Origin of the sequence: Leptospira sarikeiensis (genome assembly GCF_004769615.1) — a bacterium.
GTDB classification, from domain to species: domain Bacteria; phylum Spirochaetota; class Leptospiria; order Leptospirales; family Leptospiraceae; genus Leptospira_B; species Leptospira_B sarikeiensis.
On the sequence record NZ_RQGF01000009.1, the window covers coordinates 115,343 to 173,013 of the forward strand.

The window sequence follows — 57,671 nt, forward strand, 5'->3', positions numbered from 1 at the left end:
CATTCTTCTTCTGTGGCAGGAAAATAATCGAATCCGCCTCCCTCGTATTTGATCTTACAACAGCCTTTTGAATTAGAAGGTTTCTCTTTTTTGGGAGAAGGTTCGGAAGTTTTAGGATCTTTCTTTGGCTCCGGAGAAACTCCGAAAACAGATATAGAGGCGCAGATAATAACAATCAGAAAAAGTAAAATTTGAACCTGAAAAGATCTCATGTTCAGATTTATCCGATTATTTCTTTCCTAAGGCAAGAAAAATCCGGAATTCAAAATGTATGGTCAAGTTTTTACGTTGACTCTCGGGCCTTCCGAAGGTGACAAAGGGAGAAAAGACCGAATAGGAATCCAAATGAAAAACCTCCGCTCCTTCTTAGCCGGTAGAAAATTCGCACTGGCATACTTCGCTTTAGTCACTTTCGCATTCACTCAAGTTTCGGCAGAAACCATCCTCTTCAAGAATGGCGAAAAAACTTATGGAACAGTGATCGATCAATCTACCGATACTGTTACCATTCTCAAAGAAACCAAAAGACAGGCTATTCCTAAGTCTCAAATCCTTAAAATTATCTTTAAAGACATCAAAGACGAAGCTGAGATCGCCAAACTTTTCGAAACTGAAAAGAAGAAGTTAAATAAAGACGGCAAAAAACCTGAAAAAGAAGAACAATTGGATACTCTTCTATTAGAACAAATGATCAAGGAGAACAGTTACAAAACGGTTCAAAAACGTTTAGCCTTAATCGAAAAGTACATAGATGAGCAAGACTCTAGTTGGGAAGAATATATTTCCGAGAACAGAAATCCTTGGGAACCGGTTTGGAAATCTGCAATCCTTCCTGGTTGGGGACTCTCTACCATGAAACATGAGAACTACGCGAGGACCTACCAGGTGCTTATCGGCCTTTCCATCATTGTAGCGATAGGTGGAAGCCAAGCAGCAACTGAACAACATAATAAAGCAGAGAATCGCCTCGGCAAAATATTGATCGAAGATCCAGTTACTTATGCTCAAATCCAAGGTTCCGGAATTACTGGAGCATCATTTGTAGTCACAAAAATGCAATCTGATAGTATTTCCGAATACAATTCAGCCAAGAGTAAAGAAAACCAGTATGAAACTTATAGTAGGACCGGTTTATATTTAGGAGTGGGATTGTATCTAGCCCAGTTAGCACAAAGCTACTTCTTAGGTAAAAAATGGGCGACTCATAATATCATCCAAACCCCATCCGGAGAATCAGTGAAGGAAGGATTTAATTTTAAAAGTAATTACTTACCGATTGCGGCCGGCGCCGGAAGTTCTCTTTGGGAATACCGCACCGACCTAAATTATGTAAGCACTTTCTAAACTTGAGGAACTGAAAACCCTTTAGAATTCAACCAGTCTGGGTCATATAACCTGGACTGGTATCTAGCCCCACTATCGCATAGAACGGTGACTATCGTATGTCCCGGTCCCAATTCCTTCGCTAATTTTACCGCTGCCCCCACGTTGATCCCGCTAGATCCCCCTAAGAACAGTCCGTCTTTACGAAGAAGAGTATAGATAATATCTAAACATTCTGCATCGGTCACACGGATTGCATCATCAAATGGAGCGTCTTTCATATTCTCAGTGATCCTTCCGTTACCGATCCCTTCGGTAAAAGAATTTCCTTCCGAACTCAACTCGCCCTTCTTTACAAAATTATAAATTGCGGAACCGTAAGGTTCTGCAGCGATCGTTTTGATCTTAGGATTTTTCTCTTTGAAAAATAACGCAGTGCCGCTGAAAGTCCCGCCTGTTCCTAAAGAAGCGATCCAAGCATCCAGTTTTCCATTCGTCTGTTCCCAAATTTCAGGACCTGTAGTATGATAATGAGCCAAACGATTCGCAACATTGTCGAATTGATTTGCCCAAATCGCATTCGGAGTTTCTTCCGCAATACGAGCGGAAACTTTTACATAGTTTCCCGGATCCTTATAGGGAACCGCAGGAACAGTTCGAACTTCCGCACCCAAGGTTCTTAACAAATCGATTTTTTCTTTGGACTGAGTATCCGGAATTACGATCAGACATTTATAACCTTTGGCATTACATATATGAACGAGCCCGATCCCAGTATTACCAGCAGTTCCTTCTACAACTGTTCCACCAGGTTTGAGAAGACCTTTTTTCTCGGCTTCTTCTATAATAAATAAAGCGGCTCTGTCTTTGACGGAACCGCCAGGGTTCATAAACTCTGCTTTTCCTAAAATTTCACAGCCGGTTTGATCAGAATAATGATTCAATCGAATGAGAGGAGTATTCCCGATCGAATCCGCAAAACCTTTCTTAATACTCATATTAGCCTCTTTATAATATTATAATTCAGTAAAAATAAAAAAGGAAAGCAAACCCATTGTTCATGGATCTACTTTCCCCCTCGAATTTTTCCGATTTTGTTTTTGTTCCGGAAAAATGGAAATATTTACGATCTTATGCCCGTATTACGGAGCTTAAGGATCCTTATCTTAAGCGATTGTAACGTCTTTGGATAGATACACGTCTTGGATCGCATTCAATAGAGCAACACCGTCTTTCATCGGTTTTTGGAATGCTTTTCTTCCGGAGATGAGTCCCATTCCACCTGCTCTTTTGTTGATCACTGCAGCCTTAACCGCGTCACCCAAATCGTTAGAACCGGAAGGTCCTCCAGAGTTGATCAGACCGATCTTGCCCATGTAACAATTCGCTACTTGGTATCTTGCCATATCGATCGCGTTCTCGGAAGAAAGTTCAGTATACATTTTATCGTCTTTTTTGCCGAATTTCAGATCTCTGAATCCGCCTAAATTGGTTTCAGGCAATTTTTGTTTTACGATATCAGCTTGGATAGTAGCAGCTAAATGGTTCGCTTGTCCAGTAAGGTCGGTAGCGATATGATAATCCGTTTTATCATTCTTGAATGCATCGTTTCTAAGGTAAGCCCAAAGAATAGTAACAAGACCTAACTCGTGAGCTCTATGAAAAGCTTCGGAAATTTCTTGGATCTGTCTGGAACTTTCGTCTGAACCGAAATAGATCGTAGCTCCTACAGCCGCAGCTCCCATATCAAATGCCTGTTCTACATTCGCGAAAAGGATTTGGTCGAATTTGTTTGGATAGCTTAAAAGTTCGTTATGATTGATCTTAACTACGAAAGGAATTTTGTGAGCATATTTACGGGATACCAATCCTAAAACTCCCAAGGTAGAAGCAACTGCGTTACATCCGCCTTCGATCGCGAGTTTTACTATATTTTCAGGATCAAAATAAGCAGGGTTCTTAGCGAAGGAAGCTCCAGCGCTATGCTCAATGCCTTGGTCTACAGGAAGAATAGAAAGATATCCTGTTCCAGCAAGACGTCCTGTATTGTAAATGGATTGGAAATTTTTAAGAACGGTGTTATTACGATCCGTCTTTGCAAAAATATCATCAATATAATTTGGCCCAGGGATGGTCAGTGTTTCTTTCGGGATGGTTTTAGAGACATGATTTAAAAGAGAATCCGCTTCCGCACCTAATGCGCTCTTGATTTTATCTAACATTCCAGTTATACCTATTGGTTTTATCGATCTGTGACTAGTTTTGGGGCGAAGCCCAAAATTTCCATCGATTTTCGACCCCAAAGGCCTGATCAAAGATAGGCTTAAACAAGCCTTCTATTTTGTCTGAACCGGGATGCGAATATGGAAATCGGTTCCGGAGCTGGACTTTTGGACATCCAGTTTTCCATGATTGGATTGAATGATCCCGTAACAAACCGACAAACCCATTCCAATTCGAGAGTCATCCGACTGGATCCTTTCAAAAGGTTGGAATGCATTCTCAGGGTCCAATTCTCCTCTTAAGTTTCCGGACAGGCGGATATCCAAATATTTACCGGTACCAGACTTAGACTCTTCTAAATTCGCGTTCAAATGGATCGTGCTACCTTTCAGATCGGAACCGACACCTTCCGCGTAAAAATAGAGAAGATAATATAAAACTTCTTTAATTTGATTTTGTTTTAAGAAAATATCAGGCATATCAGTAGAAATATTCTTAACTAATATAAGATCCTTGGACCTTAATAATTCAGAGATGATCCCTTCTACTCCTACAAGAACATCTTCCAACTTACACCAAACAGGTTCTTCGTTATCGGAACGGGAGAATAGGATCAGGTTTCGGATGATCCCGGAGATCCTTTCCCCTTGTTCTATGATCACTCTAGCATAATTTCGGATATCAGCGGGAAGATCTTTTTTATTCCGAATAATATTCCCGTAATTGATCACACCCATCAGAGGATTATTGATCTCGTGGGCAATCCCCGCAGCCAGTTTCTGGATAGACTCTATCCTTTTTTCGGACTGGATCACCTTCTCCATTTCGGAGATCCTTTTTTCAGAAACGGAAAGAAGATCCAATTCGGAGAATGTAACAATACTCCCTACGATCCTTCCAGCCTCGTCTCTGATCGGAGAGACCCTGAATCCAACCCTGACTTTTCTATCGTCTTTCCTGACCAGCACAGCAGGAATATATCTAAGATTATGGCCTAAATTATCAGGATGTTCTCCCGAACCGATCTGGGTCTGGATAAAAGAAAGAACAACATCTCCAGGTTTTCCAAGAGCCTCTTCCAAACTCCAACCTGTAAGTTCTTCCGCGGCATGATTTAGAAATATAATATTTCCTTCTCCGTCTAAGGAAACCGCACCTTCGGAAATACTTTGGATCACATTCTTAAATTCTTTGCCGCTCTCTTTTACTATCCCTAAACGTTTCTGTTGTCTAAGAGCGATCTCGATGGAAGATTTTAACTGATGGTTCTGAAAAGGTTTCGTGATATAAGCATAAGTGGAAGCTGCATCCATTGCGCGCATAAAAGTAGAATCATCGGTATAAGCCGTCATAAAAACGATCGGAACATCTTTGATCCGTTGGATACTTTGAGCGGTTTGGATACCGTCCATATCTCCTTCGATAGAGATATCCATTAATACTAGGTCCGGATCCGTTTCCTTAAATATAGATTGTGCGTCTTGGCCGTTTGCAGCCACTCCAGCAATTTTATATCCTAAATTTTGAAGGGTTTTTTGAAGGTTGAAAGAAAGTAACCACTCGTCTTCAACGATTAGAATATTCGGCTGTTCTGGAGAAGAACTCATACTCGATGATAATATATTCCTGGAGTGGTAAAAATCACAACGCTTGCGTTATGCTCCCACGTTAGGAGTTTATTGGGAAATCCTTTTTTCAGAATATGATTGATTCCTTAAAATTTTCAAAAAATTTCCTGATCTCATTTTACCATTTAGATATATAAGAAGAAATCACCTATTTGTTCCAAATTCCTATACTCTCGGTTTTTATTGTTTTTTTTGCGATTTTAATCCTTATTTTTCCGCCCATTCGCCCAAAATCACCAAAAGCATGTCATAGATCCGACCTCTTTTTTCCAAAAAAAGTCCTTGAATCGAAGGTCGATGAAAACTACACTTTGGGCCTAGAGGTGGCCATGCTGGTAAAAGATATCTTGGAAAAAAAGGACCGCAAGATCCTTTCGGTGGAACCGAATACCACCGTTTGGGAAGCGATCCGATTTATGACCAAGTATGATATAGGCTCCGTAATCGTGCTAAAAGAAGGGAAACTCGCCGGTATCTTTACAGAAAGAGATTTACTTCATTTCGCTTCTACGGATCGGGAAGCTGTCTTCGAAAAAACAGTAGCGGATCTAATGTCCACTACCCTAACAACGATGCAACCTACCGACCAAGTGGATGAAGTATTATCTATTATGCTAAAAAAAAGGATCCGACATATGCCTATTTTAGACGGGAATAGATTGGTAGGTATCATTTCCATCGGAGACGCAGTAAAAGCAAAAATCGCAAAAACAGAAGAAGAGAATAAAAACTTAAAAAACTATATATATAGCGAATCCGGATTCATTTGATCTCTTTGATTTTCTACGAATCAGGGACCCCGATCCTTTTTATTTTCTAAGATGTATATTGCTATAAGGGGAAAATTGCCCCTCCTGGTTTTCCAAGGGGGCGAGTGGCTCACATTCGGGTATTCCCGTAATTTCCTAAAAGGTAATGATACTACCCAAGGCTTCAAGCCTGTTTTTCCGAAATCGGGTTGCCGGAATCACTTTTCCGGTTAGTATCGACCTAGGCCCGGCCAAAAACCGGGAAAGAGGAAGGTTGAACGACGGTCTCAAATACTCAGGAAAGACTGTCTAAATCTACAAAACAAAAAGGATCCCTCCCCCAGAATGAAACTCTTATTAATTATAATATTCGCATACTTAACATATAGGTTCTTACAGAGATTATTATTTCCTCATAGGGAGGAAACTTCCGGATTCAGAGTGGTATTTCCAGAGAGGGAATATTCTCCTAGAGAAAAAGATATTTCCGATAAGGGGAGAGTCGTTGGAAAAGAAGAATAAACAAATGAAGATCCGATTTTCCAATCTACTGATCCTATCTTATTCCTTATTTTTCGTTTCTTGTTTAGGAATGAGCGGAGAATTCGGATGGGCGCTCGTAGACGAATCCAAACAAGGCCAATTGGAAAAAAAATTCTTCAATGTCCAAGAGTTCACATTAACCAGGGAAAAGTTAATTTTTCCAACGGACAAAACCTTAGTGTATCTTTATAAGTTTTCCAGAATGCCGAATCCGGAAGCGGAAATCTACGTAAGTTTAAGTAGATTCCAAGTAGGCTTCAACGAAATAGAAGTAAAACGCAAAAGACCTGAAATTTCGAGCTCCAGCATCACAGGGAGTTTCCAAGAATTGATCTCTGGAAAATATCTAATGAAAGTCTCCTATGAAGGAGAAGTAATCGATAATGTAGAATTCAGAGTGATCGAACCGGAAGGAAAGGAAGAAGAAAAAGAATCCGGCATAGACGATATAGACAAATACACTAAGGCAAAAAAAGTCCTGAATTAATACGTATCTCCCGCAAGAGGATCCCTAGGATATGGATCTCTTTGCATCCCGTCTTCCAGGATCTTATTGATCCTTTCTATATTTTTTAAAGCAAGATTGATCTCAGTCTGATTTCCTACTTTTAGGATCTCTTCATTCATTCTTTTAGATTCCCCATAGTTCTTTTCAAACTCATAGAGGATAGATAATCTTTGCATTGCTCTCGGCCCTGGAGAAGCATCTAACTTCGTGCGGATTATATCCATTTTTTCTTTGGATTCTTCCATCTCTAAACTTTTAAGCCTGTACTGAGCCATATCCTGATCGTTTGTTCTTTCTAGTAGTCCTTTTTTGATCTGGAGTAATTCTTTCTTACCTTGAGAATATTTTGTTTCTTCCAGCCTCAAATTTTCACGGAGCCTGTCATAAGCTTGAATGGACTTAATTAGTTCGTCTTTTTCTTTAGGAGGCTTTTTCTCGTATCTATATAATTTAGAGATCCCTAAATAAGCGAGCACTTCCATCCGGATCCTTTCTTGGGATTCAGGAAAGGAAAGTTCTGCGGAAGTCGCCTTTTCCTGATCACGTATCTCGATCCAGTCTTGGTAATACTTTTTACCGGCTTCCAGATTCCCCAATTTGCTCTCGAAGAAGTTCCCTAATTCAAAAGCGTAGATCCCCTTTTTCTTCGGATCCGGTTCAGATAAATAATATTTTTCGTAAAATTCCGCTGCCAAAACATATTGTTTGAGTTCCGTATGCAAAGAAGCTATGGAACGATAAACGGATGCGATCTCTGCTGGAGTTTTATTTTCTTTTAGAGCAAGAGCCAGATATTTTAAGTAGAAGTCCAAGGATTTGGCTTTTTTTCCGGACGCCTTTAACTCTTCTGCCAATGCTAAAACAACGGGGGAATATTCCGGATCCAGTTTGAATGCAAGTTCGAGTAAAGCCGCGTAGGCGAAAAAATCAGTATTTCTTTTATAATCGAATAAAACGAAGATACCCTGTCCACTCACAGAGGTCTTATTGACCACTTTTAGTCTTTCTTTGTTTTCGTTCTCGGATTCTTTTACGTATTTTGCAAGAGTAAAGATAGCATCCGAGTCTTCTCTTGATTTTCTCTTAAAGAAGGGATAATAGTTATTTTCGAAGGAATCTTTATAGGAATTATCCGCCCTTTTCAAAGCGTCTTCTGCAGTTTTTACATCCTGCTTTGCGAGAGTGATATCATTTGCACTCACCTTTCTGTTCGAAGGGGGACCAGACTCGAAGATCAACTCCTTCTCCCGAACGGAAGCCGCTTCCAGTAAATGAACTCTATCCTTAGCCTTCTCCAGATCTACATTCGATTTTTCTAATTCTTTTTTGGAACTGGAATGCTGCCTTGCCCTCTCCACCTCGTTCGTATCATATAATTCTCTAAGTCTTTCTTCCTTAGAGAAGGCCTCTTCCGTATGAGAAAAGTCCCTATATCTAAGAGCTGCAACCGCCTCTTCTAACGCCTTGAAGTTTTGTTTCTTTTTGGAATATTCTACTGCGAGCAACCAATGGAGTTCGTATAGAATAGGAGAATCCCTAAGTTGATTTGCCTGAGTGATCTTACCTAACATTTTTAAGATCAGAAGTCTTAAAGTGTTACGGTCCGTTTTTTCGGTGAATATACGACCTAGTCTTCTTTCTTCTTCCGTTCTTTTAGGATCCACGAACTGTGCATAGTACGGATCCAGAACTTGGCGGATGCTCGTGATCGGATCAGCGACAGATTCGGAAGAATTGAGTAAGTTTTCTTTTAATTGGCGCAGGTTAGCCGGTGGAATTACTTCGTGAGGAAGTTTATAAATGCCTGCTGGATCTAGTCTCTGATCCTGTTCGTCCGCTTGTGTTTGGACGCCAATTCCCAACCATAAAAGGAGTAAGAGAAAGGCGCCCCTTTGCAAGCGGGCAAGTTTCATTTCGCCCCAGCACCCAACTCCGCTAATTCTTCTGATCCTAGGATTTTTTCGATATCGATCAGAATGATGAATCTATCATCCTTCTTACCGACTCCCGTGATGTAACGGGAGGAAATTCCTTTGATAGAAGGAGGAGGAGGATTGATCGTTTCAGGAGGAAAAAGAGCTACGTTAGCTACCTTGTCTACTATGATGCCTACGGACTCGCCGCCAATTTTAACCACGATCGCACGATCGTATTCTTGTTCATGAGAATGAGGAATATTCAGCTTAACACCGAGGTCCACCATCTTCACAACCTTACCCCGGATATCCATGATACCTGCGAAATAGTTTTTTGACCTGGGAACTTTTACCAAGTTATGGATCTTAATGATCTCATCCACAAGCACGATGGGAAGAGCATATTCCTCTTCTCCTAAACTAAAAAGAATGTATTGGTGTTCGATCTCGGCGGACATTCCCCCTCCTTAGAAACGGGTGAATCCGTAATAATAAAAATACGATCCGGAGCCAAGAAAGAGTGCAACTTTCGAGAAAAGCGGATCGCGTTTCCTCAGTATCCAGTCCAATCCGCCAAAAAGCAAACCGAAAACCGCGAGTGAAAATCCGAGCAAATAAAAATCCATGTAAGCATACCAGATCCCGAGCGCAGAACCGAGACCTAAGGCATAGTCCTGGAAATCTCCCCAGAATCTTCTCTTTACCCTGGTCCATAAGGGCTCTTTTTTCTCTCTTTCAAAAAATCTTTTCCAAGATCTAGGGTTACGATCTATCCCGAAAATATGATCATACTTAGTGGAAACTTCCCAAGGTTTAGGGTTCCTTCTTTCGGGTCCGCCTAGAGGTTCAGGAGAAACTCCGTAGGCACCGCCCATAATTTGAAGAGCGTCCTTGTCAGGAAGAGAAGATAATAGATCTCTAAAAGGTGCAAATCTGGAATATAAAGGATAAGATCTTCCGGTAGTTAGGTCCGTCTCTTTTAGGATAGAACCGTCTCGAATCGTGGCGACATAGATGCGCCCGTTCTCCCCTGCAACTTCCAAGGTGAGGCGGATCTTTCGATCATGATAATGAAAATCCGCTTGGAGAATATCTCCATCGGGAGTTTTCGATTGGTAGGATTTCGTATATCCTTTCGCAGGAGGAAACTCAGGTTTCCACCAACGTCTTAAAAGAGAATAGTCCTGGAAGGAGGCCATACAGCAACAAGATCGGTCATTTTCTAATTTTGCTTTAGGCTTTGAAGTTGCTAATTCTGTGCTCGGGAGAGCTCCCGATCTAGGCAGGTGAGGCAAAAAGACCGGGTCCTCGATCGAATTCCCGGTCTTTCAAGACATCAGATTAAGATATCTTATTTGCCTTTCTTCTTATGACGATTCTGTCTTCTCTTTTTCTTCCTCTTATGAGTCGCGATCTTTCTTCGCTTTCTTTTTTTACCGGAAGGCATTCGGTTCTCCTGTTAGGTTCCTAACCTGCCAGGAAATTATTCGGTGTACTTTTGTAAACCTTTATTTTTACGGATCTCGGCTACCATATTTTTGATATCACCGATGCCTTCTTTAGAAGCGATGAAGAGAACATCTTCTTCTTCTACGACAACGATATCTTGAACTCCTAAAAGAGCAGTGAATTCTTTTTTAGTCTGAGTGACGTTGTTGCCGGATTTATAAAATAGAATTTCTTTCCCGATATGCCTATTGCCTTGGTTATCACCCGGAAGAACTCTTTCCAATGAAAGCCAAGATCCAACATCGTCCCAAGAGAAACTAGATTCTACCATTCTGATCTTGGAACTTTTTTCCATGATCGCAATATCCACCGGATCGGATGGAAGAAGTTTGAATGCTTCTCCTAAATCTCCCATCTTCTTGAAAGGAAATCTATCCTTTAAAGGTTTTAATATTTTAGGAGAATGTTCTGCAAACTCTTGGAGGATTAAACTTGTCTTCCAAAGAAAGATCCCAGGGTTCCAATAGAAATTCGGTTTTTTAATATACTTGATCGCTGTTTTTACATCCGGTTTTTCGAAGAACGATTTCACTTCGAATCCGTGTTTAGTCGGTTTTCCAGCAGCAATATATCCGTAACCAACTTCAGGACGATTCGGCTTGATCCCTAAAAGAACCAAATGTTCGTCCGTTTCTTTGAGAGCCTTTTGGATTGTTTTAGCAAATTCTTTTTCAGAATTCACCCATGCATCCGCAGATAAAACTACCTGAACTGGATCTCCGAATTTTTCCTGAAAGTACAAGGAAGCAAGTGCGATGATAGGTGCCGTATTTTTTCCTTCAGGCTCTATGATAAAATTATTCTCAGGGAAACTTCTTTCCTGGGCCAGGATCGCTTTTTTTAGAGTAGCGTTCGTCCCGATGAATACACGATCAGGACTCGTAATCGTATAAGCTCTGTTTAATGTTTCTTTCAGAAGAGTATTTTTAGAATATACTTTCTGTAATTGTTTCGGAGTAGAAACCCTGGATCTAGGCCAGAATCTTTCTCCTTTTCCTCCCGCCATGATCAGAACTACGGGTTTTTCTTGTGTCATCTATTCCACCTCTTTAGGTTTTGGGGCGGACTGTTTTTTCTTACTCAAAGTTTTCGGATCACCGAACACGGTATCGGAAGGAAGAAGTAATACTTCCACATTTTCTCCGATATTATCATAAAGCAGAAACTCTTTCATATCCGGATTCTTCTTTAAGAAATCCTTATATTGTTCCCATTTTTTCTTGGAAACCGCAAGTTTTGCTTCTTCTTGTATAGAATACAGTTCTGCCTTTTTTAAGGCTTCTATTCTTTCCAATTTTTTGGTTAGAATGAAGTTAGGATTACGGAAAATATTCGTTATCAGTATCGGATCAGGGATCTCCAATTTGATGATACGAACGGATTCGATCTTAAGCCATGGGATCTCTTGAGAAAGGTTCCTGACCAGATCTGTTCTCAGAAACGAGGAAATCGCTTCCTTGTTTAAGTTTATATTCTTATCGTCTTCTATCGAAGCTCTAAGTTTGGACTGAAAAATACCCGCTAAATATTTGGATCTTCCGGCTTCCGTTTTTCCGCCGGATAAAAAATACTTTTTGGATTCTTCTCCTTCTAAATGGAAGGATACGTCCAAGAGAGCCTTAATTTTTCCCTCGTCCGATTTTTCGGAGAATAATCCTGAAGAAAGATCATGTTGGATCTCCAACTGCAAAGCCAATGAGTTAAGAGATTCTTTCTCTGTGGATTTTTCCCAAAACTGGGCAGCTCCGATCTCGTATACGAAACCGGGACCTCGGACAAAGGATATTAGTTTAGATTCGCTTCCCCAGACGGCCAGGGCTTCTCCTTCTTTAATTACAAAAAGCGGATAAGATATTAGTAATATCCCCGCTATAATGAATAGAATGAAAAGGGCCCGGCCTACCTTTCGGAACATTAGGCGGAAGGAGCTTCTTTCGCTGCTTCTTCTGTATAAAGTTTGATTACTTTAGAAGGAATAATCGTAGAGATCGCGTGCTTGTAAACCAAACTCTGCTTATTCTCCTGCTCAAGGACTATCGTGAAATTATCAAAACTTACTACCTTTCCTTTCAAAGGAACTCCGTTTAAAAGATAGATGGTCAATTCCAGTTTTTCTTTTCTAGCCGTATTGAGTAGTTGGTCCTGTATATTATTTTTAGCAGACATAGATTTTTATCCGTTTATATTTTTTATCTTTTTGTACGCCTCTTTCGGATGGATCGGTTCCAATATCTTTTGTTTTCGGAACCAAGTGATCTGACGTTTGGCGTAATTCCTATGGGACTGGCTTAAATTCCCAAAGAATGTCTCAAGATTGGACGTTCCTTTAATATTTTCAAGCGCGAAATTATAACCTAAGGACTGAAGCCCGGGACAATCTTCTCCGTATTTGTCGGCGACTCTTTTGGCCTCTTCACCCATTCCAAATTCTATCATTTTCCGAGCCCTGGAATCGATCCGTTCGTACAATTCCTTTCGATCGAAGTCCAAAAAGTAGGCCCCAAGTATATTCAAATTTTTGGAAATTAGGGCCCCGGCTCCCTCTTCTACCTTAAGTTCTGACCAACGTGCGCCCATCCAATTCACTTCTAAGGCCCGCCCGTATCTGTAATTGTCATTTGGAAAGATCTTCTGAAGAGCCGCAGGATCCAACTTTTGTAATTCTTGGATCCTCTCTTCCATACTCAAGGATTCCACTTTTAGTTTCACTTCTTCCGTGATCTTTGGGACCGGGAACATTCCGTATAAGAATGCATTCAGATAAAATCCTGTGCCCGCGGTTAAAACCGGGACTTTCCCTCTGGCAAAAATTTGTTCTAACGCTTCTTCTGCGAGTTGTACGTATTTTCCTGCATGGATGGATTCGGAAGGAGGAAGAAGAGACACCATATGATGTGGGATCTTTTCACAATCTTGGGGGCTTGGGGCTGCTGTCCCTATGCTTAGTTCTTGGTAGATTTGTCTGGAGTCGAATGAGATAATTTCAAAACGGGACGGGTCCAGTTCGCTCACCAGAGCCGTTTTTCCGGCCCCAGTGGGAGCTGTGAGAATAAGTATGGAATTGGAAGTTGGGATTATTCCTCCTCCTCTTCCTCTTCTTCTTCGTCCTCAAGAGGTTCTTCAACGATACCTCCCTCTTCTTCTTCGAAACCTACTTCTGCATCATAATCTAAGTTTTCTTCCGGAAACTCTTCTTCTTCCACCCTGGCCACTCTGGACCTTGATTTAGAAGGAGGACGTTTGCTCTGGTCTGCACCACATTTAGGGCAGATCTTAACTTCTTTATTTAAGTCGTAAAACTTAGTACCACAAGTATGACAGGTAAACTTTTTACCCAGGGGATTTAGAGAGGAAGATTTTGAAGAGGAAGACTTTTTTGTCCCCGCAGCAGGCTTACTTGCGCTAGCCACTTCCTTCTTTTTCGCCGGAATTTTTTTCTTCGGCGCAGATTTTTTAACCGGAGCTTTGGACTTCGGTGCAGCTTTTTTCTTAGCCGTTTTCTTAGCTGTTGCCATCGGAATTGACCATGCTGGAAGCCACGTATTCTGATTCAAGCAGAAAATGGTTCCAGAAATCTAGTTTCCGTTAACTTATCCAACCAAAGAATGGATAAAGAATATGAGGGTCTATGGTCCATCTGAGCGTAAATGTTAATAAAATAGCCACTTTAAGAAATTCCAGAGGCGGAAATCATCCGGATCTACTGTATATTTCTAAATTGATCTTAGAAGCAGGCGCTCACGGAATTACAGTTCATCCCAGAGAAGATGAAAGGCATATCAAAAAGAAGGATGTGTTCGATCTAAAGGAATTCCTTTTACGTTATAATAAGGAGAAAGGACTAAAAATAGAATACAATATGGAAGGAGAACCTTCCTCTCGATTTTTAGATCTTGTTCTTTCCGCTAAACCGGACCAGGCAACGTTAGTCCCGGTTACCCCAGGAGAGATCACTTCGGATCATGGTTTCGATCTGAAAAAGGATTCTAAAGAACTCGCCAGTTATATTCGTAAGATCCAAGACGCAGGGATCCGGGTTTCTATCTTTATGGAAACTGATCTAGAAAATTTGAAACTGGTGAAAAATACGGGAGCGGATCGTGTAGAATTTTACACAGGTCCTTATGCGCATGCTTTCGATCAGTCTCCAGAAAAAGGAAAAAATGCATTCGAATCTTTTCAAAAAGCGGCAGAACTTTTAGTTTCCGAAAAGATCGGGATCAATGCAGGCCATGATCTGGATCATTTTAATCTTCCCCTATTCTCTCGCCTTCCAGGTCTACAGGAAGTCTCCATCGGCCATAGGCTCATGTCCTATGCACTTGAGATCGGGATCGAGAAGGCTGTGAAAGAATACCTAAAGGCATTAAATTAATTTCGCACAGAGTTCACGGAGAACACAGAGTTTTTTTAATAAATTCAAAGACAATTTCTGCGTTCCCTTCCAACCCTCAGTGATCTCTGTGTTCTCTGTGCGAACCAATCTATTTAGTCGGAGTGTCCGATAGTTCTTTGGCGAGTTCTTTAAAGCCGGAATAGTTGGAATCTTCGGATAGTAATAAGAAGGCCGCTTTTTTTAAATTCGCGGAAAGAAGAGAAGATTCCGCATTCGCCTTTGCTAATTCTTCCAAATTGGATTTAAAACTTAAGAGATGTTTTTTGGCGGAGACCTGGTCCTTGGAAGAAACCGCTTTTTTCAGTTCCTTCCAGGACTGAGTCGCCTTGTTCCCGGAAACAATATCTTTGGGAGTACGTCCGAATTCTCCAGAAAGATCCCAAACTTTTTTGTAAGGATGGTTCTTTTCCAGAAATTTATAATATTCGGAAGAAGGTTTAAACGAATTCGGTTTTGCTTTTGAGATCAAGTTTTGATCCAATCCACATTCAAAAAAGATACCCTTACTCAAAGATTCTTTGGTGATCGACTGGATCTCAATCAGCTTAGAGACCGCTTCCGAAGCTTCGGATGAATTTCCTTTTTTACAGGCGCTGATTGCGATTTGGTATAATTTTTCTTCCGAATCTTCCGATGCGGATTTTTCGACTTCTAATTTGAGAGAAGAAGAGAATGCCAACTCTTGGTACAATGGATCCTTCGGATCGGCGTTTTTTGCGCGAATAGCGTATTCCCAGGCTGCTCCATTTTCCCCTAAAGAATCGTATAAAACGGATAAGTTATAACAAGCGAGACCCCTATCTTTTCTCAAGGATCTGCAGGAAGATTTTAATAATTCCAAAGAAGATTTTCTTTCTTCTTCCGTTCCATAAAAATCAAGGATTGCCTGTTCTTGTATGAGTTCCGACCCGAATCTTCCCCCTCCTGGCACCGACACTGAAGTGCAGTAAAAAGTTCCCGAGAAACAGAAAAAACCAAGCAACCAAAGGGCGAAAGACTTCTTTACGAAACCCTGATCTGAGAATAGTTTTCGGGGGAATAGATTGACAATGCTTGTTCGAGGTGGAAAATGATCGAAAATCAACCTTGCAAAAAGAGGACCCGATTTGAAAAGCATGAGATCCCTCTCCTTATCCTTTCTCTCAGTTATTTTATGTACGAGCATCTTCTTCTGCCAACCTTCTTCCGGAAATTCCAAGACCACGGCAGATTTCACTCTCAAAGATTTTGATAGTGTAGTCAAGACTGTTGAGGGAAACTATATAGATAAAAATATAGATAAAAACCGCGCTTATAAAGATGCAGCGGTTTTCGCATTATTATCTCTCCCTCACGGGCTCTATCTCTATCCGGAAAGTTATTTTACAGATAGAGAAAAGTATGAAGAGGCTGATGATATTTTTCCGGGCAAATCCTTCAAACTTTCTCCGGATGATAAATTCGTTCTTTTCGATCCGGACTATAAGGAAGTGGAGAAGATCCGCGACCGCAAGCTGAAGGAAGAGTCCAATAAACCGAAACTTTCCAACGACGAAGTATTAAAACTCGTGGAAAGAGAAAGAGTTCGTAAAAAAGTCCTTACTGCGAAGTGGGAACAAACCAATTTTTCCAAAAAAGATTTCGATCGTGTTCTCGCATATATTGAAAAAAGCATCCAGAATTACACTACTCCTCCTCTAAAAGATCCGTTCGGAGAAGAAGATCCTAAAGAGAAAGAACCTTTTACCATTAAGGACGTGTATTTAGCCGCGGCGAACGGTTATCTTTCTTCCTTAGATCCTCATAGCCAAGTATTCCTAAAAGCAGCCTGGGAAGAATCCATGGCTAAGATCGAAGACGGAAGTTTCGAAGGGATCGGAGCGATCTTAAGTGGTGGTGGTAATAAAGAAGTCATCGTAGAAAATCCTTTAGAAGGAAGACCTGCTGTTAACGCAGGAGTCAGAGCAGGAGATATCATTCTTGCTGTAGACGGAAAGTCCACAAAAGGAATGCTCCTAGACAAGGTTGTGGAAAGGATCAAAGGAAAAAAAGGATCCAAAGTAGTTCTTACTATCCGTAGAAAAGGTGTGGCCGGGACCTTGAGTATAGAAGTGATCCGAGATACGATCGAGATCAGAAATATCACAAGCAAGCTCATGGACAACTATCCTCATATAGGATATATTAAATTGACCGGTTTCGTAAAATCAGATCCTTCGGTGGATAAAGAATTCGTACAACATTTTAAAGAATTAGAAAAACAATCCGCAGCGAAAGGAACGAAACTAAAAGCTTTAGTTTTAGATCTTAGAAATAATCCAGGAGGTTATTTGGATCTTGCGATCGATCTCGCTGATATGTTTGTGACCAACGGTCTAATCGTTTCCGTAAAAAGTCCGAATAGAAGTCCGGAAGATTCTAACGCTGGTAAAAAAGATCTTACTGATCTTCCTGTTGCAGTCCTGATCAACGCTAAATCAGCATCAGCTTCCGAGATTGTTGCTTCCGCATTAAAACATCATGGAAGAGGTCTGATCCTAGGAGAAAGATCTTTCGGAAAAGCAACCGTTCAAAAACTCCAAGAGTTACGTGGCAACGGAGCGTATTATATCAAATTGACCCAATCTAGATACTATGCGCCTTCCGGTAATACCATCCAAGTTGTAGGAGTAAAACCTGACGTGGATGTTTCGGCGGAAGAAGACGGCACTTTCCCTTTCCATTATAGAGAAGAGAATATGTGGAATCACCTTCCTGAACTTCCTTCTTCCGCAGAGGAGAAGAGCCATTTCGATACTAAAAAACTGGATACTTGGGTTAAGACAAACGGGAAAGCGGAGAAGTTCATCCAAGAACATAAGAATGATCCGATCAAACCGGACTTCCAGCTCATCCGTTCCATCGACTATGTGGAAGCTCTCTTAAGCACAAACGCAAAACGTAAGTAAAACTATAGGCGGCGAAGGCCGCCGTTAATATACGAATGCCTAGAATTAAAACCGATTTCTTAGTGATTGGAAGCGGTATTACCGGTCTTTTCCAAGCTTTAAAACTTTCTAAAGTAGGCGAAACGGTGATCGTGACTAAAAAGTCCGATTACGAGTCCAATACCAATTATGCTCAAGGAGGGATCGCCTCCGTTTTCGCCCAAGGGGATAAATTCGAAGACCATGTTACCGATACCTTGGAATCAGGGGCAGGACTCTGCGATCCTGAGGCAGTGCGAGTTTTGGTAGAAGAAGGCCCACCTTTAGTCAAAGAACTTCTCGAATACGGTGTTCCTTTCAATCTAAACCCTAAGGGAGAGTTTGACCTACACAGAGAAGGCGGGCACGGCACAAATCGGATCGTTCATGCACATGATAGAACCGGCCACGAGATAGAAAAAACACTCTTACAAGTGGTAAAACAAAATCCGAATATCAGAATATTAGAATATCATACAGTAGTAGATCTGATCACTCCCCACCATCTAAAAAGAAAAGGTCTGATCTGCTTCGGAGCATACGTTCTTTCCAATCATACCGGAGAAGTGATCCCTATCCTTGCTAAAAAAACAATCATAGCAAGCGGTGGATCCGGGCAGGTATATTCTCATACAACAAATCCTAAGATCGCGACCGGGGATGGGGTTGCCTGCGCTTATAGAGCGGGTGCAGAGATCCGGAACATGGAATTTTATCAATTCCATCCTACTTCTCTTTATCATGAAAAAGGAGATTCTTTCCTTATCTCAGAAGCGGTTCGAGGGAACGGAGCGGTATTACTTACCATGGACGGAGAGCCGTTCATGAAAAAATATCATCCGATGGGAGATCTTGCTACAAGAGATATCGTGGCAAGAGCGATCGACGCAGAGATGAAGAAGTCTGGTGATCCTCATGTTTGGCTGGATATTTCCCATAAACCTGCCTCGGAGATTAGAGAAGCTTTTCCTTCTATCCATGCAAAATGTTTGGAATTGGGTATCGATATTACTACGGATCCTATCCCGGTCGTTCCCGCGGCACATTTTATGTGTGGAGGGATCGCAACGGATCTTTGGGGAAAAACAAGGATAGAGAATTTATTCGCAGCGGGAGAAGCCTCCTGCACAGGAGTTCATGGAGGGAATCGCCTAGCATCCAATAGTCTTTTGGAATGTTTAGTATTCTCCAATCGGATCGCAGATGAGATCCGCAAAAACCCTCCTGACTTTTTACCTGAACACGAACTGATCCCTTCTTGGAATAAAGAAGGCCTGGTCAATACCGAAGAATGGGTTTTGATCTCCCACGATCTTTCAGAGATCAAGAATACGATGTCAAATTATGTGGGGATCGTTCGTTCTAATCTTCGTTTAGAAAGGGCAAAAAGAAGAATGGATCTGATCTATGCGGAAGTAAGAGACTATTACAACCGTACAATAGTCACAAATCCTCTATTAGAACTTCGTAATTTAGTTTTAGTTGCAGAATTGATTATCCGTTCCGCATTAGCAAGGCATGAAAGTAGAGGGCTTCATTACTCCACGGATTATCCGGAGAATAGATCCCCTTCTCGTCACGATACGATCCTAATCAACGATCTCGTGCACGGTGACCTGCAGGCTCCTTTATAATTATTAGATTCGCACAGAGTTCACGGAGGACACAGAGTTTTTAAAAGCAAACTTAAGGACAACAATGTTCGTCCCTCAGTGATCTCTGCGTGCTCCGTGCGAAACGAGTCTAAAAGTTTATCTCACACAACGAACGAAGTAGCGGCTTGTCTTACTGAATGCCTCGTCCTCTCCGAATCTGTCTCGGGAGAAAGATACTGCTCTTGCAGTTTTACCACCCGCATCCTGTTCATTCGCTGTTGAACTCCAATAGAAAGACTCTATTGTGTCAGGGAATTTTAAGATCATGAAGTTACGGCTATTAGAGCTTAAGTATTTCAACTCTAAGAAACTAGCTACTCTCCAATCCGAATGACCACCCGTGTTATCGTTTGCACAAGAATCATATGCTTCTGAACTTCCCGCTATCCCAATAGGAGAAGTCGTACTCAAAGTTTGAGGCAAACCTAATGTATTACAAGCATTCAGATCTACATTACAATACTGAAGTTCTGTAGCCCCGAAACTACTTGGGTTAGAAAGTGTTCCACTTGCCCCACGACAGCTATAGCTGGTTGCATCTCCGCTGAATACCTGGCCTTGGCTACAAGTCTTCCACATCAAACCGCTCGTGCTGTCTGTGACCGTTCCATCTCCCACATTCGTAAAACTCTGGAAGAAGATTGCTCCGGCGATCAGATCGCTATCGTCCTCTTCTTGAAAACCGTAAGGACTACGATCCAATTTCTCCTCACAACCCATCGACAAAAATCCGACTGCGAGTAAGGTGAATAATGATTTTATAATTAGTAATTTTCTCATCTCTTTCTTTCCTTAGAACGCGTGGCTGAAGTTTACGAATAATTGTTCGTCTTCTTTAGATTTTGCCCAGTCGATCATGATGATCGTTGCCTGGTTCCAAGCGATCCTGAGTCCGAGACCATGTGAATATTTGTAATCCTTAAGACCTGCTTTATGTTCATCGTCCCAAACTCGTCCGAAGTCCATAAAAGGAACTAAATTGAATGCGAAGTATTCGTCTCCGACCTTTAAGGATCCGAACTTCCATCTCACTTCAATATTACCCCAGCCCATCATTCTTCCTACGAAACGGTCCTGTTTGTAACCACGGATGGTACGAATTCCTCCGAGTCCTCCGATCAAACCTTCCGTTCCCCACATGTTTCTATATTCGAAGAATGGAACATCTCCTTCGGAAAGTCCCGCACCAAAACGGGAAGCAATCACGAGTTTTTCGAATACTTTAGGAAATGGACTCCAGAAAAATTTTCCCTGAGCAAAGTATTTTTGAAAATTGAAATCGGAGCCGAATGCTTTGCTGTTCTTTTCGAAGGTTCCTTCTAAAAACACCCCGCTGTTCGGATCAGGCTCGAAGTCTCGAGTGTCATACACAAGTGCAAGACGAACTGCGTTTACATATCCACCATTATAACCTAAAATTTTACCTGCTTCCGCATCTTCTGTCAGACGGGTTTTGGCGTTCGGCACATTCGCTCCGTAATCCATACCAAGAACAGGATCATAACCTGGCGCTTTTTTTCCGTCAAAGGTTCTGATTATATTTTCAGATGCTTTTATTCCTGCGACCAAACGAACAGTTCCACCGAAGAAGGATCTTTCTGTACTTAGGTTCACCATTGGAGTCTCTATGATATATCCGTTGTACATTTTATTCGTAACAACGAAACCAGGCTGGCTCGGAACACCGTAGTAGGTATTCCCACCAAAGGAGACAGGATCTTGAGGGCCTCCCGGTCTATAGTAACTATTATTCCGACTTTGATCCGCAAAAGTTGCGTTTGTATAATAATCTCCGCCCGGCTGGTTACGATCATAGTAACTCAAGGACTTTAAGGAACCTTCACCAATACCAAAGTAAAGAGTAGTAGGTGTGATCGTTAAGAACGCATCAGCACGTAAACGCCACTGAGTATTCGCAATAAACGGCATATCCAAGCTCAACTGATGATACTGAGCGTTCTTACTCGTATTAAAATACTGAGCGAAGAATCTTACTCTGTAAGGAGTATAATCGAATAGCGGGTCTGATTTCAGACCGTTATTGTATGCATATGCGCGGACACCAAAACCGACACCTTCAAGCGGATCAGAGTTGATTAGCGGTAATCCGGTTGGATACCAGCCTTCCCGTTTGATAGACAGGTCTTTTGCGCAAAGCTGTTTAGAAGAATCCATATGAAACGGTAAATTTTTGCGAGGAGCTGGCTTCTCACATCCCGGTTCAGGAATAAAATCTTGAGCTTCTAGATTGAAACTTACTGCTACAAAACAAATCGTTAGCACCAACGATTTAATTTCTTTAATCCTCATGTACACTCCGGATCTAAGATTTTGAGTTCGTTCGTTATCAGATCGAATAAAGCTTATGTCAATTGAAAATTTCGGATCGAGCCTCAGGGGACCCCATTCAACACGTAAAAGTTCCCTTTCATCACAAGGGTTTTTAAAATTTTAGCAAATTATACAATAGTAAACCACAGTTTAGCCCTAAATATAAGTGACATATAAGAGAAGGTCGCTTAACAAATGGGATATACTTTATGAATTTATAATATTTATAATACCAATCAGATTCGCACAGAGTTCACGGAGGACACAGAGTTTTTAAAAGCAAACTTAAGGACAACAATGTTCGTCCCTCAGTGATCTCTGCGTGCTCCGTGCGAAACGAGTCTAAAAGTTTATCTCACACAACGAACGAAGTAGCGGCTTGTCTTACTGAATGCCTCGTCCTCTCCGAATCTGTCTCGGGAGAAAGATACTGCTCTTGCAGTTTTACCACCCGCATCCTGTTCATTCGCTGTTGAACTCCAATAGAAAGACTCTATTGTGTCAGGGAATTTTAAGATCATGAAGTTACGGCTATTAGAGCTTAAGTATTTCAACTCTAAGAAACTAGCTACTCTCCAATCCGAATGACCACCCGTGTTATCGTTTGCACAAGAATCATATGCTTCTGAACTTCCCGCTATCCCAATAGGAGAAGTCGTACTCAAAGTTTGAGGCAAACCTAATGTATTACAAGCATTCAGATCTACATTACAATACTGAAGTTCTGTAGCCCCGAAACTACTTGGGTTAGAAAGTGTTCCACTTGCCCCACGACAGCTATAGCTGGTTGCATCTCCGCTGAATACCTGGCCTTGGCTACAAGTCTTCCACATCAAACCGCTCGTGCTGTCTGTGACCGTTCCATCTCCCACATTCGTAAAACTCTGGAAGAAGATTGCTCCGGCGATCAGATCGCTATCGTCCTCTTCTTGAAAACCGTAAGGACTACGATCCAATTTCTCCTCACAACCCATCGACAAAAATCCGACTGCGAGTAAGGTGAATAATGATTTTATAATTAGTAATTTTCTCATCTCTTTCTTTCCTTAGAACGCGTGGTTGAAGTTCACAAATAATTGTTTATCTTCTTTTGAAACCGCATAGTCGAACATAATGATCGTGGTTTGGTTCCAAGCGATCCTAAGTCCGAGACCTCTAGAATATTTATAATCTTTGGTCCCAACCTTATGTTCATCATCCCAGATCCTTCCGAAGTCTAGGAATGGAACTAAGTTAAATGCGAAATGTTGTCCTGCTACAGAGAGAGATCCGAATTTCCAACGTAACTCTATGTTACCCCAACCCATTGCTCGTCCCACAAATCGGTCTTGTTTATAACCTCTTAATGTGGTTCTACCTCCGAGTCCTGAGATCACACCTTCCGTTCCCCACATATTGCGGTATTCGAAGAATGGAGCATCTCCTTCCGTAATGGAAAAACCGCCTCGTCCTGCGATTACGAGTTTATCAAAAACTTTAGGAAATGGACTCCAGAAAAATTTTCCTTGAGCGAAATATTTGGAATAATCGAAGTTGGAACCGACTGCTTTGGAAGATCTTTCATACGTAGCTTCCAAGAAAACACCTTGGTTTGGATCCGGCTCCAAGTCTCTTGTATCGTAAACGACTCCAAGACGTACAGTATTTACGATACCACCATGGTACCCTAAAATTTTTCCTGCATTATTATCTTCAGTGACTTTAGTAGTACCGTTAAATGCCTTTCCACTGGAATTAATTCCTAGTCCATCCAAAAGAGGATCTGTTCCGTTCGCCAAAGTTCCGTCAAAAGTTTTAACGATGTTTTGGGACATTCTCATCCCTGCGACCAAACGAACGGTTCCACCTACGTAGGATCTTTCCCCGCTCAACATTGCGGTAGGAGAGATCAAATTGTATCGATTGTATTGGGTATCTGTTACTCTGAAACCGTTTTGAGCAGGAAATCCATTATAGACCGCTCCGTTAATATCAACCGGATCTCCAGGACCACCAGGTCTAGTGTAAGCCAAGTTTCTTTGCTGATCAGCGAAAGTTGCATTCGTGTGAACAGTTCCACCATCCTGGTTTCTATCCTGATAGCTCAATGTTTGAAGAGAAGCCTCTCCCAAACCAAAGAATAAAGTGTTCGGGTTTGCATCATATACACCCTCTCCTCTCAATCTCCACTGAGTTCCAAAAACGTAAGGAGCATCGAATGCGATATCCTGATACTGACGTTGTTTGGTCGTATTAAAGTACTGAGCGTAGATCCTGAATTTGTAAGGAGTATATTCGAAAAATGGATCTTCTTTCTTTCCATTATTATATGCGAATACACGAACTCCGTAACCTACACCTGTATTCGGATCCGAGTTCAAAAGAGGAAGTCCCGTAGGAAACCAACCTTCCTTCTTCTTTTCCAGATCTTTTAAACAGAGCTGTCTTTTCGGGCTGATATAAAACGGTAAGTCCGTTCTTTCAGGAGGTTTTTTACAACCTTCCAAAACTCCGTCATCTGCGGAAATACTTTGAGTCGAAGCAAAGGCCAATATAGCGATCAAGCCCAAGCGAATGAGGAAATGCTTCATGCAAAAACCTAATAATTTTTATAGAATTCGCAAGATATAATAGCATTGGAGCCATTGTCAAATTTATTCCTGGAACCTTTTCTTTCGAATATGGGTCAGCGCGATGAGATCGAACTCGATTCTAAAATTATTCTATCAATTGTTCGAAATAAGAAATTAAACTTTTAACGAGACTGAAATCTTTCACTCATATTGAACGAGCGTATATGGAAATTTTTTATTAGCCTAAACGTATTAGGATTTGATCTTGGGCGACGATATCACCCGCATTCGAGATCACTTCCTTTACTTCCGCATCTAGGCCCGCCTTTAAGGCATGCTCCATCTTCATAGCTTCGACTACAGCAAGAGTTTGTCCTTTACGAACCGTGTCTCCCGGTTTCACTTCCATTTTAATGATCTTTCCAGGCATAGGACTCTTGATATCTAATCCCACAGAACTCGAATCGGAACTTTCTTTTCCTTTAATAGAAAATTGAAATGTTTTACCTTTCGTATGAATGAAAAGTTTTCCACTTCTCAAAAGTGCGATGGAACCATCAGGCAAACTATAAGATCCGTCTTTTTCAGGATTCCAGGAGTAATGGGCGAGAAGTGATTCCCAATTTTTTTCGGGTCCTAATAATCTAGAAGAAAATTCTCCCAAATCCAAAACGTATTCTCTTTCTTTCCAGCGGAGACGAAACAAACGGTTCAAGACAATTCTCCCCAGATCCCTTGCGGACCTACTACATCCCATATGGAGGAAGCCTTAACTGTCCGATTTGCAAGAAAAGAAGCTGTTTTCATAAGTGCTTCCTTTTCTTCTCCGGATTCTTCCCATTCTATTTTATGTTTTTCTAAAAAATGAGTATTTGTATTTCCGTTTATAAACTCGGAGTGCTCCAAGATCGCTTTCAAATAATTTAAATTAGTTGTGGGCCCGAATATAATAGTCTCTTCCAAACCGGAGATTAGATTTTTACGAGCCTCGTCCCTATTCTTTCCGATCCCGATGAGTTTCGCAAGCATAGGATCATAATACAAGGAAACTTCGGACCCTGTGACAACTCCTGAATCCACTCGGATATTTTGGATCTCAGGAAACTTCGCTAATTCTATTTTTCCGATAGAAGGTAAAAATTCATTCTCCGGATCTTCCGCATACAAGCGGACTTCGATCGCATGTCCACTCTGGGACGGAGATTTTCCGCCGGTTAGTTTTTCTAAAGAAACGCCTTCCGCAATTCGGATCTGCCATTCTACAAGGTCGAATCCGGTAACAGATTCAGTTACAGGATGTTCCACTTGGAGTCTTGTGTTCATTTCCAAGAAATAGAATGCGCCGTCTTCTCCCAAAATGAATTCTACAGTGCCGGCTCCTATATATCCTATAGAAGAGGCGGCCTTGACTGCAACATCACAGATCTTCTTCTTTATTTCAGGAGAAAGATTTGGAGCTGGAGATTCCTCTACTACTTTTTGGTGTCTTCTTTGGATGGAACATTCTCTTTCGAATAGATGGATCACATTTCCGGATGTATCCCCGAATACCTGGACCTCGATATGTCTAGGATTTATAATATACTTCTCTAAGAATACTCTTGAATCCCCGAATGCATTCCCTGCTTCTCTTTGCGCGGATTCTAACGATGGAAGGAACTCCTCTTTGGAGAATACCCTCTTCATTCCCTTTCCACCGCCGCCTGCACTGGCCTTGATCATTACTGGGAATCCGATCTTCTCGGCTTCCTTTAAAAGAACATTAGGCTCTTGGGAATCCCCTTCATAACCGGGAACTACAGGAACTCCTGCTTTCTCCATCGCAGCCCTGGAACGGATCTTATCTCCCATTAAATCCACAGTTTCAGGCTTAGGGCCTAAGAATGAAATTCCTGCCTTAGAAAGTTCTCTTGCAAACTCGGCCTTTTCGGACAAAAATCCATAACCTGGATGGACAGCATCCGCACCCGTTTCGGAAATAGCTTTCAGTATATTAGGAATTACTAAATAAGATCTGGAAGGTTCAGGCGGGCCCAGATAATAGGAGAAGTCCGCCTCTTTTACGAAAGGAGAATCCTTATCCGCATCCGAATACACCGCTACGGTTTGTATTCCGAGTTTACGGCAGGTTTTTTGGATACGAAGGGAGATCTCTCCCCTATTTGCGATGAGTATTTTTTTGATCACTTGGATTTTGCCGCAACCGGTTCTCGAACGGTTCCGATCTCTGAATCAAGAGAAATTTTCTCTTTGCTCATGGTCTCGTATAAGAAATCCCTAAAACTTTCCCAAGAATCAAAAGTCCACGGTTCATATCTTCCTATGAATTTATATCCCACTTTCGTAAACATCGGTTCCGTTTGGTATCGAGTGATCCCCGATTTTAATGCCACAACAACCGGGATCTTATTCTCATACGCAAGTTTGATCATTCCTTTTTGCATAGGCTGAATGATCTCTGAATAAGAATTATGACCTTCTGGATATACGATATAAGAAGTTGTAGAAAGGCCTTTTAATAAATTACGAACTGATACAGCTATCGTTGCAGCTTTAGAAGTTTCGAATACTTGTGAACCCATCGCCTTCATCCACCAGTAAGCGATTAAGGTTTTTTTAATTACCTGATTTGCAAGATAAGGTTTATTTATGATCAAACAATCATAAGGGAAATCGATCTCATTCACATGATTCAAGAAGATCATATGGCCTTTTTCAGGGATTTGGATCTCGTTTTTTAGGATCAATTCAGTTTTAGTCATCTTAATGACTGCAGCTCCCCAGGTCTTGGAACCTCTTAGGAATGCTGCGTATTGTTTTTCTCTTTTACCGATGATCGCGTAAAAGATCCCGGCAACCATAGAAGGAAAAGCTACAGTTAAGACCAATCTCAATGTTACAACATAGGTGCGTAAAACCAGCTTACGATATTGTGGGGAAAACCTGCCCAATCGGCTTTCCATAAACTTGAGTGGATTCATGCGAACAATGCTTTAGCAGTCCGTCGAACAAGGAAAGCAAATTCTTGGAAGGACTTTAAACGGAATATTAAGTTTTAGGAACGGTTATCACGCGGAGACGCTGAGCCACAGAGGGAAGTTTTCGTGAATGCGTTTCTTATATGAAACTCTCCGCGCCTTTGCGACTCTGCGTGAAAAAACTCAGCTCCTCTTACAACTCTGCGGCTTCTATAACTTACGACGTTCGCTTTAGGGTAAAAAGAAGAAGGCATAAAAAAACGCCGGATCCTTTTGGAAAACCGGCGCTCTTTTGAAAAAGGAATTCTTATTTGTTCGGTTGAGTAGCCGCTTGTTGTTTTCCTTTTTTGCTTCCAGGAGGAACCTTATCTCCCAAAAGTTTTTTGCGAGTGTCTGAGTCCCAACGAAGATACAATTTATTGTCGATCTCGTCGTCGTAAACTCTTCCTAAAATATCAACTGCGTCTCTACGATACTCGTCCGGAATTCTTTTATCGAATACCGGGCTCATCTTAGCATCTGCACGAACAAGCGGGTTAGAAGAGAAGTCGTAAGTAACTCCTTCTACAGAAACAACTTCTCCCGGAGTGATCTCTCCGATCTCGTTCCTGGTTTCTTCCGACTTAGCATCCGATCTTTGCAGATAATAATTATCATAAGGATACTTGAGTTTGAAGATGTTCATCGCATTGGATCTTGCATCCTTACAGAGACTGATCGCTCCCAAATACATTTCGATACGATGTTTTCTATGCTCAGGTTGGAGTTTTTGGTGTTTCTCCAAATGTTTTTCGATCTTAAGAGCGTTGTTTCTCGCTTCCTTAGCTTCTCCTAGGAATTGATACCCGAGCTCCATATTCTTTTCGATCGTGTATTTATTCACCACGTAATGGAATTCTCTTGGGTTGTACATTCTGCGAGTGAAAGGAGCTTCGCGGTTTTCTTTGATATCCGCGCGAATATAACTTGTTTTTCCGTATTCAACGGAGATATCCACAAGGGCTCTATCCGTAGGATTGTTCGGATTTTTCTTTTCGATCGCTGTTTTTAAGATTTCTTCCGTACGTTCTACGTATGCTTGAGAAGTTTCTTCCAGTAGGAGTTCCATCCCGAGTTGGGTTTCTAAAAATCTGCGGTAGGAATTTACGTAGTTTCCTTCGAAAAAGTATAATAAACCTTCTTGGTACAATCTTTTTAATTCTTTGTACTTCGCGAGCCTGTCCCCATCCGCTTGGGTCTGACCGTTTGCAGCGGCTTTGACTTCTCCCGGATAATTTTTGACGATCGGTTCGATCGCTCTTAAATATGTTAACAGCTCAATCCGCTTCTTATACGATTTCATAGAAACGGCTTCACCGTGTATTACAACTGGGGCGACTAACATCGCGATCATGAAAACGAGAAGTTTTTTCATTGGCGGACCTTTTCCTTAGCTTCTCCCTGCGGAGATCGGGTTCAACCCGAAAATCGTGCTTTTCTTCTTAGTCTATCGGTTAGAATACGGTGAGAATTGACGCTTCCGGCACGATTTTTCCGGAAATTCTTCATATGACAGCAACCGCATTAGCCCAAGGTAAAAAAATCTCGTTTCGGAACAAGGAAGACACCGTCTGCCCTATCTGTAGCGAAGTCCACCAGAGGGAAAGTATGTTCCAAGGAGGAGGAAGGCTAATCGCCGGCAAGCTGACCCAGGAATTACGTCGCTTATACGAAAAGAACAAAAAATTCGGGCGAGTTTCCCCAAATGATTACGTTCTAAACGTTTGCCCTCGCTGTCTTTATACCGCTTTTCCAAAGGATTGGTCTACCTTAGACGCGGATGAACTTATCAAATTAAGAGAATCTGCGGAAGTCAGACGTAAAAACATAGAATCCATCATGGGACCTATGGATTTCTACCAAGAAAGAAATCTGATCTTGGGAGCTGCATCCTATCTTCTCGCAATAGAATGTTATCAGTCCAGAAAAGTGACCGTTGCCCCTACTCCTAAAAAGGCAGTTTGTGCAGTTCGAGGAGCTTGGTATTACGATGATGTAAATACAGAGTTTCCTGGAATGGGCTACGATAAAATCCGCGACCTTCTCTACCAAAAGGCTGCGGGCTGGTATACCGACACAATGGAAATCATGCAATCAGGTTCCGAACCTGTGGACGCAGCTTCTTATCTGCTCGGTCCGGATACGGATAAGAACTGGGGATTTGATGGAGTCATTTATCTTTCCGCTTATCTCACTATGAAGTTCAAGGAAGAATTAGCTCCGGATCCTGCAGCAAAATTGAATCTTCTCATCCGCGCAAAAAGAACTCTTTCCAGATTATACGGTTCCGGTAAGGCATCCAAATCCAAACCATCCGTCATTATCGATATGGCAAAAGAACTCTATGATGAGTACAATAAGATCATAGAAGAAATGGGCGGAGAAAAATAAGAGAATTGTTTCTCCTTTCTCCCTTCCGAAATTTCACATTCCTTCTTTCTCTCGGAAGAGTTCTCCTATGACCGAAGATCCCAGAAACTATGCACTTCTGATCGAATTTGATGGGGGAAGTTTTTTCGGATACCAAAGCCAGAAACAATCTCCTACAGTTCAGGAAGAGATCGAAAAGGCTTTGGAAGTTCTTTTAAAAAAGGCAACTCGGATCTGGGGAGCAGGAAGAACGGACACCGGAGTCCATGCGAGAGGAATGATCGTAAATTTTAAGACGGATTCGCCCATCCAAAATTTGTCGAAGTTCCTACTCGGGATGAACGCGCTCACAGACCGGGGTCTGGCAATTCATGAGATCACAGAAGTTCCTTTGAATTTTAATTCTCAATTTTCCTGCACAGCCAGAGAATATGAATATCTTCTGGTAAACGCTAGATTTCCCCGTCCGGTTTGGAAAAACAGGGCATTCTGGTATCAACATCGGATTGACGTTTCCCGCTTAAGGGAAGAACTGGAACTACTAAAGGGAGAACATGACTTTCGGAGCCTGGCAAAAGCCACTTCGATGCGGAACCGTAGGAGCACTACCCGGGTCATTTATGATGCTACCCTTTTGGAAAGTGAGGAAGAGCCCGGACTTCTTCGCTTACGGATCAAAGCCAACGGCTTCCTGCATAATATGGTTCGGATCCTAACCGGAACACTTTTTGAAATAGCGATCGAGAAGCGCAAAGAGACGAATATATTGAAAATACTTTCTTCCAAAGATAGAACAATTGCAGGGATCACACTTCCTCCTTATGGATTGTATTTTCTGAAAGCATACTACGATTCTTTTCCACAGATAGAGCGTATGTATCAGGACAGGAAAGAATTCGGGGGAGTTCCAAGATGAAAAAGATCCTCCCTATCTTTTGCCTATTTTTTCCATTGAGCCAAGCCTTCTCCTTTCCGGACCAAGTGGATCAGAAAGCCGTTAAATACATGGGCGGCAAACCGGTCACGACTCCGATGGATTTTAATAAGATCGGAAATAGTTTTCGGAACGGAGAACTCATACTTGCACAAGCAGGAGGAAACCTTCCTTCTTCCGGACTTACACGTAGCGATAAAAAAGATTCTACCGATGACGAAGAATTAGAAGAAGAACTTCCTACATTCTATGATAATAGAAAACCGGAGATCGGAGCTTGGGTTGGAGCCTCCAATCCATTCCCAGGATCGGAAGCTCAGAAATATTTGGACACCACCTTAGGTGGAGGTTTATTCTATAGAATTCCTTGGCCTTGGATCTTTTATCTGGAAACAGGGGCTTCTTATGCAAACTATCTTTCCAGATCGGAAAGGGCTTTGACCACGATCCCAGTCTATGCTGCTATCTGTTATAAACTACCTTTAGAACTTCCGATTACCTTCATGGTAAAAGCGGGTGCGGGAGAAACGTACGTAGTCGCAAGACCTGCAAACACTTCCAGATGGAACGATACCTTGTATGCAGGATTCGAGGCCAGCTTTGTGGCGGGAAAAAAGATACGAATCGGGATCCGATTGGACTATAATAAAATTTATGAGTCTGATTTAAATTCCCCTGCGGAAACAAAATATCCTTACGTAGGTCCAACCGTGGATAACCGTTTAAATAATCCTTATTACTATAATAAAGTGGACACTGAATTTTTTCATTTCGGTTTGATGGTGAGCGTATTCCTATGATCTTAAAAACGAATCGAATTCTATTTATCAGCATTTTTACGTTCGTATTCGGTTCGGATTGTAAAGTAGGTCATTGGGAAGGAAACGCCACCGACAATCCGGTCATCAGTACTTTATTCAATAACAGAATGTTATTATTGATGAAGGGAACTTACGCTACGGATAACCCTCTTGAATTTTCAGAATATAATAATGGGACTGGGGACGCTTATAAAGATATGGCGGGGGATCCTGGATTCAACCTAAGCGCCCTACCCAAGATGCAAAATCTTCCTATCTATATCGATATAGGTGAGATCCGTATTTCTTCCAAATATCAGGATGGATTGAATAATCTTTCCCAGATCAGGACACCTGCAGCTGCCAAGGCCTTTTGGGACAACGTAGCACCAAACAGAGAAGTATATTGTACTCAACCTTATACTTTAAATTCGAATACTTGTAGGCAGCTCAATGGTGAGTTCAAGATGGTCCAGTTCTTGAACGGAGAAGGTGCTGAATTTCCTTCCAATGATCCGACCTCGGGAACAAACACAGGCCAACCGAGCCAATACTACTATACCGGAACTTATATCCGTTCTTTGGTTACAGGCTGGGGAAATTCTCCCGGCGTAGATCTGACTAAGGTCACTTTTTTCGATAACTATGGAGTATACGGTTTTAATATAGTTCCAAGGCTTGCATACGCTGCAGGGACCACCGATAAATCAGGCTATCCGTTAGTGTTCCCTCTTCTGTATTCGATCCAACCGGGTGAAGACGATATGAACTTTTACCCAGGTTATGAACCTTATATTTTCGAAGTAAGAATGAACCTTAAGGAAAATCTAATGGTTCATTCCATCAAGGCTGCTGACGGAAGTACGGCTGCCACGTTAATTTCAATCAGCGACTGGAAAGTGAATCATGAAGGACAGTCGGATATGGGCGGTGGTATTTTATCCAGGTCCAGAACGATTTATCCGAGCGATGCGTCTTCTCTTGCGATCACCGGCGGCGCCGGAAATTTAACTCATTACTTTGCGGTTTTCAGAGTGAATGAAACGAATATCTTAACGAAATTACCTTTAGCTGCTACTCCGGCGAGAAATGGAACTGTTAAAATTAAATATATCAATCCAGGAACACATAAGCTCTATTGCCTTGCTGATACTGGTAACCTGGACGGCTTTCCGGATACGATCGTCGGAACTCCTATAACATTCTCCGTTCCAGATAACGGGAACATGAATACGATAAACTTATCCTACTCTTGCCCTTGAGTTTTAAGTTCGCACTGAGCACACGGAGAGCACAGAGCAATTTCACGCAAAGCTGCGGAGTTGAATTAGCAGATATTAAATCGGTTCCCGAGTGAAATGAGCAAAGCGAATTTTGTATAGAGGGTACCTAATAGAAAACACATCTATATTACGGCCCTAACTTCGTGACGCTTCCGCGCGATACACGCTTCGTGCACTCAGGGACCGACATATACGTTTAGCCCCTCAGTGGCCTCTGTGCGAAATAATTAAGTTTAACCTAGTATTTCTTCCTGTCTGCCCATGAGTCTGACGGAAAGTCTTGGACCTATTTCCTGAACGATCCTGGAGGCTACGTAATTTCCCCATTTCGCGGATCTTTCCGGATTGAATCCATGAGTCAGTCCATATAGAACTCCGGCAGCAAATGAATCCCCGGCTCCGGTCGTATCCAATAGTTTTTGGACTGCAAACCCGCTTACATGAGAAATAGTCCCGTTTTCGGAAACATAGGCTCCATTAGAACCGTCTGTCATCATTACGTTCGGACAAAGTTTAGAGACGAACTTTAAGGCCTCTTCTTTGGACTCACTTGCGGCAAGTGCCTTGGCTTCTTCTGCATTACAAAAAACTAAATCACAATAATCCTTGGTGAGCCTGAGAAAATCTTCCCTGGAACGATTCACACAAAAAGGATCGCTGAAAGTAAAGGCGACCTTTACCCCAGCTTTTTTGGATTCTTCCATTGCAAGCACACATGCTTCCTTGGTAGAAGGGCCGTCCCAGAGATATCCTTCTACATAGCTGTAGGAAGATTTTTTCAATTTATCCAGGTCCAAATCGTTCTTTGTTAGAGTAGTGGAAATTCCCAAATGTGTCAGCATTGTCCTTTCCGCATCCGGAGTGGTCAAGATCACACAGGTCCCTGTATGTCCTTCTTTGGAAGGGGGAACTTCGAATAAGATCCCTGCCTTTTCCATGTCCTGTTTGTAAAATTCTCCGTAAGTGTCTTCGCTTACTTTTCCGGTATAAGTTCCAGTCCCTCCGGAATTTGCGAGAGCGATCATAGTGTTTGCCGCACTTCCTCCGGATCTTAATTCTTTTTTATGTCCGTCCAGGGTCACAAGAACTCCACCCTGAACTTCAGAATCCACTAGGGTCATGATCCCTTTGGTCCAACCCATTTTTTGTAACAAAGAATCCTCGACAGGGACTAAAATATCCACGAGTGCGTTCCCTATCCCGAATACGTCGTAATGTTTCATTTTTTCTCCGATCTTATATATTATAAAAACTAGATATTATTTTCTGATCCATTCGATCAGTTCCCATCCGTTCCAAGATGCCTCATAGACGAGTTCACCGCCGACCTGGGAGGACAATAATTCCAAAAATTCCTGTTTTCTCTCGGTAATCACACCGCTGAAAAGATAATGATCCGTATGTAAGGCTGCGATCTTTTCCATATTCGCCTTTAAGACTGCAAAAGTGATATTCGCAACGCATAGATCGAAAGTCTCGGAAGAAACTATAGGATGATCGAATCCTCCTTCTTCCACCGCTAAAAGTTCAGAGGAGATCCCATTCTCATCTCGATTAAACGTTGAAGAACGTACCGCATTAGGATCTATATCCACTGCGATGATCTTTGCAGCATCCAATTTGGCCGCTGCCACGGATAATATCCCGGATCCGGCCCCTATGTCCGCGATCTTCTTATTCTTTAAATCGATAGAACCGAGCCTGGATAGAACAAGCCTAGTCGTCTCATGATGCCCTGTCCCAAATGCAAGTCCAGGGTTGATATATACAGGAACAGAACCATTCCCGTCGGAGGGACTTTTTTTCTCCCAATCTTCTTTTTCCCAGGTAGGAACTACCCAAAATACTCCTATGGAAAAAGGTTTATAAAATTCTTTATAAGCTTCTTCGTATTCTTTGGTTTCGATCCATCTGGATTCAGCAAATGAATTTTCCGCAGCGACCGTTTGCAAATACACCCAGATTTTTGCTTCTGACTGAATATCATCTTCTGCCAAATAAACTCTGATAGGAGTATTGTCGGAAATGATCTCTTCTCCAGGCTTTCTGGGTTCTTCTCTATCGAATAATATTTCGTAATATCCAGCAACCTGCCATTCGTCTAGGTATGCCGAGAATTCCTCCGCGAAATCTTTCGGGATGGAAACTTTGATCTCTTTGTATTTCAACGGATTATCTCTGGTTCACTTGGTTTTAATACTTCCGGAGAAGATTTAGTTTCCTTCTCTATTTTGAAAAGTTCACCTTCGCTCATATAGATCCTTCTATCTCTTACGATCCAAACCCAGATCCCAACGAATAATGCAGTCGCAGCCCAGTAACCGAATCTTCCGATAGGTATCACGAAAAAATCGAAAAGCCCGTGTTGGATCACAGCAAGCAAAAATGCAAAAAATATGTACCAATACTTGTCTGGAAATTTTTTCTTATTACTTTTTATCAAGAACATTGAGAAGCAAAGGTTAATGAGCAAATGTGCATTAGAAGATTTTAAAGTTCTCAATATAAACGTTTTATACACATTATCGAAACCTTGGCCGCCTTCGTTCGCAAGAAAAATATAATGATAATTTTCTATTCCGGCGAAGCCCAAGGACACAAATCCTCCGACCAGAAAAGTTTCAGGAAGGAACACTTTCAATTTCCAATCGTAAGATAAGACTAATGCGAGCATTAAGATCAGAAGTGATTTAAATAACTCTTCTAACATTCCCGCTTTCACAAATGCCATAAATGCGATTTCTGAAAGAATATGTTTGGAAACCTTCGTTTTGATATCTGCTTCCGGCCAAAATAGAGCATTTGTCTTTAAAACGAGTTCAGTGGAAAGCCATCCAAGCAGTAATGCAAAAAGTATAATGAATATGATCCGATTATCCCTGCCTGAATTTGGCTGGGTATATACTAGGAAAAATCCCCATGGAAGAATACTGATTACAGCAAAAACAAGGATGAATACCTCCATTATAATTCCTCCATATAACGGCCGTCGAACATATTCACCAATTCCTGTTGCATCGTAGTGGGCATCGCCTTTGCATCCAAAGGCCCGTTCCAGAAAAGTTCCGTAACTCTAATATAACCTTTCGTACCCGGAGGAGGCATGAGAGGAGTTAAATTTTCTATCAATTCTAAAGTGCGTCGATCTTGTTCCGGATAAGAAGAACCTTCCACGAGTTCTACATCCACAACTTCCCCATCCGGAGTAATTGTGTAAGCGACTACACAGGAATAATTCTGAGGAGCACTTCTCCAATAATCCATGAAAGACTCATAAGTCCTCATTTTCGCGGAGATATAATTCGAATAGGTAGCAGGTAATTTTTTACCTTTGATCCGCTTTACCTCTCCCTTTACTCTTCCCTCGTCCGCAGGTTTTTCATCCGGGACCTTTTCTCCCTCGTTACTATTTGGGGTGTCCGTTCCTGTAATCACTCCCCCGTTTAATCCTTTTACTTCGTCCGGAAGATTCGGATCTATAAAATAGAATTCTGCATGATTTTCCGGCTGAAAATGTTCCGTAGGCCTAGACTTATTTTCGGATTTTTGGAAAATGATAGTGGTCGGCATAAAAAGAACGAGTGCGATGATCACTAAATGCGCGAGAACACTAAGAGCAACGTTATTCTCAAATCCAGGAATTAGACCGAATAAAGGAGTTTTATTATAGAAGGATCTTCTAAGCAGCCATCCTGAGAATAAATTCACTAAACTTAATATTCCAAAGATCGTGATCCAGATCCAAATAGAAGACGCGACGTCAAAAAACTTTTTGTCGGAGATCCCAGGTTTCAATCCCAGACTCGCCAAAAAGCGGATCCCCATTGCAGGTTCTATCCAGGAAAAGAAAAATGATGCGAATAATAAAAGACCGAGTAAATACACGAATAGGATCGGAAATCCCTTCCATACATGTTTCGTGTAAATATGGCCCCAGCCAGGAAGAATGATGTCCCTGATCTTCGCATTCCTGCGTTTTCTTTCTGCGGCCTTCGTATTTTCATTCTCTAATGCAAAAGAATCCTTACTTTGTTTGATAAACCATGCCCAAGGTTTCCGAAATAAGAAGAATGGTTTTTTACCCGAGAAAAATTCCACGAGCCCGATCGTAGTAACGAAAAAGATCCAGATACTTTCTGAAAAAGTGGAGAAGGTGGACAACTTTGCACTGAAATCATCCGAGTAAGTCAGATAATTCGTAAATACCACAATACATAAAACGATCAGAAATACTAAGACCGGATTTAGGATCAGCGGTTGTGGCTCGGAAGGTTTTAATCTTTTTCGTACGAACTTAGCTTGTAGGAAGAAGATCGCGAGCCCAGTGAAAAACATCAGGCCTAAGACCAATAGCCCAAACATACTTTTCTCGCTCGGATCCACAAGGATGAACCGAGAAAAAAAATCTTCTAAGCTTGGAAAGAATAAGAACAGAAATTCTAAGGAGAATAAGAAGGTTCCTAGAATCACCTGCAATAGAATGGAATGAAATGCAGGTCTACGTACACGATCCTCTTTCGGAAAAAGGAAAATGACACCTAGAGGGAAAAAAATCCCGAACCCGATCATCGAAAGTGGTGAAGCCCAGGAAAGGAAATTGATCCCCCGGAAGACCAGTTTTTCTTTTTGCGAAATTTCCTTTTTCATCCGAACATCCTTGTCCATTGGACCCTAGCTCGTTCCGGAAGCAAACAAGAATTGGCCGAAATTCCCGCGAATTTAATACTTTATCATGAATCCTACTCGAGAATCCTTGGACCTATGGAGAAAAAAGAAACCTTAGATTCCTCTCTCAAAGACATCGTGTCGGTTTGTAAAAGAAGAGGATTTGTTTATCCCGGATCTGAAATTTACGGAGGTCTTTCCAACACCTTCGACTACGGCCCTTACGGAGCCGAACTTCTCCATAACTTAAAAAGACTCTGGTGGAAACATTTCGTTCATCTAAGGGAAGATGTTGTGGGTCTTGACTCTTCTATCCTACTCAATCCTAAAGTTTGGGAAGCGTCCGGTCACGTTTCCAATTTTAACGATCCTCTTATCGATTGTAAAAATTGTAAAACAAGGATCCGCGCAGACAAATTTTTGGAAGATCAGAACGGAGAAGGCGCGGCCACAGGACTTACTCTGGAAAAAATGAACGAGGTCATCAAGGCCGGAAACTTTGCCTGCCCTACTTGCGGGAATCGTGGTACATTTACGGAAGCGAGAGACTTCAACCTGATGTTCAAAACTTCTCACGGGGCTTCCGCAGAAGATTCACAGGATATCTATCTTCGCCCCGAAACCGCCCAAGGTATTTTTATCAATTTTAAGAATGTAGTATCTACTACCAGAAATAAGATCCCATTTGGGATAGCTCAGATCGGAAAGTCCTTCCGAAACGAGATCATGGCCAGACAATTCGTATTCCGTACTAGAGAATTCGAACAAATGGAAATGGAATTTTTCTGCGAACCCGGAACTCAGAAAGAATGGTTCTCTCATTGGGTGGACTATTGTTTAAAATTCCTGATCGATCATGTGGGTTTAAAAAAAGAAAATCTAAAGATCAGAGAACACGCAAAAGAAGAACTTTCTTTTTATAGCGAAGCTACCTCAGATATCGAATATAAATATGGATTCGGCTGGGGAGAACTCTGGGGAATCGCTTCCAGAACCGATTATGACCTTGGCCAACATGAGAAATTCTCCGGAGAAGATCTGAAATACCAAGACCAGGTCGCAAATAAAAAGTATGTTCCGTATGTTGTAGAGCCTGCATTAGGCTTAAATCGACTCTTCCTCGCAACCGTTTCGGACGCTTACGCAGAAGAGAAATTGCCTGACGGTGAGACAAGGACAGTTCTTCGTTTTTCCCCTAAAATCGCACCTGTTAAGATCGGTATCTTCCCTCTCATGAAAAAAGACGGGCTTCCTGAACTTGCAAAATCGATCTATAACGATCTATCCGCTTTGGGGAATATGGAATATGACGAAGGTGGAGCGATCGGAAAAAGATATCGCAGACAAGATGAGATCGGAACTCCGTATTGTATCACTGTAGATTACGATTCTTTAAAGGATCAAACAGTAACCGTAAGAGAAAGAGATAGTATGTCCCAAGAAAGGATCTCTATAAGCACTCTAAAAGCTTACTTCGCAGATAAGATACTTTAATCAAGGTTTGTAATTCCGGATATCGTCCCTACATTCCTGGCCCAAGATCAAAGAATTCGTGCTGGGACTGAAGGTCTCTACTTTGGTATCGCTTAGTGCCCAGAACATTCCACAGGATTCTTCCGTGCAATGATTTCCGTGTTCCTTGTCTTGATGAGAACTATGTAAAGGGATCCCTGCGTTCACAAGTCCTAATGCGTGGCCTAGTTCATGGGTCACGGTCATTTGTTCCGCCTTCTCCACTTTATCGGGAGAAATTCCGGAATCGAACTGATTCACCATATCCTTGAATACAAAAACCACAGGAGGACCTATACCGAAAACTCCCGAAATCGTGACCGCAATCACTCCAGGTGCATCCGCCATTTGCCCTTTTAAATATATGATAAAAAAACTTGTAGATTGAAAATCGGAGGCTTGCCTTCTATATCGAGGGACCAAATCCAAAAGTTGGTTCACACTCCAAACGGATCTACCCTGGCTTGGGATCTGTGTCATAGAAGATAGATCGTTCGGAACGGAAATAGAAACCGTATATCCTCGATCTGCAAAAACATCTTCCAGATTATTTTGAACAACACTCCAGATATCGGAACCACCGATCGTAAAATTCCCGGTAAAAGGTTCTGCGTCAGGTTCATAAGCGATTTCTAATCCAGCCGATCTGACGCTAGAAAAATAAACCGCAGATCTGTCAGGATCCGACAAAATTAAATAATCCAGAGCAATGTATCCGAGTACTGCAGGCGGAAGTTCTGATTTATGATTTTCGCAATTGATGATAGATAAAAGCGAAAGGAATAAAACTACACGAAAGATCATTCAGTGCCTTTGCTAAGAATAACAACCGGAATTGTTTCTTTTTTTATATATTTTAAAAAAGAGACGAAAACTTTCTCTGTTCTAACTGAAAAATACTCCTCAAACTCCAATTGTTTGAAAAGTCTTATTTTAATGTCCCAAAAAGTTTTAGAGATCCGTCCCATTCTCCCCCAAAATAGGGAGGAAACCATAGAGTTGGTGAATCAATTTTTTAGAATGCTAAATAAAATGCCCCTGGATGGGATATTCAAGATCCGCCCGAGAGCGGCCGCTAAAATGGTGGATGTGTATCTAAAACTTAGGGGAACGGACAAAGTCCTTTTTATAGGCGGATTTTTAGAAGAAGAATTAGTGTCCCTATTAATCGCAAGAATAGAAGAAAAACCGTATTTAAATGAAGAAAAGAATTTATTCATCGATCTGGCAATCACCAAACAAGGCAAAAGAAAATCGGGATTTATGAAACCTTTGGTAGATGAAGCGTTCCGATTTGCAAAAGAAAACGCGATCTTAGCGATAGAATTAAGAGCAATCTCCGAAAACGAAGGTGCCGTGGAATTCTGGAAAAAAATGGGCTTCGATCCATTCTACATAAGATTCAGAAAATTAGTTTGATAGAAAATATTCTCACGCGAGAGCCGCTAAGGCGCCGAGTTAATTTTCCAAATTCCTAACTCTGTGATCTCAGTGAACTCTGTGCAATTTTTTGATTCGCACGGAGAACACAGAGATATCTTCGTAGGAACTCCAACAAGATCTTCTCTTTCTTCGCGTGAAAATTGTTTTAAAAGTTTTTTAATTTCACGCGAGAGCCGCTAAGGCGCCGAGTTAATTTTCCAAATTCCTAACTCTGTGATCTCCGTGAACTCTGTGCGAAACTTTTTTGTTCGCACGGAGAACGCAGAGAACACTGAGATATCTCCTCAAAACAAAAAAGGGACCCTTTCGGATCCCTTTTCTTAATTTAGAATTTGAGTAATTCTTATTGGAATAAGCGAAGAAGAACTCCACCGTGTTGAACAAAGAATTCTGCAAACACTAGGCTTGTGATCGCCATCAATTTAATCAAAATATTGATCGAAGGACCGGAAGTATCTTTTAAAGGATCACCAACGGTATCTCCTACAACTGCAGCCTTATGTTGGTCGGAACCTTTTCCACCAGCAGCTTTTTCGATATATTTTTTAGCGTTGTCCCAGCCACCACCGGAGTTAGCGGAAGAGATCGCAAGAACCACGCCGGCAACTAATGCTCCAGCAAGAACACCTGCCAAAGATTTAATACCGAATAAATAACCTACAATGATCGGAGTAGTAAGAACAAGTAATCCAGGAAGGATCATTTCTCTAAGAGCCGCAGTGGTAGAAATGTCCACACATCTCTTATAGTCAGGCTTCGCCTTACCTTCCATAATTCCTGGGATCTCACGGAATTGTTTTCTAACTTCTTCCACCATATCAACTGCAGCTTTACCTACAGATTTCATAGTAAGAGCAGTGAATACGAAAGGAAGCATAGCTCCAAAAAGTAATCCGCCGAAAACTTCCGCATTTAGAATGTCCAGACCGGTTGTTTTTGTTCTGGTGATGAATGCCGCGAATAGAGCAAGAGAAGTTAAAGCAGCAGAACCGATCGCGAAACCTTTTCCAATCGCAGCAGTAGTATTTCCAGCTGCGTCCAAGGTATCTGTACGATTACGAACTTCTTTTCCAAGCTCAGCCATTTCAGCAATCCCGCCCGCGTTATCAGAAACAGGGCCGTAAGCATCGATCGTAAGACCAATTGCGATAGTAGAGATCATTCCAAGAGCAGCGATCGCAATCCCATACATTCCAGCTAAAAGATTCGCAGAAACGATAGTGATTACGAGTAAAATAACCGGGATCACGGAACTTTGATAACCTAATGCAAGACCGTAAATGATATTGGTAGCGGCACCGGTTTTAGATGCATCCACAACTTCTCTTACAGGCTTATAAGAATGAGAAGTATAATACTCAGTGATGAGTCCGATGAACATTCCGGAGAAAAGACCAACGATTAAGGAAATGAAAACATTCCATTTAGTGATCGTTTTTCCAGCGATCTCGAAAGAATCCACCATGTATGCATCAGTTACGAAATACATAGCCACTCCCACAAGAAGAGTAGAAACCCAAAGTTGGATCTTCAGGACCTTCTCCACATTTCCACCTTCTTTCACAGAAGCGATAAAGGAAGTTAGAAGAGAAGCTGGAATTCCGAATGCGGAAATCAGAAGTGGATAAAGAAGAGCGTCAGTGTTTCCGGACAATGCAGTTGCAGTAGCACCGATCACAAGAGCAGCACAAGTTGCTTCTGCACAGGATCCGAATAAGTCGGCTCCCATACCTGCAACGTCTCCCACGTTATCACCTACGTTATCTGCGATAGTCGCTGGGTTTCTAGGATCATCTTCAGGGATCCCTTTCTCCACTTTACCGACTAAGTCGGCTCCTACGTCAGCAGCCTTAGTATAAATTCCTCCGCCCACTCTTCCAAAAAGAGCGACTGCGGAACCACCTAAACCGAAACCTGCAAGAGCTTCCATGAGGAATAATGTGCTAACGTTTTGGAAAAGATGAGTATAGAGTAAGAAAAGCCCAATCATTCCTAAAACCGCAAGGCCAACAAGACCGAATCCCATCACTGCTCCGGAATCGAAAGCGACTCTGAAAGCTTTTGTCATGGAGGTTTTAGCAGCTTGAGCGGTACGAACGTTTCCTGCGGTTGCGATTTTCATTCCGATAAATCCGGAAAGGCAGGAAATAAGTGCTCCTGCTACGAAAGCGATAGCAGTAAACAACCCGTCGTTAAAATCCGGGGTTTCCGGATTGTCCAAAAGGAAGAAGATCAAAACGGCCATAAAGGCGATGAAGAGAGAAATAGTTTTGTATTCCCTCACGAGAAATGCCATTGCGCCTTCGGAGATAGCGGACGAAATTTCGATCAATTTCAGGGACTCTTTGTCCTTTCCGCCCTCGGTTCCGATTTGGATCCTGGTGACCTTTAATGCGTAAACTACGGCGGTCAAAATAGCCAGGAAGGCAAAAGCCAGAATAATGGTTACCGAATTCATTTCAGGGAAACCTCTTGTTTTTTTTTAAAATTTCCGATGGTTTAAAAAGATGGGATCCGTGTTTATCAAAGCTGTGAGAAGAATTGCTCCGGAAATCCGAGCCGTTTCTTCCAATCGGGTGCTCCTGTCTAAAGGAGGACGCCCAGAATGAGACGAACACTGTCCATTTGGTTCTTTCTAGTTATTTGCACTATAAAATCGGTCCTGGCCTTGAGTTCAACCTTTTCTTGGGAAGAGCTGATCCAGCAGGCTTCCGAAGAGGCTTTGCGAGGAAGATACCAACAAGCCCTGGAAAAATTACAAATCGCCGACGAAACCGGTGAGCCTCGAGACTTCCGTTATTACTGGATCTTAGGCAAAGCCCAACATGGAAAGGGAGAAGAATTAGAGGCCCTCAAAAGTTATGAAACAAGCCTAAGACTGAATCCAGACCAAACAAAACTTCTCCAAGAAATGACGGATCTATACGACTCTCTTAGATTTCCGGATAAGGCACTAAACACTGCTCGGGTACTTTTAGCAAAGGATCCGGAGAATAGAGACCTAAGATACAAAACTCTTTTATGGTCTTCTAGGATCGGAGATTTGGAATATTTTAGAGCCGGATTACAAGAATTAGAATCATCTAACCCATACCAAGCGGATGAGGCAGCTCTCTTAGATGAGATCTCCAATTTTCAAAAAACAGGAAAAATAGAGGATTCAATCGCAAGATGTAAACGGTTCCTCCCCTATTTTCCAAGAAATAAAAACCTACATAGGCTTTGTATACTTTCCTATAAATCCAAGGACTCAGGTCTTTATGAAGAAGGTTTACTTCAAAGAGCGAATATATTCAGAGAAGAACCTATCTTTCATCATATTCTAAGTATGGAATATCTGGATCAAAGAAGATTTTTGGAATCCGCGGCATTGGGTAGAAGAGCCTTACTTCTTTCTCTACGAAAAACTCTTTTCCCGGAAAAAGATTACCTTCTTCCTTTAAGAAGATATTATATTCAGATCGGTTCCGATCCTGGGATCTTAGGAACGGAACTTTTAGAAGAAGTCATTAAGAACAGAAAAATATTATCCGTAGAAGAATGGAATGTTCTACTAAAACATTCTTCTTTCAGTTGGGAAGTCCTCGTATTCGCTCTCAGATCCATTTCTGAAACCGAACCTGAAGAAAGAGTTTGGATCATTTCCAAAGAATGGAAAGAGATGTATAAGAATTTAAAGGCCCAAGAACTGGAAAGAGATCTCTCTAAATATTCGGGGCCGTATAGTTTAGACAGGACTTTTAAATTTTATCTGGAAACTGGATATTCTCTTGCGGAAGCGGAATGAATCCGGTATTAATTAGATATCATTTCTTTTCAATATTTAAGATGATCCAGTCCAGAACGGACAAAAAGAGAGCCGGATCCCTAAATTTTAAAAAATAATGGTCATTTCCCCAAAGAGGAAGAACATCGCCACCTTTTTGGAGAGAATCCGGTAATAAGGTTAGCCCATCATTTGGGCCAATGATCGCGAGTTCCGTAAAATTAGGGAATCCTCTAAAGGAAACATGCCTCGCCATAGGGATCCCAATAATGTTCAAAACATATAATGAATTTGGAATATTAACATCTGCATCCAAGGGAGCCTCTTCACCTCTCCTAAGATCGAACAAGGAGTCGAATCTGTATCCATAAAGAGGGATCCCAATCCGCAAAATAAACCTTTTTAACCAAGTATCTGTTCGATTGGTCATAAGCGGAGTGCCTTTTAGCAAGCCTGCAACGTTCAACCAAGCCTTAACTTTTAAAAAATAAGGCTCTTTCCCGCATTTAGAAACAGAATATTTAAAATCGCTTCCGCCCTTGCTTGTAGAATATAAGATCAAAGTTTCGCTTCGATCATAGTTCTTAATAAATTTACAGATCTCATTTGCATTCTCTTCCAGAGTACCTATCTGATCTATATCTATATTTCCATTAGGGATCCCAGCCTGTTTCAAAATTTCCCTTACAGGTCCCCCGTCCGCGCCGGTTACCGGATTATCTTTATAAAACATCCCCGGAATAATCCCTACAAAATAATTCTTACGAACGGAAGATGCTTCCGAAGAAAGTTTTTCCTTTTTTCTTTTTGCCAAAAATTGTAAAATTTTCGAGGAGATTGGTTGGTTTTCCCACGCGTGATAATAGGAAACACTCAAAGAGTCGACTGAGTTGCCTCCTTTTAAAAGACCTTGGAGAATATTGGAATCTATAGACCAAGGATCGGTATTCTTAAAAAGAGTGGATCCTGAACTTAGATCCTCTAGATCTTCTTCACATAGATGATCTAGACTTTTCCAAGTTTTGTCGCAAGGAGCATTGGAAATATTCGGCTTAAATTCAACAAAAGCTTCGTTCGCACAGAAGCTAAATAATAAAGGAATAAATAAAAACGAGATCAGCCTGAATAAATAAGGCTTCGCTATAGTTTGAAACAATTTTGTAATATGTAAAAAAGGAATAAAGGAAATTACCCAAACAGGAAAATCCTGTTTGGGTAAAAGAATTACTTCTTAGGAGTTCCGCCGATAGTAACAGCTTCTCCGGTAACACCAAAATGAGTGATCGCAATTGGTCCTAAGAACGGAATTAAGATCGGAAACTTAGAATATCCGTAGCGAACGTTGATAACCGCGTTGGATCCCAATTCTTTCGCTTTAGCAACAAGTTTATCGTTCAATTCTTTTGCAAGTTCATCAGTCTCAGGAGTACGAGCAGCAACTCCTTCAGGTCCGGCTGCATATACAGATAAACCGAAAGTAGCTGATCCAAGGCTTGATTCGTGAATTGTAATCGTCCCTTGGCTAGTGTATTGACCAACGTTAGAACCAGTTGTCACAAGAATAGAAGTAGGGTGTTTAACAGCATAGCTGTACAGACAATTCATAGAGAATGCTGCAAACGCTGCTAACACTAATACTAGTGATTTTTTCATTGAGAGATTCCTCAAAATTTTGATTGGAACAAATAAGTCTGATGGAAGAAATACGTCAACCGATATTAAAAAAACAAAATCTGCTTAAAAACTTGATTTTTTACAAAAAAAGATGACTGTAACGACCGCAAAATTGGATAGTTTAATGTCTCTGTCCTACCCTAAATGAGATAGATTGTGGAAGTTTTAGCGCATAAAATTCTACCAAAAACAGAAACACTTCATTTATATTATATTTTCATAATATAATATAAATCTCAAACATACATTAACAAAATATGATGCATTTGCATCGACACAAGGTCCCGAAAAAATAAAACCCTCCATCTCGTGGCCTGGGACATTTTTTGCGAAATATTCCGAAAGAATTAGTTCAATGTAGCAAAATGAACCATAGGCTACCCTTCTTTCTTGCCCTGAGAAAAAGGATAAAAATTGTTCCGATAAAATCCGATCGATTTCTTGGAAAAAACTTTTTTTTTAAGCGTACCCTATTTGGGTGATTCTTGTTGACATTCCGTTGAATCGTAATTTTATATTTCCGAAAAAAAGAAGGAAAGGTTTATTTATGAATAAAAAACTTCTAGCGATCGGGCTAGTAGGACTATTTAGCCTAGCTTCGGGAATTTCGGTATCTGCTGCAGATTACGGCGTTTCCGGTTGCGGAATCGGCGCCTTATTGATTAAAGACAATAAGACGTTCCAACAAGTTCTGTCTGCAACTACGAACGGAACTTCCGGAAACCAAACATCTGGAATTACAACAGGAACCTTAAATTGTACAACAGACGGTTTGATCAGTTCTACAAAGACCCAAGAAGCATTCGTAGCGCTCAACTTCGAATCTTTGGAACAAGAAATGGCAAACGGTAAAGGGGAAAGATTAGAAGCTCTTTCCGGATTATTAGGCTGTTCAGGCGATTCTACAGTCGAATTCGGAGAGTTGACTAGAAAGAATTATTCTTCCTTGTTCCATAAAGAGGCAACTCCTTCTTCTTTACTCGCCGCTGTAAAAGAAGAGATCAAATCCGATGCGAAACTTTCTCGCAGTTGCAATATTTAAGGAGAGCATCATGAAAAAGTATTTTGCATTAATCATATCGATCGCAGTCATTTCACTCTCCGTTCCTGGACAGGTTTCCGCTAAAGACGGTTATAATGTTGCCGGATGCGGGCTCGGAGCAGTGGTAATTCCTGCTAACAAAAAAGTGGACCAGATAGTTGCTGCCACTGTTAACGGATGGAGTTCCAACCAATCTTTCGGGATCTCGACTGGTACTCTGAACTGCAAAACGGACGGATTCGCCCAGAAACAAATGGAACAACAGATCTTTGTTCATATGAACTACGAATCCTTAGAGCAGGAATTCGCGAAAGGTTCAGGTGAAAAAATGGTCGCGTTCGCTTCTCTAATGGGATGTTCTGATCTGGAAACTTTCGGAAAAGTGGGAAAACAAAAATTTTCCGACCTATTCGATAGCAATACCCCGGATTCGTTCCTGGAAAAAATGAGATTCGAAGTAAATAATAACTCCGAACTTGCAGGATCCTGCAAGATCTAAACTTTAAATTATCCACCTTCTCCATACGAGAAGGTGGATCTCATTCACATATATAAGTTTGCCGCTTAAAAAGTTTTATTTTTTTATAATATTCTTCAGTCTAGTTTCTCTCACAAATCCGATACATTCGGATGGCTCCGATCGGATCCAAGAATGGGAAAATAGCGCGATCTCCCAAAAACTCTGGGAAGATAGATATTGGATATTACTCGTTCATTATATTCAAACAAGTTTCGGGGATTGGGTCAGCGAGGCGGATTCCCCTTCCTTTTTCCTTTCCGAACAAGGCAAAAAAAGTCCGAAAGAAGAATTACTCGCGAGCCTAAAAGCGATCTTAACGGAAGACTCACCTCCTCCAGGAGATGAGAATTGGATGCATCCTATTTGTAAATTTCCGGAAAGAAAACGTTGGCTCCAAGAAAGACTTTCCATACCCGAAGAAAATTTTCCGAAAGCGGATTGTTCCAGATTCAAGAAATGGTTTTCTACTCTTAATCCGAAGGGAGCAAAGGTAGTATTCGCTTCTTATTATATGAACGCTCCTGCATCCATTTTTGGCCATACTTTACTTAAACTAGATTCGGGACATCCAGATCGAAAAGAAATATTGGAATATTCCGTAAATTATGCGGCAAACTCTGATCCAAATTCCACGAATGTTTTCATTTATTCAGTATTAGGATTATTCGGAGGATATCCGGGTAGTTTTTCTCTATTTCCTTACTATATGAAAATTTCAGAATATAATGATATGGAAAGTAGAGATCTTTGGGAATACGAATTGGATCTAAACCAGGACGAGATCAATCGAATGACAAGACATCTCTGGGAATTGGGCTCCGCAACGTTCGACTATTATTTTTTGGATGAGAATTGCTCCTACCATTTACTCTCATTGATCGAAGTCGCGAGGCCAAAATTATCTTTAAGGAATAAGGCTCCTTTTGTTATTCCGGGAGATACGATAAAGAAATACTTAGAACAGGAAGGATTAGTGAGAAAAATTCACTATAGACCTTCTCTCCATAGTAAGATAGTCCAAAAACTAAGGACCATGAACGAGGAAGAAAAAGAACTTTATAAAAAAATAATCGAAGATGGGGACGTTTCCCAATTGACCGATACTAAAGTCTCGGATCAGATCAGGGTTCCATTATTGGCTGACACGATCATAGACTCCTTTCGTTATAAAAAATCGGAAGGGAAATCGACAAAGGACTCGGATCAAAATTATCGAAAATTACTTTTATATAGGACAAAACTTCCTACAAACTATGACGAATCCGGATTTCTTCCGGTCACTCAAAGTCCACATATAGGACATGGAAGTTCTGCGCTCTATAACGAGGTAGGCTCCTCCAATCTCGGGAACTTTTTAGGATTCGGATACAGAGCGGCAGTTCACGATCTTTTAAATACGGATACCGGCTACCCGCCCAATTCTTCCGTAGATTATTTTTCTTTGAAGGCAAGGTATTATCAGGATTCCAAGAAACTCCATTTGGAAGAATTTCATTTGGTCAGGATACTTTCTTTGACACCGTATAATTCTTTAGGAAGATCCATGTCCTATTTTGTTGATTCAGGCGCAGACTCATCTGTTTATGAGAAAAATCTAAGCAGAGAGAAAAAAGCTTTAGAGTGGATGGCGATCTCCCAGCCGGATAATCTAAATCTTCTCGCTTATCGATATAATGAATTTTCCAATCTCGAAAAATATGAAAGAATAACGAATGCGAATTTAGAAACAACATTTGGGTATAGTTTCCAGGACGAATTTTCAGAAGGACCAAAACGGTTTTTATTCTCCATACAGGCCGGAGCAAAATTAAGATATAATGGAAAATACGATACGAACGCAATACTAGCTCCTCAGGCGGCTTTATACTGGATCGCGAACTTCGGTTCCTTTAAAGCGGTTTTATCTGCTCATTATTATGCATTCTCGATCTATAATGTACATGATGATTATAAGGCACAATTGGGGCTCAGATACGCTATACAAGTAAATCATGAATTACGATTGGAAACAAAAGCACAAAGGAATTATAATGAAGTCAGCTTCTCTTATGTTTATCAATTTTAGAAAATTAATACAGTGTATCCTACTTTCCATTCTGGTACAGAAATGTTCCGCACTTTTGTTCCAGCCTACTAGAGAAGTTTATGTTCAACCTGAAAAGATAGGATTTAAACCCGAAAAAGTCTCACTCAAAATGAAAGACGGCACAAGTATCAAAGTTTGGATCTTTAAACCTTCCGGGGAAAAACCTAAAGCTACGATCCTTCAGTTCCATGGAAATGGAGAGAATATGTCCAGTCATTACTTGAGTTTAGTATGGTTGGTCAAAAATGGATATGAATTGGTAACCTGGGATTATAGGGGTTACGGAGAATCCGGAGGAGAACCGGATAAAGGTTCCGCGATAGAGGACTCGAAGGAAGTCTTAAAATTTCAACAATCTAGGGCAAAAAATGCCGGGATCCCATGGGTAGTGTACGGCCAAAGTTTAGGAGGAGCGATCGGGTTATTTTCCGTTTCTGAATTGGAAAATAAAGACGGCATAGCTCTGGTTGTCGGTGACGGGACATTCGCATATTATTCTCATGTTGCGAAGGCTGTGGCTGAAAGAGTTTCCTTCTTTCCAATGGATCATATCGTAGGATTCTTTTTTTCGGATTCATATAGCCCGGGAGATACGATCGATAAGATCTCACCGGTGAAATTACTCATAGTTCATGGAACTGCAGATGAGATCGTATCTTTTCCGAACGGGATGGAATTATTTCAGAAAGCAAAGGATCCTAAAATTTTTTGGGAGATCAAGGGAGCGGGACATTTGGATTGGATGGATATGGGCAGATCGAATGGGGCTAAAAAATTTCAGAAATATTTGGATGAACTAATTTCTCACTGGAACTCTTAATTTTTTTCAAGGCGATACATTCTTTCTCCTTCCAATAATATTCTAAGAGCTTCTTCCGCATTTAGATCTTTGATAAATAAGTCTGGTAAAGAAAAGGCTCCGGTGCTAAAAAGTTGCAAAGATAAAAAGGTAACCTTTCCTTCTTTCGCATAAAAAACTTTTTCGAAATCTTTTGATCGAATAGAATAAAACCCTGGTTGTAATTCCAAGATCCTGTATTCTCCCGAATCCAAATGAAAAGTATTGTATAAGACCTGACTTCCTTCCTTAAAAGAACCTGGAAACCGAAACAATTCTACCTTAAAGGAAAATACGGACTGCCCGGGCATTGACGGGCGTAGAATATAAGTTAGAGCGATATCTTCTTTCGGTTTTTTAAGCTGATCAAATCGGTAAATGTCCGTACAAAAATTTAAACCAAAAATTCCCAGACCAAGAAACAAGAAAGATCTAAAGAAGCGTAAGTTCTTAAAAAATCTGGTAGCTCCTTGATTAGTCCGATTAAAATTGACCGTAATCCGAGGATTCTTCATGAAAATTGAGTTCACACCCGAGCAGTACGAAACCTTACTCAAATCTATTGCGATCTCCAGTTGGATGATCAACGCATTTAATGAAGGTGACGAGGAATTAAATTCCTATGCCGAACTCGAGCAATACATACTTTCTTTCGCGAAAGAATTTGGAAAGCAGGAATTCGTAGACTACGATCCTGCAGACGACGTATATTTCCCTACTCGAAAATTCGAGGACCAGACGGATATATTCGATATAATTTCCGATTACGATAACGAGTTATTTTGGGACGAACTCATTCATAGAATGGCAAGAAGGGATTTCTTACAAGAGTATGGAGAATCCGGAGTTGCTACAATGGCAATCGAAGAAAGGATCGAAAAAGAAGCCCCTTATATTAGTAAATACGAAGAGATTTTCACAAACCAAGGTTTGGAGAATATCGATATCAAATCCTAATCCATGTTCGATCAAGAACCGTTCGGAGTCTTAGAAATCGAAAAACTCCTCCCGAACTTGAGAGGAGAGGGAACATTAGGAAAAAGAAAAATAGAAATACCATATTCTCTTCCCGGAGATGTATACGACGTTTATAAATTCGGAAAAAGAAAGGTATTTTTCAAATGGAACCCTACCAACATAGAACCTAGATCCGCGACTCCTAGATGTTCTAAGTTCGGAGAATGTGGGGGATGTTCGGGGCAACATTTACCCTACCCTATACAATTCGATCTAAAGTCCGAACCGATCCTAAAAGAATTAGAAAAATATAATCCTGCTCAGACACAAATATCGCATGCCGATTCTTCTTATTCGTATAGAAATAGAATGGATTTTGCGGTTTTTCCGGATCGTATCGTCGGATTGCGCATGTCTGGAAATTTTAGAAGGATCATTCCTTTGGGAAATTGTCCGATCCAAACGGACTGGGCGAATTCAGAAATGCCCCTTCTTCATAAACTTTTGGATCTGTTTCCCGGATTGGAATATGATCGAAAAAAAGAAACAGGCTATTTGAAATATTTCACTCTACGAAAGTCGGTCTTCAACGAAGACTCCATGAGTATTCTTACATTTACAGAAGATTTTAAAAATACGGAACTGATGCAAGAAGTTGCCCTAAGATCCAAAGAAATATTCGGTGCTAAAAATATAGTTTTTTGTTTCAACAGAAAGAAAGGAGAGATCTCCGCCTCCGGTGAAGCGATCGCAGTTCGTGGAAATACGTATTTGATAGAAGAGATCTGGGGAAAAAATTTCAAAGTACCTTTCGATGGATTCTTCCAGCCAAATCCTAAAGAGTTCATTAAAATTTTAGAATTTATTCGGTCTAAGATCGGCAAGCCCGAAAACCTAGTGGATCTTTTCTGCGGAAGCGGTTTCTTTTCGATCTTATTCGGAGAACACTTTTCCAGGATCTTAGGAATAGACATCGTTCCTTCTTCCGTTTTGGCGGGAGAAGAATCCTTACAGGAAATTTTTCCGGATAAAAAGATAGAATTTTTGGCATTCGATCTATTCCACAAAAAAGGTCTAGCCAAAATGGAAGCTGCAGATCTTCCTTGGAAGGATTCGGTTCTATTAGCGGACCCACCTAGAAGTGGTCTATCACCGGAACTATGTGAATTTTTAAATTCAAATCCGGTTTCCCAGCTTATCTATATTTCCTGTAATCCTCAAAATCTACTCCGGGACATCGCAATTCTGGAAAGTTCCTACAAATTGGAGGAGTTCCTACTTTGTGATCCCTTCCCCCAAACCCCTCATATGGAAGCGGTAGCGGTATTCTCCCCTAAAAATCGCTGAAGGGATTTCGGATTTCCTTCGATATAAGTACCCAAAGGTATACAAATTCGAAGGTATCCATGAAACGACTCTCTTTTGCACTTTTTCTATTTTTGATCTTGGCTGTTTGGGGCTGTACTACAGTGATCATACGTCCTTGGAATTCTCCGAATGCCTTAAAAACTTCCGAAAAAATCAGGGTCTTTTTAGGTAAGGCAGAATCTGATCTGATGATCAAAGCAGACGGTGTGATCTTCGTTTATGATGTGAACGATCTTCTGATCAAACGTGCTTATGATTCGGTTTCTTTAGATGCAAAAAAACTAAAGGCGCCTATCCGTTTTGTAGCGGACAATCCAGGTTTGGAATACAAGGGAAGAAAATTAAGAGGAGAGATCCTTTTACAACCGGATAAAAACGGGAATGTTCTAGTGATCAACCGAGTTCCATTAGAAGAATATCTATATGCTGTTATTCCTTCCGAAGTTCCCGCAGGCTGGCCTTCCGAAGCCTTAAAGGCACAAGCAATTTGTTCTAGAACTTACGCAGTAAGAGAAATTTTAAATAAAAGAGATAAGGATGTCGCTTATGATGTGGAAGCGACAGTAAACTCTCAAGCATATGCAGGAATGGATAAGGAAAATCCGAAAACCACCCAAGCAGTAAGAGATACCGAAGGTGTTCTTGCAGTATATGAAGATGATCCGATCCATATGTTTTTTCATTCCAATAGTGGAGGAAGGACCGAAACTCCGGACCAGGTCTGGGGAGGGAAAAGACTTCCTTATTTGGAATCAGTTCCTTCTAGATTCGACGAAGCTGGAGATAATTTCGTTTGGAAAGAAGTTCTGAGCCAGGACAAGTTAGACCAAGCCCTTTCTTCCTTAGGAGTCGGATCCGTTCAATCCGTTCAGGTACTTTCCAGAACCCCTTCCGGTAGAGTTGATCTTATAGAAGTGATCGGAAAACAAGGAACTTCTAAAATGAAAGGAAAAGAATTCCGTAGTCTATTAGGATCCTCCGTAAAATCTCTTCGTTTCGGGATCAAAAGAGAAAGTGAAGGATTCCTGATCAAAGGAATGGGTTCCGGTCATGGAGTTGGTTTGAGTCAGTGGGGAAGTTTCGGAATGGCAAAACAAAACTTCAGTTACTCAGAGATCATTCGTCACTACTACCAAGGAATTGAATTCGCTAGAATTACTAGATAATTTTTTCGCACAGAGAACACTGAGAGCACAGAGTTTGTAAAACTTACATTAAAACCCTCAGTGCTCTCTGTGAACTCCGTGTGCAACTAAACATCCTTTCCAAAAACTTTGTCCCCAAACTTATTTTAAATCTACAAAATCATTATATTTCCGGATCGTCTATCTTTGCTCTCTAAGATCTCAGTGAGAAATTCACTCTTCTTTTCCTTGCTATTCTGTTGAAAGATCCAAAATGGTCCTATGTCGAATCCGACAAACCGCATTCTCATCCAAAACTTAGCTAAGTCCTATAAGAACGGAAAACAAGAAGTTCCTGTACTGAAAGGGATCAATTTAGATATAGCAGATACGTTTCTCACCCTGATGGGTCCTTCCGGTTCAGGTAAATCCACATTTTTGAATATTCTTGCAGGGATCGACCAAGCAGATTCCGGAGAAGTTTGGATCGGTGGAAAAAACCTGAGTGCCCTATCCGAACAGGAACTCACTGAGTATAGAAGAAATGAAACAGGGATCATATTCCAATTTTTTCATCTACTTCCTTATCTAAGTGCTTTGGAAAATATCGCCCTCCCCTTATACATTTGCGGCATAGGAAAATCCAAAGCGAGAGAGATCGCGAAAGAAGCCTTGGAAAAAGTAGGACTCTCTCATCGATCCCATCATAAACCGGATGAACTCTCAGGTGGAGAACAACAGAGAGTGGCGATCGCAAGAGCATTAGCAAAACGCCCAAGCATAGTTCTTGCCGACGAGCCAACAGGAAACTTGGATACTTACCACGCCCAAAAAATTTTAGAATTATTATTAGAGTTACAAGAGAAGGAGAAATTCTCCTTATTCATTGTGACTCACGACAGAGAGATCGGAGAAAAAGGAAAAGTCCGATTGAAAATGAAAGATGGACTCATACTTCCTGAACAAAATCCCGCTCTGGGACTTGTATGACCCTGTATTTTATTTTTTTATACGAATATTTTAAAACCCATCTTCCTAGATTCATATTCGCATTATTGGGGATCTCTTTAGGAGTCGGTTTATTTCTTTCTACAACAAGTAATGCGAATAAGGCGGAAAAGTCCCTGATCGATTTCTCCATGGGATACATGAAGGGGAATTTTAATTTAAAAGTTTCTCCAAGTAGCGTAAGCCAAACATTGGATTGGGGAATTCTCTCTCAGATCCATTCTAATCCTGATTTGAGAACGATCACTGCAGTCCGCCCCAGGATCCAAAAAGAAGGGATCTCCTCTGATAATTTAAGAGTTCTTTATATCGGAATGGATCTCACCAAAGAATATCTTGGGATCCCGCTTGGGTCCAAAATGGATACGGAGGTATCGGGTCCATTAGAAAAAACATATGTATCTAAAACTCTATCGGACAAATTCCAAGGAAAACCTTTTACCCTTCTTTTAAACGGAGAATCAAAGGAATTTAAAGAATATATTCCGGTAGAAATGGAAGGCGGGTTCCTGATCATAGAGGATCTCTCTTTGATCCAAGAAAAAAATCCGGAGATCCTTGGCCCCGATTATCTCCTAATAGAATCAAGGACAGAAAATCTTTCCAAAACGAAGGAAGTCCTACAGACCATATTGGGAACGAAGGTAAAAATAGAAACATCGGACGAGATCAAAGAAAGATCGGCAAATGCTCTTCGTTCCTTTCAATTAAATCTACTCATCATTTCATTCATCTCGCTTCTAATCGCATTCTTTATGGTATCGAATACGATGACCGGATTATATCTAAGTAGAGAAAAAGAACTCGGGATACTTAGGACATTGGGCCTGGATGTTCGATCTTCTATTTTTCTATTTTTAAGTCAGTCTGTTCTACTTGGGATTTTAGGAACCGTTTTAGGAATTCTATTCGGGATCTTCTTCTCTGGTTTAGATTTTTTCCGCCCTGAATCGGGACTTGTAGACAAAAATCTTTTATCCACATATCATTCTATTTCATTTTTGGATCTGGCTCTGGCAGGAGGGTTAGGACTTTTAGGATCTATCATATCTTCCGTTTATCCTGCGATAAGAGCAGGAAAGATCCCTCCTCTTTCCATCTTAAGAGATTCTCAAAATTCAAGATCGAAGATCCCGAGCTCTAAATTAGCGATCTACGGAGTTGTCATCTTTTTCGTATCTTTAGCGATCTCTAATATTCCTTCTCCATGGAAGCTTCCCCTGCCCGGTTTATTAGGAGTCGGAGGAGTAGTGATCGGGATCACTTTTGCATTTCCATATTTACTTGCATTATTCAGCTCTACAGTTTCCAAGATCCTGGATAAAAGTGATAAAGGTTTTCCTTTCTTTAGGATAGGCCTAGAGGAGTTAAAAGAAAATCCGGGTAGGAACACATTGACTGCAGCAACAGTGATGCTTGCGACTTCTCTTGTGCTCTGTCTGACAGTACTTACTGATAGTTATAAAAAATCCCTGAACGATTGGGTGGATTCGGAATATCCTTCCGATTTCACGATCATCAACGATCGTTTTTTTCATTCCGGAATTCACGGTGGAGTTCCTAAAGATCTACCCGAGAAGATCAGAAGCCTAGGAGTCAGTTCCTATTTAGACGGTTTTTTAGTGAATACTTCCTTTGAAACGGATAAGGGAAATTTTATGATCCACGCATATGATTTTTCAGTGTATTCAGACAAACCGGAAAGGATAGAGAATAGAGTAAAAGAAGAAACCGACATTTTAATTTCTTCGAATATGGCTCATTTGAAAAAATTGCAACCCGGAGATATACTAGCCTCTCAAACTCCCGAAGGAAAAAAGAACTTTTATATCAAAGGGATCAAGGAACATTTTTTTTCGGAACGAGGAACGATCATGATGGATATCCGTTCTTATGAGAAAAATTTCGAATTCAAATCGCTGAATTCCATCAAGTTATTCCTGAAAGAGGAATATTCTAATCCTTCCGGGATGGAATATTCCAAAAATAAAATTTTGGATTTTCTAAAATCGGATCCTGAATACAAAGATCTAATCCTATTGGATTCGGTGCAATTAAGAGAGATTTATTTATACGAGATCAATAAAGTATTCAGCGTCTTGGATTCCCTAAAAGCGACAGCGATCCTGATTTCAGTGATTTCCCTTCTTTCTTCTCTCGTTCATACTCTTTACGATAAAAGAAGAATTCTAGGATTATTAAAATATCTGGGCGCTTCCGGAGACCAACTTGGGACCATTCTAAAAACTGAATCCGTTTATTTGACCGGTTTCGGGGCGTTTTTCGGCATTATCGCTTCTTTGATCATGTCGCCGATTATCTTATACGTAGTGAACAAAAACGCATTCGGATGGACTCTCCATTTTTCTTTTTTACCGGAAACTCCCCTTCTAATCCTATTTTCCGCCCCGATTTTAGGCTGGATTTCTTCCATTTATCCCCTTTATATCTTGAGAAAAATGAGCTTCCAACTCAGCCCGGAATGAGTAAAACTCTCTTGATTCCCAGAAAGCCAGGAAGTAAGGTATTTTTTCTATGGCTACTCAGCTAGAAATCGCTCTGGAACTTGCGGAAGAGATCAAGAAGATCAATCAACAAGAGGACAACCGGATCCCTTCTTCAGATAGTTTTTTGAAGGATATGATCGCATTTTTTTCCCGGGACATTTATGAAATTCGCCAAACCCTGGAAATGCTTAAGGAAGCAAAATACATCTTCATTATAAAGATCGTATTGCCTGAATCTTCCAAAAATTCCAGAGAACAAGATCTTGGGGTCGACGCTTATATCTATGCGGATCTAAAAATCGTAAATGATCTGAAAGGATTTGCTGAGAAAAAATTAGAAAAAGCCTACGAAGCGACTTACTACAAAAGAAAATCACCTTTTCAGATCACACGAGAATTATTTCCAAAGATCAAAGAACATAATAACACTCCTTTAGGAAGGTTCATCAATATCGCAGTGATGTTGGAAGAATACCAAA

The 57,671-nt window shown here is 41.1% G+C and carries 53 protein-coding genes and 1 pseudogene (2 of these 54 running past the window's edge); 24 read left to right on the forward strand and 30 right to left on the reverse strand.

Annotated features, from left to right (window positions below):
• Nucleotides 1–212: the 5' portion of an LIC_11321 family protein gene (locus EHQ64_RS03630; RefSeq protein ID WP_135648142.1), read on the reverse strand. It extends 70 nt beyond the left edge of the window; only the first 212 of its 282 coding nucleotides appear in the window; the start codon lies at nt 210–212; the stop codon falls past the left edge of the window.
• 133 nt (nt 213–345) lie between these two features.
• Here EHQ64_RS03630 and EHQ64_RS03635 point away from each other — a divergent pair, with 133 nt between their 5' ends.
• Entirely contained in the window at nt 346–1,344 is a 999-nt protein-coding gene (locus EHQ64_RS03635) for an LA_0442/LA_0875 N-terminal domain-containing protein (RefSeq protein ID WP_135648143.1), read from the forward strand.
• On the opposite strand, the gene EHQ64_RS03640 is transcribed toward EHQ64_RS03635, so the two are convergent.
• From EHQ64_RS03640 to EHQ64_RS03650, 3 genes are all read right to left on the reverse strand, one after another.
• Nucleotides 1,341–2,321, reverse strand: coding sequence for a cysteine synthase A (locus EHQ64_RS03640; protein ID WP_135648144.1), 981 nt, complete (start codon nt 2,319–2,321; stop codon nt 1,341–1,343). The two genes, EHQ64_RS03635 and EHQ64_RS03640, sit on opposite strands and share 4 nt — an antisense overlap.
• A 168-nt stretch (nt 2,322–2,489) precedes the next feature.
• Complete coding sequence (locus EHQ64_RS03645; protein ID WP_135648145.1) at nt 2,490–3,545, reverse strand: class I fructose-bisphosphate aldolase; 1,056 nt, start codon at nt 3,543–3,545, stop codon at nt 2,490–2,492.
• A gap of 114 nt (nt 3,546–3,659) precedes the next feature.
• Entirely contained in the window at nt 3,660–5,153 is a 1,494-nt protein-coding gene (locus EHQ64_RS03650; protein WP_135648146.1) for an ATP-binding response regulator, read from the reverse strand.
• A 350-nt stretch (nt 5,154–5,503) separates the two neighbouring features.
• On the opposite strand from EHQ64_RS03650, the gene EHQ64_RS03655 reads away from it, so the two are divergent.
• From EHQ64_RS03655 to EHQ64_RS03660, 3 genes are all read left to right on the forward strand, one after another.
• Entirely contained in the window at nt 5,504–5,944 is a 441-nt protein-coding gene (locus tag EHQ64_RS03655; RefSeq protein ID WP_135648147.1) for a CBS domain-containing protein, read from the forward strand.
• 324 nt (nt 5,945–6,268) lie between these two features.
• Complete coding sequence (locus EHQ64_RS20145) at nt 6,269–6,445, forward strand: hypothetical protein (RefSeq protein WP_167882345.1); 177 nt, start codon at nt 6,269–6,271, stop codon at nt 6,443–6,445.
• A gap of 4 nt (nt 6,446–6,449) precedes the next feature.
• A complete protein-coding gene (locus tag EHQ64_RS03660) occupies nt 6,450–6,953 on the forward strand; it encodes an LIC_12238 family plasminogen-binding lipoprotein (RefSeq protein ID WP_135648242.1) in 504 nt (167 codons plus the stop codon).
• Here the strand turns inward: EHQ64_RS03660 and EHQ64_RS03665 are convergent.
• The 8 genes from EHQ64_RS03665 to EHQ64_RS03700 form a co-directional block, all read right to left on the reverse strand.
• Nucleotides 6,950–8,887, reverse strand: a complete 1,938-nt coding sequence (locus EHQ64_RS03665; protein WP_135648148.1) for a tetratricopeptide repeat protein — start codon at nt 8,885–8,887, stop codon at nt 6,950–6,952. The genes EHQ64_RS03660 and EHQ64_RS03665 overlap by 4 nt on opposite strands.
• Nucleotides 8,884–9,348 carry a chemotaxis protein CheW gene (locus tag EHQ64_RS03670; protein ID WP_135648149.1) on the reverse strand — a complete coding sequence of 155 codons (465 nt, stop codon included), beginning with the start codon at nt 9,346–9,348 and terminating at the stop codon, nt 8,884–8,886. Before EHQ64_RS03670 ends, EHQ64_RS03665 begins: the two co-directional genes overlap by 4 nt.
• A 9-nt stretch (nt 9,349–9,357) precedes the next feature.
• On the reverse strand, nt 9,358–10,089 hold the full coding sequence (locus tag EHQ64_RS03675) for a hypothetical protein (RefSeq protein WP_135648150.1): 732 nt from the start codon (nt 10,087–10,089) through the stop codon (nt 9,358–9,360).
• 284 nt (nt 10,090–10,373) lie between these two features.
• Complete coding sequence (locus EHQ64_RS03680) at nt 10,374–11,435, reverse strand: mannose-1-phosphate guanylyltransferase (RefSeq protein ID WP_135648151.1); 1,062 nt, start codon at nt 11,433–11,435, stop codon at nt 10,374–10,376.
• On the reverse strand, nt 11,436–12,314 hold the full coding sequence (locus EHQ64_RS03685; RefSeq protein ID WP_135648152.1) for a hypothetical protein: 879 nt from the start codon (nt 12,312–12,314) through the stop codon (nt 11,436–11,438).
• Nucleotides 12,314–12,565, reverse strand: coding sequence for an RNA chaperone Hfq (gene hfq / locus EHQ64_RS03690; protein ID WP_008592014.1), 252 nt, complete (start codon nt 12,563–12,565; stop codon nt 12,314–12,316). Before hfq ends, EHQ64_RS03685 begins: the two co-directional genes overlap by 1 nt.
• Before the next feature lie 6 nt (nt 12,566–12,571).
• Nucleotides 12,572–13,456: a tRNA (adenosine(37)-N6)-dimethylallyltransferase MiaA gene (gene miaA / locus EHQ64_RS03695; RefSeq protein ID WP_167882349.1), complete on the reverse strand. Its 885-nt coding sequence runs from the start codon at nt 13,454–13,456 to the stop codon at nt 12,572–12,574.
• Nucleotides 13,457–13,473: 17 nt separating this feature from the next.
• Nucleotides 13,474–13,914, reverse strand: a complete 441-nt coding sequence (locus EHQ64_RS03700) for a TIGR02300 family protein (RefSeq protein WP_135648243.1) — start codon at nt 13,912–13,914, stop codon at nt 13,474–13,476.
• Nucleotides 13,915–14,027: 113 nt separating this feature from the next.
• Between EHQ64_RS03700 and EHQ64_RS03705 the strand changes: the two genes are divergently transcribed.
• Nucleotides 14,028–14,774 (forward strand): pyridoxine 5'-phosphate synthase, encoded by a 747-nt coding sequence (locus EHQ64_RS03705; protein ID WP_135648154.1) that lies wholly within the window; start codon nt 14,028–14,030, stop codon nt 14,772–14,774.
• Nucleotides 14,775–14,883: 109 nt separating this feature from the next.
• On the opposite strand, the gene EHQ64_RS03710 is transcribed toward EHQ64_RS03705, so the two are convergent.
• A complete protein-coding gene (locus EHQ64_RS03710) occupies nt 14,884–15,732 on the reverse strand; it encodes a hypothetical protein (RefSeq protein WP_246048580.1) in 849 nt (282 codons plus the stop codon).
• 178 nt (nt 15,733–15,910) lie between these two features.
• Between EHQ64_RS03710 and EHQ64_RS03715 the strand changes: the two genes are divergently transcribed.
• On the forward strand, nt 15,911–17,722 hold the full coding sequence (locus EHQ64_RS03715; RefSeq protein ID WP_167882346.1) for a S41 family peptidase: 1,812 nt from the start codon (nt 15,911–15,913) through the stop codon (nt 17,720–17,722).
• 35 nt (nt 17,723–17,757) lie between these two features.
• Nucleotides 17,758–19,374 carry an L-aspartate oxidase gene (gene nadB / locus EHQ64_RS03720; RefSeq protein ID WP_135648156.1) on the forward strand — a complete coding sequence of 539 codons (1,617 nt, stop codon included), beginning with the start codon at nt 17,758–17,760 and terminating at the stop codon, nt 19,372–19,374.
• A 117-nt stretch (nt 19,375–19,491) separates the two neighbouring features.
• Here the strand turns inward: nadB and lsa25 (EHQ64_RS03725) are convergent, their stop codons facing one another.
• From lsa25 (EHQ64_RS03725) to EHQ64_RS03760, 8 genes are all read right to left on the reverse strand, one after another.
• Nucleotides 19,492–20,175 (reverse strand): surface adhesin Lsa25, encoded by a 684-nt coding sequence (lsa25, locus tag EHQ64_RS03725; RefSeq protein WP_135648157.1) that lies wholly within the window; start codon nt 20,173–20,175, stop codon nt 19,492–19,494.
• 12 nt (nt 20,176–20,187) lie between these two features.
• On the reverse strand, nt 20,188–21,705 hold the full coding sequence (omp85, locus tag EHQ64_RS03730; protein WP_135648158.1) for an Omp85 family outer membrane protein: 1,518 nt from the start codon (nt 21,703–21,705) through the stop codon (nt 20,188–20,190).
• 371 nt (nt 21,706–22,076) lie between these two features.
• Nucleotides 22,077–22,760 (reverse strand): surface adhesin Lsa25, encoded by a 684-nt coding sequence (gene lsa25, locus EHQ64_RS03735; protein ID WP_135648157.1) that lies wholly within the window; start codon nt 22,758–22,760, stop codon nt 22,077–22,079.
• Between the two features lie 12 nt (nt 22,761–22,772).
• Nucleotides 22,773–24,296: an Omp85 family outer membrane protein gene (gene omp85 / locus EHQ64_RS03740; RefSeq protein WP_135648159.1), complete on the reverse strand. Its 1,524-nt coding sequence runs from the start codon at nt 24,294–24,296 to the stop codon at nt 22,773–22,775.
• Between the two features lie 220 nt (nt 24,297–24,516).
• The gene (locus EHQ64_RS03745) at nt 24,517–24,993 is read right to left on the reverse strand and encodes an acyl-CoA carboxylase biotin carboxyl carrier protein subunit (protein WP_135648160.1); all 477 of its coding nucleotides are present in this window, start codon (nt 24,991–24,993) and stop codon (nt 24,517–24,519) included.
• On the reverse strand, nt 24,990–26,465 hold the full coding sequence (locus EHQ64_RS03750) for an acetyl-CoA carboxylase biotin carboxylase subunit (protein ID WP_135648161.1): 1,476 nt from the start codon (nt 26,463–26,465) through the stop codon (nt 24,990–24,992). The genes EHQ64_RS03745 and EHQ64_RS03750 overlap by 4 nt, the downstream gene beginning before the upstream one ends.
• On the reverse strand, nt 26,462–27,259 hold the full coding sequence (locus EHQ64_RS03755) for a 1-acyl-sn-glycerol-3-phosphate acyltransferase (protein WP_135648162.1): 798 nt from the start codon (nt 27,257–27,259) through the stop codon (nt 26,462–26,464). The genes EHQ64_RS03750 and EHQ64_RS03755 overlap by 4 nt, the downstream gene beginning before the upstream one ends.
• 304 nt (nt 27,260–27,563) lie before the next feature.
• Nucleotides 27,564–28,670, reverse strand: a complete 1,107-nt coding sequence (locus EHQ64_RS03760) for an LIC11274 family protein (RefSeq protein WP_135648163.1) — start codon at nt 28,668–28,670, stop codon at nt 27,564–27,566.
• A gap of 134 nt (nt 28,671–28,804) precedes the next feature.
• Between EHQ64_RS03760 and EHQ64_RS03765 the strand changes: the two genes are divergently transcribed.
• The 4 genes and pseudogenes from EHQ64_RS03765 to EHQ64_RS03780 all read left to right on the forward strand — a co-directional run bounded on the left by EHQ64_RS03765 (nt 28,805) and on the right by EHQ64_RS03780 (nt 32,661).
• Nucleotides 28,805–29,686, forward strand: a complete 882-nt coding sequence (locus tag EHQ64_RS03765) for a DUF2225 domain-containing protein (RefSeq protein ID WP_135648164.1) — start codon at nt 28,805–28,807, stop codon at nt 29,684–29,686.
• Nucleotides 29,687–29,753: 67 nt separating this feature from the next.
• Nucleotides 29,754–30,581 (forward strand): tRNA pseudouridine(38-40) synthase TruA, encoded by an 828-nt coding sequence (gene truA, locus EHQ64_RS03770; protein ID WP_135648165.1) that lies wholly within the window; start codon nt 29,754–29,756, stop codon nt 30,579–30,581.
• A gap of 179 nt (nt 30,582–30,760) precedes the next feature.
• Nucleotides 30,761–31,399: pseudogene (locus tag EHQ64_RS03775) on the forward strand (hypothetical protein); the annotation flags it as partial.
• Nucleotides 31,396–32,661: an LIC11270 family surface protein gene (locus EHQ64_RS03780; protein ID WP_135648167.1), complete on the forward strand. Its 1,266-nt coding sequence runs from the start codon at nt 31,396–31,398 to the stop codon at nt 32,659–32,661. The pseudogene EHQ64_RS03775 and the gene EHQ64_RS03780, both read left to right, overlap by 4 nt.
• 254 nt (nt 32,662–32,915) lie before the next feature.
• Here the strand turns inward: EHQ64_RS03780 and EHQ64_RS03785 are convergent, their stop codons facing one another.
• From EHQ64_RS03785 to EHQ64_RS03800, 4 genes are read right to left on the reverse strand one after another with little or no spacing between them, the layout of a single operon-like run.
• A complete protein-coding gene (locus EHQ64_RS03785; protein ID WP_135648168.1) occupies nt 32,916–33,905 on the reverse strand; it encodes an adenosine kinase in 990 nt (329 codons plus the stop codon).
• Between the two features lie 36 nt (nt 33,906–33,941).
• Nucleotides 33,942–34,850 carry a 50S ribosomal protein L11 methyltransferase gene (locus EHQ64_RS03790; RefSeq protein WP_135648169.1) on the reverse strand — a complete coding sequence of 303 codons (909 nt, stop codon included), beginning with the start codon at nt 34,848–34,850 and terminating at the stop codon, nt 33,942–33,944.
• Entirely contained in the window at nt 34,847–35,647 is an 801-nt protein-coding gene (locus EHQ64_RS03795) for a PrsW family glutamic-type intramembrane protease (protein ID WP_135648170.1), read from the reverse strand. The genes EHQ64_RS03790 and EHQ64_RS03795 overlap by 4 nt, the downstream gene beginning before the upstream one ends.
• A complete protein-coding gene (locus EHQ64_RS03800) occupies nt 35,647–37,329 on the reverse strand; it encodes an energy transducer TonB (protein WP_135648171.1) in 1,683 nt (560 codons plus the stop codon). The genes EHQ64_RS03795 and EHQ64_RS03800 overlap by 1 nt, the downstream gene beginning before the upstream one ends.
• A gap of 114 nt (nt 37,330–37,443) precedes the next feature.
• Here EHQ64_RS03800 and EHQ64_RS03805 point away from each other — a divergent pair, with 114 nt between their 5' ends.
• The gene (locus tag EHQ64_RS03805; protein ID WP_135648245.1) at nt 37,444–38,841 is read left to right on the forward strand and encodes a glycine--tRNA ligase; all 1,398 of its coding nucleotides are present in this window, start codon (nt 37,444–37,446) and stop codon (nt 38,839–38,841) included.
• Here the strand turns inward: EHQ64_RS03805 and EHQ64_RS03810 are convergent, their stop codons facing one another.
• On the reverse strand, nt 38,842–39,663 hold the full coding sequence (locus EHQ64_RS03810; RefSeq protein ID WP_135648172.1) for a hypothetical protein: 822 nt from the start codon (nt 39,661–39,663) through the stop codon (nt 38,842–38,844).
• A 132-nt stretch (nt 39,664–39,795) separates the two neighbouring features.
• On the opposite strand from EHQ64_RS03810, the gene EHQ64_RS03815 reads away from it, so the two are divergent.
• The gene (locus EHQ64_RS03815) at nt 39,796–40,278 is read left to right on the forward strand and encodes a GNAT family N-acetyltransferase (protein ID WP_167882347.1); all 483 of its coding nucleotides are present in this window, start codon (nt 39,796–39,798) and stop codon (nt 40,276–40,278) included.
• A gap of 367 nt (nt 40,279–40,645) precedes the next feature.
• Here EHQ64_RS03815 and EHQ64_RS03820 read toward each other — a convergent pair whose 3' ends face one another.
• Nucleotides 40,646–42,760 (reverse strand): sodium-translocating pyrophosphatase, encoded by a 2,115-nt coding sequence (locus tag EHQ64_RS03820; protein WP_135648174.1) that lies wholly within the window; start codon nt 42,758–42,760, stop codon nt 40,646–40,648.
• Nucleotides 42,761–42,907: 147 nt separating this feature from the next.
• Between EHQ64_RS03820 and EHQ64_RS03825 the strand changes: the two genes are divergently transcribed.
• Entirely contained in the window at nt 42,908–44,089 is a 1,182-nt protein-coding gene (locus tag EHQ64_RS03825) for a tetratricopeptide repeat protein (protein ID WP_135648175.1), read from the forward strand.
• Nucleotides 44,090–44,108: 19 nt separating this feature from the next.
• Here EHQ64_RS03825 and EHQ64_RS03830 read toward each other — a convergent pair whose 3' ends face one another.
• Nucleotides 44,109–45,224, reverse strand: a complete 1,116-nt coding sequence (locus EHQ64_RS03830) for a hypothetical protein (protein WP_135648176.1) — start codon at nt 45,222–45,224, stop codon at nt 44,109–44,111.
• A 68-nt stretch (nt 45,225–45,292) separates the two neighbouring features.
• Entirely contained in the window at nt 45,293–45,721 is a 429-nt protein-coding gene (locus tag EHQ64_RS03835; protein ID WP_135648177.1) for a YbjQ family protein, read from the reverse strand.
• A 568-nt stretch (nt 45,722–46,289) separates the two neighbouring features.
• Here EHQ64_RS03835 and EHQ64_RS03840 point away from each other — a divergent pair.
• Genes EHQ64_RS03840 through EHQ64_RS03855 form a run of 4 tightly spaced genes read left to right on the forward strand, consistent with a single transcriptional unit; the run spans nt 46,290 to nt 50,210 of the window.
• Nucleotides 46,290–46,784, forward strand: a complete 495-nt coding sequence (locus EHQ64_RS03840) for a DUF3015 family protein (RefSeq protein ID WP_135648178.1) — start codon at nt 46,290–46,292, stop codon at nt 46,782–46,784.
• Between the two features lie 10 nt (nt 46,785–46,794).
• Nucleotides 46,795–47,283 (forward strand): DUF3015 family protein, encoded by a 489-nt coding sequence (locus EHQ64_RS03845; RefSeq protein WP_135648179.1) that lies wholly within the window; start codon nt 46,795–46,797, stop codon nt 47,281–47,283.
• 58 nt (nt 47,284–47,341) lie between these two features.
• Complete coding sequence (locus EHQ64_RS03850) at nt 47,342–49,369, forward strand: Lnb N-terminal periplasmic domain-containing protein (protein WP_135648180.1); 2,028 nt, start codon at nt 47,342–47,344, stop codon at nt 49,367–49,369.
• Nucleotides 49,335–50,210, forward strand: a complete 876-nt coding sequence (locus EHQ64_RS03855) for an alpha/beta hydrolase (protein ID WP_135648181.1) — start codon at nt 49,335–49,337, stop codon at nt 50,208–50,210. Before EHQ64_RS03850 ends, EHQ64_RS03855 begins: the two co-directional genes overlap by 35 nt.
• Here EHQ64_RS03855 and EHQ64_RS20360 read toward each other — a convergent pair.
• Nucleotides 50,207–50,503, reverse strand: coding sequence for a hypothetical protein (locus EHQ64_RS20360; protein WP_246048581.1), 297 nt, complete (start codon nt 50,501–50,503; stop codon nt 50,207–50,209). The two genes, EHQ64_RS03855 and EHQ64_RS20360, sit on opposite strands and share 4 nt — an antisense overlap.
• Nucleotides 50,504–50,741: 238 nt before the next feature.
• Between EHQ64_RS20360 and EHQ64_RS03865 the strand changes: the two genes are divergently transcribed.
• From EHQ64_RS03865 to EHQ64_RS03890, 6 genes are all read left to right on the forward strand, one after another.
• Entirely contained in the window at nt 50,742–51,185 is a 444-nt protein-coding gene (locus tag EHQ64_RS03865) for a hypothetical protein (RefSeq protein ID WP_135648183.1), read from the forward strand.
• Between the two features lie 3 nt (nt 51,186–51,188).
• Nucleotides 51,189–52,532: a class I SAM-dependent RNA methyltransferase gene (locus tag EHQ64_RS03870; RefSeq protein ID WP_135648184.1), complete on the forward strand. Its 1,344-nt coding sequence runs from the start codon at nt 51,189–51,191 to the stop codon at nt 52,530–52,532.
• 59 nt (nt 52,533–52,591) lie between these two features.
• Entirely contained in the window at nt 52,592–53,719 is a 1,128-nt protein-coding gene (locus EHQ64_RS03875) for a SpoIID/LytB domain-containing protein (RefSeq protein ID WP_135648185.1), read from the forward strand.
• A gap of 240 nt (nt 53,720–53,959) precedes the next feature.
• Nucleotides 53,960–54,667, forward strand: a complete 708-nt coding sequence (locus EHQ64_RS03880; RefSeq protein ID WP_135648186.1) for an ABC transporter ATP-binding protein — start codon at nt 53,960–53,962, stop codon at nt 54,665–54,667.
• A complete protein-coding gene (locus EHQ64_RS03885) occupies nt 54,664–57,171 on the forward strand; it encodes an FtsX-like permease family protein (protein ID WP_135648187.1) in 2,508 nt (835 codons plus the stop codon). The genes EHQ64_RS03880 and EHQ64_RS03885 overlap by 4 nt, the downstream gene beginning before the upstream one ends.
• Nucleotides 57,172–57,220: 49 nt before the next feature.
• Nucleotides 57,221–57,671, forward strand: partial view of a hypothetical protein gene (locus tag EHQ64_RS03890; protein ID WP_135648188.1) — the beginning only. It continues 503 nt past the right edge of the window; 451 of the gene's 954 nt are visible here — the first part of the coding sequence; its start codon is at nt 57,221–57,223; its stop codon lies off the right edge, out of view.

Excerpts from the sequence above, each read along its gene's own strand:
- EHQ64_RS03635 (WP_135648143.1), top strand. The coding sequence starts at position 346 with ATGAAAAACCTCCGCTCCTTCTTAGCCGGTAGAAAATTCGCACTGGCA.
- EHQ64_RS03640 (WP_135648144.1), bottom strand. The coding sequence starts at position 2,321 with ATGAGTATTAAGAAAGGTTTTGCGGATTCGATCGGGAATACTCCTCTC.
- EHQ64_RS03645 (WP_135648145.1), bottom strand. The coding sequence starts at position 3,545 with ATGTTAGATAAAATCAAGAGCGCATTAGGTGCGGAAGCGGATTCTCTT.
- EHQ64_RS03650 (WP_135648146.1), bottom strand. The coding sequence starts at position 5,153 with ATGAGTTCTTCTCCAGAACAGCCGAATATTCTAATCGTTGAAGACGAG.
- EHQ64_RS03655 (WP_135648147.1), top strand. The coding sequence starts at position 5,504 with ATGCTGGTAAAAGATATCTTGGAAAAAAAGGACCGCAAGATCCTTTCG.
- EHQ64_RS20145 (WP_167882345.1), top strand. The coding sequence starts at position 6,269 with ATGAAACTCTTATTAATTATAATATTCGCATACTTAACATATAGGTTC.
- EHQ64_RS03660 (WP_135648242.1), top strand. The coding sequence starts at position 6,450 with ATGAAGATCCGATTTTCCAATCTACTGATCCTATCTTATTCCTTATTT.
- EHQ64_RS03665 (WP_135648148.1), bottom strand. The coding sequence starts at position 8,887 with ATGAAACTTGCCCGCTTGCAAAGGGGCGCCTTTCTCTTACTCCTTTTA.
- EHQ64_RS03670 (WP_135648149.1), bottom strand. The coding sequence starts at position 9,348 with ATGTCCGCCGAGATCGAACACCAATACATTCTTTTTAGTTTAGGAGAA.
- EHQ64_RS03675 (WP_135648150.1), bottom strand. The coding sequence starts at position 10,089 with ATGGCCTCCTTCCAGGACTATTCTCTTTTAAGACGTTGGTGGAAACCT.
- EHQ64_RS03680 (WP_135648151.1), bottom strand. The coding sequence starts at position 11,435 with ATGACACAAGAAAAACCCGTAGTTCTGATCATGGCGGGAGGAAAAGGA.
- EHQ64_RS03685 (WP_135648152.1), bottom strand. The coding sequence starts at position 12,314 with ATGTTCCGAAAGGTAGGCCGGGCCCTTTTCATTCTATTCATTATAGCG.
- hfq (WP_008592014.1), bottom strand. The coding sequence starts at position 12,565 with ATGTCTGCTAAAAATAATATACAGGACCAACTACTCAATACGGCTAGA.
- EHQ64_RS03700 (WP_135648243.1), bottom strand. The coding sequence starts at position 13,914 with ATGGCAACAGCTAAGAAAACGGCTAAGAAAAAAGCTGCACCGAAGTCC.
- EHQ64_RS03705 (WP_135648154.1), top strand. The coding sequence starts at position 14,028 with ATGGTCCATCTGAGCGTAAATGTTAATAAAATAGCCACTTTAAGAAAT.
- EHQ64_RS03715 (WP_167882346.1), top strand. The coding sequence starts at position 15,911 with ATGAGATCCCTCTCCTTATCCTTTCTCTCAGTTATTTTATGTACGAGC.
- nadB (WP_135648156.1), top strand. The coding sequence starts at position 17,758 with ATGCCTAGAATTAAAACCGATTTCTTAGTGATTGGAAGCGGTATTACC.
- lsa25 (WP_135648157.1), bottom strand. The coding sequence starts at position 20,175 with ATGAGAAAATTACTAATTATAAAATCATTATTCACCTTACTCGCAGTC.
- omp85 (WP_135648158.1), bottom strand. The coding sequence starts at position 21,705 with ATGAGGATTAAAGAAATTAAATCGTTGGTGCTAACGATTTGTTTTGTA.
- lsa25 (WP_135648157.1), bottom strand. The coding sequence starts at position 22,760 with ATGAGAAAATTACTAATTATAAAATCATTATTCACCTTACTCGCAGTC.
- omp85 (WP_135648159.1), bottom strand. The coding sequence starts at position 24,296 with ATGAAGCATTTCCTCATTCGCTTGGGCTTGATCGCTATATTGGCCTTT.
- EHQ64_RS03755 (WP_135648162.1), bottom strand. The coding sequence starts at position 27,259 with ATGAATCCACTCAAGTTTATGGAAAGCCGATTGGGCAGGTTTTCCCCA.
- EHQ64_RS03760 (WP_135648163.1), bottom strand. The coding sequence starts at position 28,670 with ATGAAAAAACTTCTCGTTTTCATGATCGCGATGTTAGTCGCCCCAGTT.
- EHQ64_RS03765 (WP_135648164.1), top strand. The coding sequence starts at position 28,805 with ATGACAGCAACCGCATTAGCCCAAGGTAAAAAAATCTCGTTTCGGAAC.
- truA (WP_135648165.1), top strand. The coding sequence starts at position 29,754 with ATGACCGAAGATCCCAGAAACTATGCACTTCTGATCGAATTTGATGGG.
- EHQ64_RS03780 (WP_135648167.1), top strand. The coding sequence starts at position 31,396 with ATGATCTTAAAAACGAATCGAATTCTATTTATCAGCATTTTTACGTTC.
- EHQ64_RS03785 (WP_135648168.1), bottom strand. The coding sequence starts at position 33,905 with ATGAAACATTACGACGTATTCGGGATAGGGAACGCACTCGTGGATATT.
- EHQ64_RS03795 (WP_135648170.1), bottom strand. The coding sequence starts at position 35,647 with ATGGAGGTATTCATCCTTGTTTTTGCTGTAATCAGTATTCTTCCATGG.
- EHQ64_RS03800 (WP_135648171.1), bottom strand. The coding sequence starts at position 37,329 with ATGAAAAAGGAAATTTCGCAAAAAGAAAAACTGGTCTTCCGGGGGATC.
- EHQ64_RS03805 (WP_135648245.1), top strand. The coding sequence starts at position 37,444 with ATGGAGAAAAAAGAAACCTTAGATTCCTCTCTCAAAGACATCGTGTCG.
- EHQ64_RS03810 (WP_135648172.1), bottom strand. The coding sequence starts at position 39,663 with ATGATCTTTCGTGTAGTTTTATTCCTTTCGCTTTTATCTATCATCAAT.
- EHQ64_RS03815 (WP_167882347.1), top strand. The coding sequence starts at position 39,796 with ATGTCCCAAAAAGTTTTAGAGATCCGTCCCATTCTCCCCCAAAATAGG.
- EHQ64_RS03820 (WP_135648174.1), bottom strand. The coding sequence starts at position 42,760 with ATGAATTCGGTAACCATTATTCTGGCTTTTGCCTTCCTGGCTATTTTG.
- EHQ64_RS03825 (WP_135648175.1), top strand. The coding sequence starts at position 42,908 with ATGAGACGAACACTGTCCATTTGGTTCTTTCTAGTTATTTGCACTATA.
- EHQ64_RS03835 (WP_135648177.1), bottom strand. The coding sequence starts at position 45,721 with ATGAAAAAATCACTAGTATTAGTGTTAGCAGCGTTTGCAGCATTCTCT.
- EHQ64_RS03840 (WP_135648178.1), top strand. The coding sequence starts at position 46,290 with ATGAATAAAAAACTTCTAGCGATCGGGCTAGTAGGACTATTTAGCCTA.
- EHQ64_RS03845 (WP_135648179.1), top strand. The coding sequence starts at position 46,795 with ATGAAAAAGTATTTTGCATTAATCATATCGATCGCAGTCATTTCACTC.
- EHQ64_RS03855 (WP_135648181.1), top strand. The coding sequence starts at position 49,335 with ATGAAGTCAGCTTCTCTTATGTTTATCAATTTTAGAAAATTAATACAG.
- EHQ64_RS03865 (WP_135648183.1), top strand. The coding sequence starts at position 50,742 with ATGAAAATTGAGTTCACACCCGAGCAGTACGAAACCTTACTCAAATCT.
- EHQ64_RS03870 (WP_135648184.1), top strand. The coding sequence starts at position 51,189 with ATGTTCGATCAAGAACCGTTCGGAGTCTTAGAAATCGAAAAACTCCTC.
- EHQ64_RS03875 (WP_135648185.1), top strand. The coding sequence starts at position 52,592 with ATGAAACGACTCTCTTTTGCACTTTTTCTATTTTTGATCTTGGCTGTT.
- EHQ64_RS03880 (WP_135648186.1), top strand. The coding sequence starts at position 53,960 with ATGTCGAATCCGACAAACCGCATTCTCATCCAAAACTTAGCTAAGTCC.
- EHQ64_RS03885 (WP_135648187.1), top strand. The coding sequence starts at position 54,664 with ATGACCCTGTATTTTATTTTTTTATACGAATATTTTAAAACCCATCTT.